Source organism: Pseudomonas marginalis, from assembly GCF_008692035.1.
GTDB classification, from domain to species: domain Bacteria; phylum Pseudomonadota; class Gammaproteobacteria; order Pseudomonadales; family Pseudomonadaceae; genus Aquipseudomonas; species Aquipseudomonas marginalis.
On sequence record NZ_VTFG01000006.1, the window covers coordinates 1 to 57671 of the forward strand.

Here is a 57671-nt window from a genome sequence, read left to right on the forward strand (position 1 = left end):
ACAAGCCCGATCACCACAGCAAGCCCGATCACCACAAGTAGGGTGTTCGCCCTTAACTGACGGACTCGCCGCCAACCAAGGGTGCTCAGGCGGCCCAAGCCCCCTGTATGACGTTTTGTCAGCCGATCTGTATCTAACGCGCGCCCTGCTCCCGCCCTACCATCAGGTGCATCCAACCTGCGCAACGACGCGCTCAACCTACAGGAGTTAACCCATGCCCGAACTGTCGAGCCTGCTGGCGTATGGTCTGATTTCCCTTGGCATGGTGCTGACGCCCGGGCCGAACATGATCTACCTGATTTCGCGCTCGATCTGCCAGGGGCCGCTGGCCGGGTTGATTTCACTGGGCGGCGTGGCGCTGGGTTTCGTCGTGTATATGCTGTGTGCGGCGCTGGGGATTACCGCGTTGCTGATGGCAGTGCCGTATGCGTATGACGCACTCCGGCTCGGCGGTGCGCTTTACCTGTTGTACCTGGCCTGGCAAGCGGTCAAGCCCGGCGGGCGCTCGGCGTTTCATGTGCGCGACTTGCCCAGGGACGGCCCACGCAAGCTGTTCATGATGGGCTTTGTGACCAACCTGTTGAATCCGAAAGTCGCGGTGATGTATCTGTCATTGCTGCCCCAGTTCATCTCCCCCACTGGCCACGGCAGCGTGCTGACACAATCCATCGTGCTGGGGTTTACCCAGATCATGATCAGTGTGAGCGTGAATGCGGTGATCGCCATCATGGCCGGTTCCATCGCGACGTTCCTGGCGGCCAAGCCGGTATGGCAACTGGTGCAGCGCTGGCTGATGGGGACGGTGCTGGCTGGCCTGGCGGTGCGCATGGTTTTTGATGCGCGGCGTTGAAGACGGGCCTTGAGGGCACTGTGGTGAGCGGGCTTGCCCCGCGTTGGGCTGTGCAGCAGCCCCAAAACCAGACGCTGTGCGCTATCGGGTATACCGCATTTGTCTTCATTGGGGGTGCTTCGCACCCCAGCGCGGGGCAAGCCCGCTCACCACAGATTACCGGTGGCCCATTCTTTCTTGGTCAATGCTTGCGCAGCGCCTCCAGCCGTGCGGGCAGGTCTTCCTCGGGAAAGCGCGCGTGCAACGCCAGCAATTTTTCATCCGCGGCTTTGCTTTCACCCGCTTCACGCAAGCGCACGATCGACTGTAACTCTTGCTCCAGCGACGGCAATGCTGACGGCGCGCGCTTGCTGAGCCTGGCGCTCGATTCATCTGCCAGCGCACCTGCCATCTCAGCCTGAACCGGCGCACGTTCAGCCTTGGGCGCGGCGGCGATGCGCGCCATCGGCGCCGGTGCGGACAACGCTTGCGGCGCCGGGCGGGCGGTTTCCTCGTGCATGGCGGAGAAGGTCGCCGTGGAGATTTCAGGTTGCGGCACGGGCGAGCGCGTGACCACGCCGATCATCAGCGCCAAGCCGGCCACGGTGGCGAATGCCATTTGCCAGCGCGGGCGTTGGCAGGCGTGCAGCCAGCGTTGCCACAGGCTCGGTTGCGGTGCCGGGGCTTCGCGGCGGGCGGCGTCGAGGATGAAGGCGTCGAGGGACGCGGGCGGCTCGCCGCTGCTGTGTTGACGGTAGTGCTGGATCAGCACGTCGTCGGTGTCGGGCGTATGTCGGGAGTCGGTCATGCAAGTATCTCCTCGGCCAGCAGGCGGCGCAGTTTCTGCTGGGCGTAACGCAGGCGGCTTTTGACGGTTTCCAGCGGGGCTTGGGTGAGGGCGGCGATTTGCGGCACGTCGAGGTCGCCGTGCAGGCGCAGCAGGAAGACTTCGCGCTGGTCTTCAGGCAAGTCTTGCAGGGCAGCGTCGAGGCGCGCCTGGTCGCGGCTCAGGCTCAGCTGTTGCTCGGGGCCGGCGCTGTCGTCGGCCTGGGCGTGCAGTTGCTCATCGTAGCTGTCGTGCAAGGGGTTATGGATGCCGTGCTTGCGCCAGTGGTCGATCAGGCGGTTGCGGGCGATCTGGAACAGCCATGTACGAAAACTCGCCCGGCCTTGTGGCTGGGTGTTGCTGCGGATCAGGCTGAGCCAGGTCTCCTGGTAGATTTCCTCGGCCAGTTCGGCCTTGTTGCTCAGGGACACGAGGAAGCGGTAGAGGCCTTGGCGATGCCGCGCGTACAAGGCTTCGAACGCGGCGGCGTCACCGGCGCGGTAACGGGCCAGCAGCGATTCGTCGCTGGATGGATCATCTGGAACAGCCATGCAGGGGGCGAACTCCTTTTATAAATTTAACGCTGTTCAAGTGTGGGAGGGGCAAGCCCCCTCCCACATTTGATCAGTGTCCTGTTTGAGATCAGGGTTTCAGGCTTTGGGCCAGTTCCACCAGTTGCACGAACTCGTTGCGCAGACCAAAGGGGTCATCGCCCCGGGCCGAGCGGGCCAGTGCGGCGGTGTCCTTCAAACTCATGCTGCCAGTGTAGCGGCCATCGCCCTTGAGCTGTTGGGCGAAGGCGGCCACCGCCGCCGAGAAGCGCAGGTCGTCGCTGGCCTGGGTGGTTTCGTGGCGGATGGGCCGTTCGATCAAGCGGCTATCACCGCCCGTAGCGGGCTTGTAGCGCACGCGCAGCATCGCCAGTTCATCGGATTTACCTTCGGCCGCAGGCGCAGTGGCGTAGCGCAATGGCTCCAACCAGCCCTTCTGGCCCTTCGGCACAATTTCATACAGCGCGGTCACGGTATGCCCTGCGCCGATCTCACCGGCATCGACTTTGTCGTTGTTGAAATCCTCACGCTTGAGGGCGCGATTTTCATAGCCCAGCAGTCGATACTCGCTGACCTGTGCCGGGTTGAATTCCACCTGCACTTTCACATCCCGCGCGACCACCGCCAGGGTTGAACTGAGCTGGTCCACCAGCACCTTGCGGGCTTCGCGCAGGTTGTCGATATAGGCGTAATTGCCATCGCCGGCATCGGCCAGTTGTTCCATCAGGTGTTCGTTGTAGTTATCCACACCGAAGCCCAGGGTGGTCAGGGACACCCCGCTTTTACGCTGCCGGGCGGCCATTTGCTTGAGGCTGTCGAAGTCGCTGACGCCCACATTGAAGTCACCGTCGGTGGCCAGCAGGATGCGGTTGATGCCCTTGTCGATAAAGCCTTCGCGGGCCATCTGGTAGGCCAGTTCGATACCGGATGCGCCTGCCGTGGAACCGCCGGCGGTGAGTTGATCGATGGCATTGCGAATCCTGGCCTTGTCGCGACCCGACGTAGGCTTGAGCACCACGCGGGACTCACCGGCATACACCACCAATGAAACCCGGTCCTGATCACGCAACTGGTCCACGAGCAATTTCAGGGTGCTTTGCACCAGCGGCAAGCCTTCGCGGCGGTCCATGGAGCCGGACACATCCACCAGGAACACCAGGTTGGCCGGCGCCAGGTCCGCCACAGCGCGGTCGGACGCCTTGAGGCCGATGCGCAACAGTTGGGTATGCGGGTTCCACGGCGTGGCGGCGACTTCGGTGGTCACGCCAAACGGTGAACCGTCGGTGGGTAAGGCGTAGTTGTAGGGGAAGTAGTTGACCATTTCCTCCAGTCGCACAGCGCCTTCGGGCGGCAGGCTGCCTTGGTTGAGGAAGCGTCTCACGTTGGCGTAGCTGCCTGTGTCGACATCCACACTGAAGGTGGACACCGGCGTCTCGGCCACGCGATGCACCGGGTTGTCCGGCAGGTTGGCGTATTGCTCGCGGGGTTCGCTGCGGTAATCCATCGCCGCTGATTCCTGCATGCGCATTGGGGCGGGCATTGCCATGCGCTTGACCAAGGCGCCCTGGGGCGACGCGCGTTGCAGCTCGGCAACGGGCTCGGCCGGTTTGGCCAACTCAGGGGACGAAGACAGCCCACACCCGGCCAGCGCCACCACCAGGGTGACGACAAAGCCTTGGGCAGCAGGACGCAGGAAGAGCAGAGGACGGGACATGGGCTGAACCTCGTGAATGAATGATCCGTTCACAAGGTCAGACGCAAGGTGCGGGGTGTTCGGGTTAACTCTTATTCAAATAACACAGACATTCAAATGTGGGAGGGGGCTTGCCCCCGATAGCGGTGGGTCAGTCAAACATGTACTGACTGATCTATCGCTATCGGGGGCAAGCCCCCTCCCACATTTGAACCGAGGCGATGAACTCAGTCCGTGCCGTACTTCGGGTTGCGCGGGCCGTACAGGATCCCCGCGCGTTGGCCCGGCGACAGCAGGCGTGCACTGGTGATGCCGGCAATCGGGTGCGCCGCATCGGTGGAGCTGTTGATCACCTGCTTGACCGCCGCGGTGATCAGCATGCCCACCAGGCCGCCGCTGTTGTTGTTGCCTTCCTCGCTGGAGGCACGCGCCGAACCGGTCCACAGGGTGGTACCGGTGCGCAGGTCCACCAGTTTGGCCGAGGCCGTCACGGCGGTGTCGCTGGAGATCAGCATGTACTTGGTGCCGTACTCGCTGACAGTGATGTACAGCGCCGCGTCCGCGCCGAAGATGTCATGCAGCTTGGCCGGTGGCACGCCCTGGATATCGTTGGCGGTGGTCAGGCCGTTCTGGCGGAAGGTTTCGTCCACCAGGGCAATCGGCAGCACGTAGTAGCCGGCTTCGGCCAGCGGGTAGGTCACTTGCGAGACCAGGCTGTACGAGGCCTGCACTTCCGGCGACTCGTTGATCGGCGGCAGTACCAGGATCGACTTGGGCCGCGCCTGTTTGTACGCGGTGTAGTCAATGGTCTTGGGCGCTGCGCAACCGCCGAGCAAAGCCAGGGCCAGCAGGGCGCCGGTGAGTTTTAGCAGGCTCATTTGGTGGCCACTCCGGTCTTGGCGTTTTTCAACAGGAAGTCCATGTACGAGGCAGACTCGGGGAACAGCGCCTTCTCGGTGCGGAACTCCTGCACCATCTGGTCATCCTTGCCCATGCTCAGGTACAGCATGCCCAGGTGCGCGTGGTAGCCCGGCGGCGCCTTGCGGCCGCTGGCGTTGATCTTTTGCAGATCACGCTCCAACGCCTCGACCTGCGCTTCCTTGGGCTCGCCCTTGAAGTACTCGTAAACCTGCGGCTGGTAGCTTTCCCATTGATACAGGGGCTGGGGCGCCGTGTGGCACCCGGCGACCGCCGCGATTGCTGTCAGCATCAGCGCCAACTTCACTGCCTTGCTCATCCGTGTACTGCTCCTTGAAGTGCGGTTGATCAGTTGCGCGGATTCCAGGCGCCGGCGTTGATGCCGTCGACCAGGCGGTTGATGGCTTCGCGCATGGCCAGGTCGAGGACCTTGCCATTGAGGGTGGAGTCGTAGCTGGCGGTACCGCCGAAGCCGACCACTTCACGGTTGGACAGCGCGTATTCACCGGCGCCCTGGGTGGAATACACCACTTCGGAGGTGCTGATGTTGACGATGTTCAGTGCGACCTTGGCGTAGGCCACCTGGGTTTTGCCACGGCCGAGGATGCCGAACAACTGGCGGTCGCCGGTCTCTTTGCGACCGAACTCGGTCACGTCGCCGGTCACCACGTAGTCAGCGCCCTTGAGCTTCTGCGCGGTGCCCTTGATCGCGGCTTCCTGGGAGATTTCACCCATGTTGTCGCGGTCCAGCACACTGAAGCGGTTGGTCTGCTGCAGGTGGGTAATCAGGATGGTCTTGGCCTGGCCACCGAGGCGGTCGACGCCGTCGGAGAAGATGCCGCGCATGTAGCTGGAGCGGTTGTCGAACTTGCCCACGGCGATGGGCACGCGCACGCCGGAATAGGCGACGTTGGCGCTGGCGACCTGTTCCACCGGCATGGCGCGGTTGCTCTCCGTGGCGCAACCGGCCACGGTCAACAGCGCTGCGGCGGTGAGGCCGGACAGCAGGATTTTGGACAGTGTGTTCACGGGGTGCTCCTAAATGGGGGGAATCGGGTATGGCAGCTGACGCTAGCGAGACGGAATATCGCGCAGGTCGTCGACGATGTAGTCGCTTAGCCCACTAGTGAAATACCGCTCGACACTGGAGTTACCGCTGTTGGTTACAACGCCGGCAAGGGTCCTCCATTGTTGCGGCTGGCCTCGCCAGTTGCTGGGCTCCAGGCTGGGGCGGTTCTGGGCGAAGTGCAGCACCTCGGCACCGGCTTTCTTGACCTTGACCTTGTAGCCAAAATCGATGCTTTGCAGGATGGTGCCGTCGTCAATCAACAGGTTCGAAAACCCACCATTGGAGTCGATGATATGGCGCACATAGACGACGTCGACATCCAACAAATAATCGGCGCTGTCTTTACTGGTTGCGTAACGCTTGGCTTTGAGCAAGCGGTTTACCAGATCGACGCCGAGCTCCTGGCGAACTTTGTCATCCGACATGAAGTGCTTACTCTTGCCCTTCACGTCAACGTTGAAGGTGTCGAGCCAGTAAGTAGCAGTCTTCGGAATCGTGACCGGTGCCGGCGAGATGTAGTACTCCGGCTTGGAGGCGCAGCCCGCCAGTAGGCAGACGCAGAGGAATACGGCAAACGCGCGCATGTCTGAATTCATCCCTGAAAAGTATCGTGCTTTAAACAATCGCGGCATTTTACGGAGTTGAGAGCGCTTCTCAAGGTGTTTCGTCGGATGCCGTGCGGTGACGCACATTCCCTCAAGTTATGGGGATACGGGTCGAGACAGTAACTTGGCTTGCTCACTTATAGGGACATTGCGTGCTTAACACTCTGCTTCGGGCTACGGCCCTGATCGCTGCGCTGTCGATGACCGGCTGCGTTTCCTACACCGTCACCGGCCCCATCGCCGCCCCGCTCCACCCGGTCGCTGTCAGCAGCCCGCGCAGTGCACAAATCGCCGATGTGACGGTGAGCGCCGCCGACGTCAACGAAGCCAACAAGGCCGCCATCAGCAGCTCCCTGACGGCCCAGATCACCCAGTACGTGCGCACAGGGGGTTACTTCAAGCAGGTCACCGAGTATCCGGTGCGCCTGGGCGAGCAGGACGTGACGCTCAAATTCAACATGACCGCCCTCAAGGGCCATCGCGCGCCACACCCGGCGTACGTACCCGGCGCGCTGCTGACGCTGACCATCTGGATCTGGGTCAACGGCCCGATCTACGTGGACAGCTTCGAGGTGGCCGGCGACCTGGTGATCGTCGACCGCAACGGCAAGGAACTGGCCAAGGCCAAGGATTCGATCAAATTCGAACACAACGTCGGGCTTTACAGCGGCCAATACTGGGCACCGTCGATGGGCGGCCAACAGCTGACCAAACTGGTCGGGCAACTGCTCGACACCGCCACCGCCAAACTGGCCAAACCGTAATTTCAAGGAGTGATGCATGAAAGGATTGATCAAACACAGCCTGGCACTCGCCGCCGTCCTGCTGACTGGCTGCGTGTCTTACTCGCAGCACGAGTTGCCCGCCGTACAGACCTGGCCACCGACCGCCAACGCGCCGGCGCAAAAGCCCACGGCGTACGTGCACACCACCGCGCAGAACCACGTCAACGGCGGCCCGGGCAACGCGGCAGTCGGCGCCCCGGTGGCGCTGTGGGAAAAGGCCGTGGCCGATTCGTTTCGCCAGTCCAACCGTTTCTCGCGGGTGAGCACTGACAAGGTCGACTCGGATATCTACGTCGATGCCACGCTGCACAACAACGAACAGTTCAGCATGGCCTCGGCGATCATCACCGGCGCGACGTTCTTCATCATCCCGAGCACAGCGAAAAACACCTTCACCCTGGAGACAGTGTTCAAGGACAAGGATGGCAAGGAGCTGGGCCGCGTCAAAAAGAGCGAATCAGTGCGCACCTGGATGCACCTGGTACTGATCGTGGGCATCCCGTTCCAGGCAGACACGCGGGAAGTGGTCGAGGCGCTGACGCGCAGTACGCTGGATGAAGCGGTGCAGCGCAAGTTGCTGTAACCCCGCCCCTGTAGGAGCGAGCTTGCTCGCGAAAAACCGGAGAACACCGCAGGCATTCAACATGCCCGCGGTATCGTTGCCAGCCTCAGCTCACTTGATCAGGTCAGGTCGAGTGGTCTTGAGCATCGCTGCGCTCACCGCCCCCTGAACCGAACAGGTGATCATGCCTTTGCTGGTCTTGGCCAGGTCACCGGGTGCGGGCTCGACCATCAAGATGCGTTCGGCCGTATCGGTGACCAGCTTGCCCGCGTTGTCATCGCCGCCTTCCGGCACCCAGGCTGATTGCTTGTGCGACCAGATCTGCGCACGCGCGTAGATACCGTTGGCTTTCTCCAACGCCGTACCCGGTACTTTACTCAGCTGTGCGTAAAGCGCGTCGGGCGCCTGCTCGGTGTAGAAACCCCAGTTGATGATGCGCGAACCCATCAGGTCCTGGTCTTCGGCGAAAAAGCCGGTCAAGGTCATACCGTCAAGCGTCAGCGGCGTGTCGAACATCCAGCGCTGGCCCATATCGGACTTTGTGCCGCCGCTGAGCGTGATCTTGCCGTTCTCCAGCTTATGGGCAACACGCTCCTTGAGCCCTGCCTGGCTTACCACCGCCAGGGAGTTCTGGTCGCAGGCGAGAAAACTTTGCAGGGCAGGCGCCGCGGCGAAGCTGCTGGTGCAGGTCGCCAATGCAGTGAGTGAGATAAACAGACGATGCAGTTTCATTGACAGCTTCCTTGGGTCCAAATAATGGGTGGGTGGGAGCAAGTTTGCTTCTGCAGTAACGGGATAAAACGGTTAACACGCATACAGGGCTTTGAGCATCATGCCGTTGGCATCAACTCACGGTGTTTTATTGGATGTGATCAATCGCAGGCTGAACGCCAACCCGTCCTGAGTTAAACCGGGCGGCCCGTCCAGGCCGCCCTGCTCAGGAATTGATGACAATCGTCCTGGCCAACATATCGCCCAAGCGACGACGCAGGCCGAACAGTACAAAAAGACCGTCCAGCACACTGAACACCATCTTCGGAACATTGCGCAGGAACGACTGGAACAGCGTGCAGTTCGTGGGGTACGGGTAACCCACCACGGCCGTGCGGCACACCCGCTTGCCCAGGCTCTGGCCATTGGGCAAGGCATCGCAAAACAAGTAGTACCCGAAGGCTGAAAACCACAGCACATAGTGGAGACCATCAAACAATGCCGGGCCTCCTGCCGAGCCCAGATAGAAATAGGCATAGTCCAGGTTTCTGTTCAAAAACAGCAGGAAAAATACCACCGCCATATCGATCAGATAGCCGAGCAACCGTCTGAACGGGCTGGCGATGTCCCAGGTTTGCGTAGCCGATACCGAATCGTTCATGACGTATTTATCCCCTACCGTTGTCATAAATATCCGCAAGGCTGCGAACGCTCGTCAGGTTGCCGGTCTGAACCACGATGGTCTTGGCGAACATATCGCCCAGGCGCGTTCTGGACTCCATGAATATCCACACCCAATCGATCACCACCAGCGCTCCGGAATTGCGGGTTAACGCCTGGGAAACCGTGCAGCTTTTGCGAGTTTTACGGTCGACGACGGCGATGCTCAACAAACGCTTACCCAGGCTCTGGCCGTTGGGCAACGCATCGGCCAGCAGGAAGTAGGCGAAGGCTGCAAAAAACGCCGAGAGAAAACCAGCCTTGGGCGTCACGGCCGGCACGTAGGCAGACAATGCACCGGCGCAGAATTTGACGATGAAAAAGATCAGGACTGCGATGGCGCAGTCGATAAGTCGCGCGGCCAGGCGCCGGCCGATGCTGGCCAGGATCGTCGGGCGTTTGGCGGTGTGGTTTGCGTCCATGCGGTATTGCTCCAGACTTATGGCGTTGGTGTGTGTTTCGGCTGGGCGCAAATCGGCTCCCAGCCTCTCAATGGTATTGCTGTGCTGCCCGCTGGCCGGGAGTACCTGCGCCAGCGATGCTCGAAAGGCTCATGGGAAAGTCGTCCCGATGCGCCCCCGCTCACTCGAGAACCAGATGCCGGTGACCTTGCCCACCACATCCTCAACCGCGACCTGGCCCATGAAGCGGCTGTCGTTGCTGTTGTAGCGGTTGTCACCCAGCAGGTACACGTGGCCCGGTTCGACTTTTACCGGCGCAAGCGTCAGTGACTCGGGGCTTTGGACCCGGTCCACCGGGGCGTGAAACAAGCCGAGGTTTTCGCCGTTGCGGATCAACTCGCCATTCACGATGGCCAACGTATCGCCGCCGATGCCCGCCACACGCTTGATTGCTTCGGTGCCATTCCAGCGGTACACCACGATATCGCCGACCTCGGGCGCACCGGCCTTGAGGTCGGACACAATGTAATCGCCGACCGACACCGTGGGTGCCATCGAGCCCGTCGGCACAAAGTACGTTTTAAAGCCCAGCAACGGCACCCGAAGCACGTCCAGCAGAACCAAGGTGATCACGATCAGCACGCCCACGTAGAGCGCATGGAACCGTTTACGCGGTATACCCTGCGGGCCGGTGTAGCGGCGTGCCAAAACAGCAGAGGTTATTGCCGAGGCCAGCTTCACCGTAATGACGAAGCCCAAGAGTACATACAGCCCGACCGGTGTTGCGATCAGCCCGCAAAGGCCCATCAGGATAACGCCGGCGTACAACAGTGCCGCGACACAGACGCCCCATTTGATGCGATCGACGTACACCAGGCCCCAGCCAGCCACCAGGCAGGACATGAGGAAGGCTTGGAGGGAGAGTTTTACGGGTTTCATTGATCGTCCTTGATAAGGTCAGCGCGGGCAGCGCACATACTACTGCCTGGCTCGTCAATCCACGCAACCTTTGGCGGCTATCAACTGGCTAAGCATGAGGTTTGAAAAGTCTTCAGATAAGACCTCTGCATCATTCAGCCCAGGATCAATTTCTACAACTGACCAATAGGGAGAATTCTCAGAACTTCCATCACGCACGTGTGTTTGGGGAAATAGTGGTCAGACCACCATTAATGTAACCGTGTTCTGCCCGGCAGGCTGTTGTGCCCATGCCGGCGCGCTGTAAGAAACATCTTCCGAGTCACGCCAAACTCCATTCGCAAAGCTCACTGGCCGCTGTGGGTAACAAACCAACAGCCCTTCGACGAACTGACAAAAGGACAAGTCAAGTCGCGTTATCCAACGCATATTGTCGATTTCCAAAAATCGCCAGTTGTCTCCGCTGTCAAAACCGAAAGCAGTCCCGACACTATCCCAGCCGAACAGCCACACCTCGCCCTTCGCGCCCGCTTCATAGGGCCCGTCTTTATAAATTCCATCATCACCGAAGTAGTCAGCCTTAGCAGAAAGCAGCATCGGTTGAATCGTCAAAAGCGGCAGCGCGCGGTCGTCCTCCTTGATTTCACCGTGCCCCCCGTTCCTGTATAAAAGCAAAGTACTCGTCGGGAGCCGCCGGCCACTGCTGCCGCATCACACTTATTTCACCTGAAGAAACAGGCGTCAGCCGCTCTAATAGCGCACATCCCAGCGCATTAAAGACTTCTAATTTTTCGTACATGTTCACGGTAGCCTCGGGGTTACTGCGGAAACGCTTTCAGCTACCCGCTTGAGTGCTCCTTATTGCTCCGCACGCCAATCGACATAACCTTTCACCTCAATCAGTTGATTAAGGATGAAGCTTGAGAAGTTATCGGCCAGCACCCTCACCTCATCGATCTCCGAATCAATCTCCACTATCGACCAATTATTGCCTGCATCAAAAGCATATAACACACCATCTGAAGTACCCGCAAAAACATACATCCGACTATAGGCATCCACCTCACATCCGGCGACTGAGGCGTATTTATCTGGACCATCTTCGATATAAAGCGCGCTGTCTAAATCGCCAAATCCAAAGACACCTAGAAACGCTAGATAGTCAGAGGGAACGCCGTCGCGGTCCGCCGCATCGACCCCACTCAATATAGCTTCACGATCAGTCAGGCGACTCCCGAAATCACCCTCATATAGTTCAGCGGAGGTGATATGGTTTATGAGATCACGAATTTCAAGTGTGTTTTCCATTATCATTTCCCAAATATTTTATCTGCAGGACCTTGAGCTCTGTGGATGCCGCCCTGATGTTCCAATCCGCGCAACGCAGGCGTAATGTTCCACCACTCAGATTTTCCACCAAACTTGTTTTCTATCACGTGATGGGCATCATAATATCGAAATTTTGTCTCCCCATTACTGGCGGTGTAGCTCTCTTTCGGCCAGCTTTGACCAGTATTTTTCTCCCATTCCTGACGCAAAACAGGTACTTTTTTCCTGAAGTCGGCCCGATTCAAATCAACAGCCTCTTTGGAAAGCCGAGAATAGGTATTTTCCCTCAGGTCAGCCTTCAACAGTTCCATTTGCTGCGGTGTAAATTGCCGCCCTGTTAAAGTCTGAATATCCGATAGGTAAGCTCTGGCATCTTTAGCTAACTGAGTACTCAGCAGGCCGGTTGCAGCCTCAGCCTTCTCAGCAGCAGTTGCGGCCCCCGTAACCGCGCCCTTGGGTACTGAAGTCAACCCGCCCTTGAGGCCGTATGCACTGGCAAATGCTACCGTAATGGCATGCATCCACATTACGTTATCATACTGTTCCTCGACTTCCGCCCGCGTCTTGTCCGAGCCTTTTGCCAAGTTGTTTATCGTGATATCGCGAAGAATGCTATCGGCGTCCAAACCCCGGAGAACGGCTTCCGCATTCGCCGCATCAACACGGTAAACATCTTTATAAAGTAAGTTGTACGCGACATTTTCCCCATATCCAGCGAGGGCTTTCTGAGCAGGGGCAATCAAGTTGCCGCACGCTGTACTGGATAAATTCCCGGCAGTGCACGCTCCCCGAATCGCTTCGTCTCGACTTTTATCGATAACGTCTATGTAGGCGAGTTCGTCCTGTTCATCTTCAGTGATGGTGCCCAGCATTTGCTTGCGTGAAAGCACAAACTTACGGGTCGCTTCCGGCACGCTGAGATAGTTATTCTCAACCGCATTCCTCCCAACCTGAGCCGCTGCCACCGCATCCAGTGCGCCCTTGCCGGACAACGATCCTGAAAGGCCACCCGCCAAAGTCGCGAGGCTGGAGATCGTCTGCTTTTGCGCCTGGGTCAGGTTCTCGTTACTGACATCGCCATACAGGTTCTCTTTGATCAGACGTGCGGTTTCCTCTGCCGCCACAGCACCGGCTGCACCAGCGAGTGCTGAGTTACCGCCAGCCTTGGCGAGCACAGCACCCAGTACCGCATGGGCCATCAGATTGGCTGTAGGGTCGCCCTTGGTCCTGTCCCTGATTGTTTCTGCCAGATATGGCGCCGCCGCCCCCGCCAACGCCCCACCTACGCTGCCACCCATCGCCGCTTGCACCACGGCAGTCACCGCCTGGCTGGCCTTCTGGAAGCTGCTGCCAACGCCATAATCCTGCTGGGCACGCTGGCTGATCTGAGCCTGTGTCGGATTGGCGATACCCTCATCAATCAACTTCAGGCGCGTGGCTTTGTTGACGTCACTGTTAGGGTCGTCAGCGGCCCTGATCCTGGCCGCAGCAATCGCGTCGCCAATGCCCTTGGTCAGCTCCATCGAGCTTTTGATCAGGTCCATGCGTTCCTGCATGGCCTTTTCATCAGGCTTGTCGAGACGCTGGTTGGCGTTGGCGGTGTCGCGGTTCAGGCCGACCAGGTCACCCGCGCCTTCAGGGTTGCGCACCACGATCGTGCCTTCGCTGACGGCACTGCGCGTGTAGCTGTGGTCCGAATCGTTCAGCGACATTCCATACAAGGCACCCGGCGTGAGGGTAGTCGCGCCGCCGCTGTAGGAACCGGAGACGCTGACGCCGGCCGATTGGCTCTTGATCTCGCTCTTATTCTTGATGTCGCTGACAAGCAGTCGGTCGGTGAGCAGCAGGTTTTTGTCGGCCGTGGCTTCACTGGCAATCACCGCACCTTGCAGGGTGGTGTTTTTGGCCACATCGATGGTGTAGCCACCCTTACCGGCAAAGAAGCCGCTCTGGTCGGTCACCGCCTGGTAGTCGCTGTTCATCTTCGACGCCGCCAGGTTCGCGGACGCGGTTACTGGGGAGCCATAACAGATCGGCGGAATGCAGATGCTCGCACCGAAGCCCGCACTGTTCTGCTTGCTCTTGGACGTTTCGGTGTCTTGGCGCGACAGGATGTTGAGGTTGCCGCCGATGTTGGCATCGATACGGTCAGCGCGTACCTGCGCGCCGATCAGGCTGGTGTCCTGGCCGCTGCGCAGCACCAGCGAGCCGGTGTCCAGAGTGGTGTTGACCTGGGTAACCGAGCCACCCGAGCCAAGGTTTTTGGCGGTTTGTGCACCGAGGTCGATGGTGAAACCGTTTTGCTCGCCTATGTTGAAGCTGGCACCGATAGCGGTCCTGTTGCGTGAACCGTCGTTTTTGCGGTCGGTGGTGTTCTGTGCGCTTTGCATCAGGATGTTGTTTTTCGCGGACAGCAACGTGCTGTCGGCTTTCAACGTACTGCCGGTAATCGTCAAGTCACCCACAGTGCCCGGCGCATCGCCCGCGGCGATGATCGACAGTTTGCCCCCGGCGTTGAGGTTGCTCTGGTGAGCGGTCTGCGCCGTGTATTCGCTGCTGCTTTTGGTACGGGTGTTGGCCAGTTCGGTACCGATCTTGATCAGCGACCCGTTGCCAGCAGAGCCACCGGTCTTGTCCTTGAAGCCGGTACTTTGTTTAGCGAGATCGCCCGCCTGGTTATTCAGGTTGTACATCGACAGCGCCGCCTGGGCGATCTTCACGGCCTTGAGGCGCGGATCGTCGGAGCTGCGCGCCGCCTCGGCTGCGTCGCGGATGCTGTTGGCGGTGTCGACCACGGTGCCCGCAATCACTCGCCCAACCGCCAAGCTTCTTGAGCTGTCCTTACTGGTCTGACTGGCAGTCTCCATCCCTGAAGTAACGGTGACATTCGCCCCACCCAACTCCATGTTCTTGGTGCTCACCAGATCACTGGCCACCACCTTCAACTCACGCCCCGCCGTCAACGACACATTGCCCGCACTCGAACCAATGGTGCTGCCAGTCAAGGTCATTTCATTGGCCGTACCGTTGTGCTTCGAGCTGTTGATGTACAGCTTCTGGTTACCGGTCATGTCATCCAGACCGAGCTTGTTGCCGGTCAGCACGCCGGTGAGGTCGCGATTTTTTTCCTTGTGCATGTCGGTGCGGGCGAAGGTGTTCTGCGCCGCGTCGATGGTCAGGTCGCGGCCGGCCTGGACGGCGAGGTCGCCGGTGCTGACCAGGGACGAGCCGGTGACCGTGGCATCGCGTTTGGCGGCGACCGTGACGGTTTCGCCGGAGACCATGCTGCCCAGGGCGGTGGTGCGTTTTTCGTCGACTTTGTCCTGGACTTTGCTCGACTTGAGGCCGCCCCAGCTGCTTTTGCTTTCCTTGCGTTCGTGGCGGGCGCTGTCGGCGTTGCTGACGGCGAGGATGTTCACGTCCTGGCCGGCGACCAGTTGGGTGGCGCCTTTTTCGGCAGTGACGGCACTGCCGGCCAGCAGCAGGTCTGCACCGGCGACGACGGTGCTGTTCGTCCCCGCGCTGACCAGGCTGCCAACGTTGTTCACCACATCGGTTTCATCCAGGCGGAATTTTTTGCCCTGGGAGGTTTTCTTGGTCTTGCTGTAGAAGCTGTAGTCCTGGTCTTGCGCGGCTTTGAGCTCGAGGTTTTTACCCGAGACCAGGTAAGCCTCGTTGTCGGCATTGACCTGGCTGGCGACCAGTTGCAGGTTCTGCCCGGCGCTCAGGGTGGCGTCGCCGCCGGCCTTGATCACGCTGGACACTTGCTGCACGTGGTCTTCGATGCTCTTGACCTTTTTCGTGTTGGTCGTGGAGTGTTGCTCATTGGCTGCCGCGATGGCGTTGAGGTCGCGGGTGGCAATCAGGTTGACGTCGCGTTTGGCATTGATCTGGCTGGCCACGGCGCTGATGTCGCGCCCGCCAATCACATGCAGGTCGCGGCCGGCCTCGACCACCGAGCCTTGCTGGGCGATGGTGGTGAAGCTGGAGCGGTTGCCGATGGCGCCGCTGTCGAGGCTTTTCGAGGCGGTGATGTTGACGTCACCCACGGCTTTGACCGTGGTGTCGGCACCGCTCTTGAGCACGCCGCCGACGTTGTTGATGTTGCCGCCAGCCTGCATGGCCAGATCGTTGGCCGATTCGATGCGCGCGGCGCTGTCGACGAAGTCGCTGCGTTCGGTGCGGTAGCTGCTGGCGCTTTCGTGGGTGGTGACGCTGCGTTCGTTGAGCAGGTCGGCGCCGGCGGCGAGGTTGACGTTGCCCGCGCTGATCACACCGCCTGCGCGGTTGGTCAGGTTGTTGCCGCTGAGCAGGTCGAGGCGACCACCGGCTTCCATCAACCCACTGTTGGTGAGGTTGCCGCCGACGTTCGCCAGCAGGTTGCCGGTGGCGCGCAAGGTGCCGGCGTTGTTGAGGTGGCTGCCGGTGATCAGGTTGACGTCGGTGCCGGAAATCAATGCACCGTTGGGTGCCAGGCGGTTATTCGCCTGGGCCAGGTACAGCACCGGCACCAGCACTTGTTGCCCGGCGACGGTGGCGTTTTCCAGCCACACGATGTCGTGGGTCAGGGCGGCGACTTGTTCGGCGGTGAGGCTCACGCCTACGGACAAATTCAGGGCGCTTTTGCTGCTGATGGCGTTGTCCATCAGGTGCTTGAACAGGTCGGCGTCGCTGGTCTGGCCATCGATGAAGCGCTGGCCGGTGCGGGCGAGCACGGCTTGCTGGATCAGGCGTTGTTCATAGAAGCCATCGCCCAGGCGACGTTGCGCGGTGTCGGGGTCGTAGCCGAGCTTGGTCAGCATGTAGTCCGAGCTCATGAACTGGCGCATGTCGGTGAGCAGCGGGTTGGTTTCGATCAGGTACTTGTGTGGGTTGGCCGCGAACTGGCTGGTGGGCAGGCCTTTGGCGCCATCGCTGTCGTTGAGGTGGAACAGGCCGTTCTGGCCGGTGGGCAGGTCGAAGCCGGGCAGGCCCAGCGGGTTGACCTGCTGCTGGGCAACGTCCGGTGGCAGTTGCGCGTTGAGGCTGACCAGGGTCGAGTAGCCCGGCGCCTTGGTGTTGGCGCCGCTGCCGACGTAGGTGTAGCCACCTTGCACGACGCTGTTGTCGATGCCGGCCTGGGCCTTCACATCCACCGCGCCACCGGCCTGGATGACGGCGGCGTAGCTCTGGTCGGGCACCATCAGCTGGGTGGTCTTGCGCAGCTTGTCCTTCTCGCCCTCCATCTTGCCAATGAACGACGCCAGGCCGGCTTCGACGCCGGTCATGTCCTGGCCTGCCGAATAGCGTTGAGTGAAGGCCGCGGCTTCACGGTACCAGCCTCCGGGCTTGCGCTCGCGGGCTGAGGTAAAGACGCGGTCATACTGGGTATCGTGGGTCACGACGCCGACGTTGGTGAGTTGGTTGACGATGGCCGTGAGGTTGCCGCCGGCGGCGATGCTACTGCTGCTGTTGAGCAGCTCGCCGCCGGTGAGCAGCATGTTGCCGCCCGAGGTAATGCTGGACGCTGCCGTGGCATCGCTGACGATGAAGTGATCACGCTGGGTAATCTGGAACGGCCGGTTCTGCTTGCCGCCTTCACAGTCGCCACCGGTCACCCCGTCGATACAGGCGATGGGCGTGATGGAGGCGCTGTAGATGCCGGACTCGGTGGTGAGCACAGTACGGATGTTCTGGAGCGTGCTGGCCGCCAGGATCAGGTTGCGCTCACTCTCGATCGTCCCCGAGCTGTTGATGATGCTGGTGGCCAGGCCGCCCTGGCCGTCGCGGTCGACACGCAGGTTGCCCATGGCGTAGATCGCGGCGCCGAGGTTTTTCAGGCGGTCGACCTTGAGGTTCATGTCGCCGCCGCTGAAGATCAGGCCGTGGTCGTTGAGCAGGTTGTCCACCGAAAGATCCAGGCTGCCCTGGCTGGCGACGCTGCCGCCCACGGTCCAGTCCTTGCCGCTGCCGACCAGGGCGCGGGTGCCGAGCAGTTTGCCGGTGGCGGTCTGTTGCAGGTTATCGACGTTGACGGTCAGGCGCCCGGCCTGGATCGCGGTGCTGTTGGTCCAGTTGGCTTTATCGAGGATCAGGTCGCCATTGGTCACCAGGCTGCCGCCGACATCGTCGAGGCTGATGCCGCTGAGGTCGAGTGCACCCGTGCCCACGTGCAATACCTTGCCGCCGGTGTTCTGGAAGCGGGTGGCGGCGAGGCTCAATTGGTCGTTGGCGGTCTCGAGGCTACCGCTGTTGTTGAGCAGGCCGCCGATGGCGTAGCGGGTCTTGCCGGTGGTGCCGAGGGCGCGCATCTGGCCGCTGTTGGTGAGGCTGGCAGTGTCGACGTCGAGGGCGGTGGCGCTCTCGATCAGGCCACGGTTAACCAGGGCCCCGGCCAGGCTGACGTCGATCCGGTTGCCGGCGATCTCGCCGCCGTTATCCACATTCATACCGGTCAGGTGCACGCGATCCCGAGCAAACAGCGCGCCGCTGCCGTTATTGAAATCCGTGGCGTCGATCTGCGCATCACCGGCTTTGGCGGCGATGCGGCCACCGTCGTTGTCGAGGGTGCCGGCGGTGAGGGTCACGCCGGACTTTTCACTGTGGATCAGGCCGTTGCCGCCGTTTTGCAGCAGGCCGCTGGTGGTCAGGGTCAGGCCATCGTTGGCGGCCAGGGTGCCGTTGTTGCGGTTGTCGATGCTGTTGGCGAACAGGGTCAGCAAACCTTGGCTGGCGAGCTTGCCTCCCTGGTTGTCAACGTGGGCGGCGCGCTGGATCAGCAACGGGCCGGCACTCGCCAGCTTGCCGTTGCGATTGATCAGGTCGCCGATCAGGTCCAGGGTGATTGCGCCGCCACCGGTGAGGCTGCCGGCGCTGTTGTCCAGGGTATCGCCGTGCAGGGTGAAGGCACCGGTGCTGTCGATGATGCCGCCCTGGCTGTTGTCCAGCAGGCCGCTGACGGTGAGGGTCTGCGTGCCGTCGCTGAGCAGGCGACCGTTGTTGCGGTTGTCGACGCTGGCGGCGGTGACGTTCAGTACCTGCCTGGCGTTCATGGTACCGCCCTGGTTGTCCAGGGTATTGGCGGTGGCGCCGAGCTCGCGATTGGCGATCACCGTGCCGGTATTGCTGATGTGCCGGGCCTCGAGCTTGACGTCGCCGACGGTGTTGCGCGTGTTATCGGCGTTGACCCCGGCCTCGACGATGCCGCTGTTGGTCAGTTGGCCGTTGCTGGTCAGTGTGATGCTGTCGCGGGCGGCGAGGGTCTTGCTGTTTTTCAGGGTGCCCTTGGTCTGTGCCTTGAGGGTGGTGCCCGCGTACACGGCGCCTTTGGTCTCCAGGCTCGCGGCCTTGATGTCCACCGCACCGCTGGCGGCGGCCTGGGCCATGCTCAGGTGGCCGTTGGCGTCGAGCTGAATATCGCCACCACTGGCAGCGAGCGTGCCGTCGAGCTTCACACCCACGCCGGCTTCGGTGCCCACCAGTTTGATCGCACCGGCATACATGCCGCCCAGGGCCGACGAGTCGATGGCCAGTTCCGGCTTGGTGCTGCCGTCGTCGGCGCGCGCGGTGGTTTTCAGGCTTTGGGCGTCGACGTCATTGCGTCCGGCAATCACGGTGAGCTGGCGCGCATTGATCTTGGCGTTGATCTTGGCCGAACGGGTAATGATCTCGAAGCGGTCGACGTTGCTGGCGTTCAAGCCCTGGCCGTCGATGGTCACCGCACCGCCGTCCACCTGGTAGCGGTCCAGGCGCCCGGCCTGGTCAAGAATCGGCTTGCCGGTGGTCAGGGTGACGTTGGGGGTATTGATAAAGCCGCAACCGTTACAGCTCACCCCATACGGGTTGGCCACGATGACCTTGGCGGACTGCCCCGCCACTTCGGTGTAGCCGCGCAACTGGCTGGGGCTGCCGCCGTTGACTTCGTTGAGGATGACATTCGCAGCGCCGCCCTTGAGGTTCGGGTTGCCGACGATGATCCCGCCCAGCTGCGTGCTCTGCACCATCCCCGTGGCGTTGTTGAGGATCACGCCGTTGGGACCGACGTTATAGTCCTTGAACTGGTTATGGGACAGCCCGCTGCCATTGGGCGTGGCGATGTTCACCACCGGCACGCCGTTGCCCGCCTGCCCGAGGGTAGTGCCGGGGCCGCTGACCACAATGCCCTCGGCCTGGGCCAGCAGCGGCTGCCAGAACAGCGCGTTGGCCAGGATCAGGGCCAGGCCGCGTTGGCTCAGGCTTTTCAGGGCAGTAACAGGGCGAACGTCCATATTCAAAATCTCAAGGCAGCGGTGTTGAATTACAGGAAGAAATCCAGGCGGAAATAGATCGGCGCTTCGCGCTCGGTCACGACGCCAGGCCTTTCCAGCGAATGGGCGAACGTCACGCTGGTGCTGACGTGCTTGCCGCGGGCAAACAGCTCCAGGGAGTTACTCGACACCCGGCCGTGCTGGTCATCGTTGTAGCGATCGTTGCGAATCACGCCCTGGTCGTAGCCGACACTGGCGCCGTACTCGGCGAAGGCCGGGCGCATCCAGTCGAGGGTCACCGGGCGCGCCCAACGCACTTCGTTGCGCCAGTAGCCGCCGCTGTCGCCGTTCAACTGCTGGTCCTTGAAACCCCGCACCGAGTACGAGCCGCCAAGACTCATGCGTTGCGGCGCGTACAGCACGTCTTCACTGCGCTGCCCGGTGGCCAGGCTGGAAAAACTCAATGACTCGCCCCACAGCGTGAACGGCTGCAGGTAGCTCAGGGTGGCGGTGTATTTGCGGTAGCGCGGCGTGGGCGTGAGGTTGCCGCGGATACGGGTCTGCTCATCCTTTTGCGCATCGAAGGCACCGATACCGTTTTGCATGCCCACATCAAGGTTGACGAACGCGCTGCCAATACGGCGCCCGTGGCTGATACCCACCTGGAATTCGCTGAGGCGGTTGCTGCTGACGCCCAGGCGCGTGTCGTTGATGTAGTTGTTGGTGCGCAAATGAGTGAGGCCGACATTGACCGACGTCTTGCTCACGTCATCGCGATGCACCACACGCTCGGCGCGCAGCTGGTGATTCTGGCTGTCGCCCCATTGCTTGTATTTGAAGTCATCGACGCTGCCCGGCGTGCGGTAATCGCTCTCACTGTAGGTGTAACTGAAGTTCCACCAGCCCCACGGCACGTTGTAGTAGAGCATGCTGTTTTTCGAGGTTTTCTGGTGGTCGCTGATGGCGTCGTGGCCGCCGCGCAGGATCAGTTGGTCGGCCAGGCCCAACGGGCTGTCCCATTCCAGGCCCGCGCCCCACTGCTGTTCGCCGGTGCTTTTCTGGCCATCGTTGTTGCGCGACAGGCTGGCGCGCCAGGGTTTTTGCGGCTGGTTTTTGACCAGCACTTCACTGCCGCCGATCTGGGTGCCGGGGGTCAGTTCCATTTGCGCCTGTTTGGACGGCAGGCGGCTCAGTTGATCCACCAGTTGCTCGACCTCACGCAGGTTGAGGGCCTCGCCGACCTTGCCGGGAAACGCCATGGCCAGCTCGCGGTCGGTGACCGTGCTGCCCTGGGCGCCCTTCAGGCCTTCGAGTTTGCCTTCGACCACCAGCACTTGCAGGTGGCCGCTGGAAAGGTCCTGTTGCGGCAGGTAGGCCCGGCTGGTGACGCGGCCCTTGGCAATGTAGTAATCGGTGATGACCTTGAGCAGTTCATTGAGCTGCGTAACGCCCAGGCATTGGCCGATATAGGGTTTGAGCAGGCGGTTACGGTCGGCAGCGGAAAGGCTGTCGGCGCCCTTGAGTTCGATGTCCTGGATGGGGAAGCAGCGGGTGTCAGCAGGCTGTGCCGGGGCCTGTGGCTGATTGCTCTTGCCGGGCAGGTCCTGGAGCTCTTCCAGGCGCCGACGCTGCTCTTCGAGAAGCCGGTTCTGGCGGTCGCGGATAAGGTCCTGATCCCCCGGCGTAGGGGCGGCCAAGGCACTGTTGCCGCTCAAATAAGCAAGCAGCAAAGTGCATAGCAAGTACCGAGTCCGTGGCAATAAAAAAGACATGTTCGGTCCGTCGAAAATCAGGGGCCGCGAAACTAACATCGAACTAGCAGTAACCCAAGAAACAGAGTCAGTTGCATTCCCGTGCTAGTTATTCACGCAACACATTGATTAATAACAATAAAAAATCATCAAAAAGATACACGGCCTGAAATTGGAAATATTATTCCGACAGGCGGCAGCTGTTCTGATAGCGATTCGTCGGAGAACTTATAAGTTGCCACTACTTGGCCATCAAGTTCTTTCCGAGATAAGTTAGTACCGAAAAAAGCAGATAAGTTCGCGGGAGTTTTGTGAATTGGATCCCAATAATCGGGATCGGCAGGGTAAGAGTCCCGATAGGGAGGTGTCAGCCAAGTATTCATTAGCTGATCGACCGCAATCGGGGGCAAGCCCCCTCCCACATTGGATTGTGGTTTACACCACTAGCTGGCGTCTTTGTTCTGAGACGTGCCAGGCACGAGGGTCAAGCCTGGTTTTTCCACGTCGCGTGAGACGTGGGCTTTGACTTCCGACACGCCGCCGTCTTCGTCGTTGTGGATCACCAGTACGCCCGGGCGGCGCAGTTGCTCCAGGTCGCCCTCGGCGAGGCTGAAGCTCTCGCTCAGGTTCTTGTCGGTGAGGGCCTTGGCTTCGGCACGGCGCTGGGCGAACTTACGCCCCTTGCGTTGCTGGTAGCGTGCCCAGGTGACCAGGATCACGGCGTTGAACAGTGCGATCCACAGGTAGATCTGCAAGGTGTTGAGCGCCGCGAAAATCGGCGCCTCGATACGCGGGCCGCCGTGGGTTTCAAGCATCGAAGTGATCCCGCGCGCCAGCAGCCAGACCAGTCCGGCCCAGGCCATCAAGGTCAGGATCACGTCGATGATCCACATCACGGTACTTTGGCGAGTTCTGACCAGTTTCATGCTCAGGCCTCCTCTTCAACAGGTTTGATACCGCGATCCGGGCTGACCCAGCGCGCGCGCTTCTGGTGCTGGTTGAACAGCACCTTGGGGAAACTGACCAGGGTGGTGAACAGGCTGACCAGCCAGAACACCATCGGGTACCACACGGTCCAGAACAGGGTTTTCCACAGGTCTTTCTCGTAGCGGCGGTCGATCAGGATGCTCACCGCGAACTGCACCAGGCACACCATCGCCAGCACCAGGCCGGTAAAGGCCGGCGGGACCAGGGAGTCCACGGCAATCGCCTGCGGCAGCACCATGAATTTGCCCACGCCCCAGAAGATCACCGACAGCAGGAAGGTAAAGGCCCAACCGGTGGACAGGCAGTATTCGAACAGCAGCGGCCACAGGTAGCGATGGCGCCATTGCCAGATGCCACGGATATTCTTGAACAGCACTTCGGCACCGCCCTGGGCCCAGCGCAGGCGCTGTTTCCACAGACCGCCGACGGTCTCGGGCATCAGGATCCAGCACAGCGCGCGCGGCTCGTAGAAGATGCTCCAGTGATCGAGCTGCAGCTTCCAACTGACATCGATGTCCTCGGTGATCATGTCGGTGCTCCAGTAGTCGATGCGGTCCAGCGCCTTTTTACGGAACGCCACCACCACACCCGACACCGTGAAGATCCGCCCGAATACGCGCTGGGTGCGCTTGATCAAGCCGATGATCGAGGAGAACTCGCCCACCTGCACGCGGCCGATCAAGGTCGAGCGTGTGCGGATGCGTGGGTTGCCGGTCACGGCGCCCAGGCGCGGGTTGTCGAGCATCGGCGCGACCATGTAGGCCGCCGCGTTTTTATCCAGCAGCGCATCGCCGTCGATGCACACCAGGTATTCGCTGCGCGAGGCCACCGCCCCCATACGCAAGGCCACGGCCTTGCCCTGGTTCTGCGCCAGGTGCAGCACCCGCAGGCGCGGATGTTCCAGCGCCAGGGCATCGAGGACGGCGGCGGTGTTGTCCTTGGAGCCGTCGTTGACCGCGATCACTTCGATGTTCGGGTACAACTGGCCCAGCGCCGCATGAATGGTGTCGGCGGCGTTATCGCCCTCGTTGTAGCAAGGGATGATGATCGAGATCAGCGGGTTGCCGGCCAGGGTCGGTGCCGGTGTGTCTTCCTCCCAGGGCCAGTGGCGCTCCCAATGCAGCCAGAAGTACAAGCCGCCGGCGATCCACAGCGCCGACATGAACAGCGGGTAGAAAAACACGAAGTCCATCAGGAACTGCCCGGTGACCAGGAAGATCAGGCCCAGGGGCACGCCTAATACCAGTGCCAGCACGAATAACGCCAGGATTCTGTCGAACATGGTCAAGGATTCCATTGGTTGGAAAGGGCCGGACGCACAGTCTTCAGGTCCGGGGAATTTTCCAGGAAGTTGTCCGGGTAGTAGCCAAAACTCGTGACACCCTGGCGCTTGAGCACACCCATCCATTCAGCCATCTGCACAGCGTCGATATCCGGCGCGGCCTTGGTGCGCCAGTCTTTGGCCTGCAGTTCGAATACGGTGCGTTCCATCGCGCCGGGACGCGCCTTAACCGTCGCCACCAGCTTCTCCAGCCAGGCATTGGAGGTCTTGTACTCCTGGCCTTCCATCAGCGGCATGGCCATCGGCGCGGTCCAGTCATAGGTCTGGAGGAAATCATCGAGGTTCTGGGCGAACCAGGCCTCGCTCGCCGGGTTGAGCATCGGCTCGGCGAAGATATTGCGCGCGGTCTGCACCTGCGGCCCGCCGATGGCGTGGACCTTGGCGGTCAGCTCTTTGGTGAAGTCGATCAGGTAGCGGCTCTTGAAGCGCGTCCAGCGTTGCATCACGGCCGGGTCGGCGCGCAGGGCCTGGATGCTGCCCGGCAGGCCGTTGGCGGCATAGGCCTTGAGCGCGGCGGGGCTGGCGTCTTCGAAGTCCGAGAGCACTGCGTCGTCGTGGTACAGCACGCCGTCGATGGCATTGTTGCGCGCCAGGTCTTCATAGATCTCGCCAATGATCCTGCGCACCTGCGGGTCGAACGGCGACAGGCGTTTGTATTGGTCAGGGTCGGTGCCGACCTGGCCGGTTTCCGGGTCCCAACGCGTCACGCGGGGCAGCTTGGGATCGAGGGCAAAACTCAACACCGGCATCCACGCATACACGGCGGCATGGGCACGGGTGTGCAACTGCCAGGAGACGCGGTTGAACAGGTCGGCGCGCACCGGCAAGTGACGGTTGGGGAAGTACAGTTCGTGCACCAGGCCATCACCCTTGGGGTCGGCGAAGGCTTGCAGGAACACCGTACCGGCGCCCATGTCCACCACGCGCTGCACCAGTTGGTCGAGGTTGCGCGCCTGCTGGGCCGGGTCCGGGTCGTAGACGTTGTCCAGGTCCACATGCAGCACCCGCAGCGGTGCCGGGGTTTGCACGGCGACGATGCTGTTGGCGAAATGCTCGCCGTCCGGGTCGGAGGCCACCAGGAAGCGGGGGCTGTTCATCAGGTCACTGGAGCTGTCGAGGCCGTCTTCCAGGGTCAGGGCCATCTGGTAGCCCTGCTCGCTGACGATCGCCAGCGAGGTGCCCTTGGCGGCGCCGTACGGCCACACCCATACCCGTGGTTTCTTACCGGTCACGGTTTGGATCTTGTTGGAGATCGCCGAGACATCCGCCCGCATCCGCGCCTGGAACTGGGCCTGGCTTTCATAGCGGCCCGTGGCCGGGTCATAGCGCAGCGAGGTCGCCGCCGGCTCGAGGTTGCCCTGGGGGTTGGCGAGGATCCCGGTGTGGCTGGCATCGGTGTGCGCGGCGATTTCCACGAGGCCGGACTGAGACACTTCGCGGATCTGCTGCCAGGTGAGGAACTCGCCGCGCGGCCGTGGCGAGCCGGCGAAGTCCACCGGTTTGTTCATCGGCGTGTCGATCCAGTAGCCCACCGGCGCCAGCAAGGCCGGCCAGCGATAGGCACGCAGGATCGGCATCACGCGGGTATAGAAGCTCGAATAGCCGTCATCGAAGCTGAGCATGATGGCTTTGGGCGGCAACGCGGGGCCGCCACGGCGGGCAGCCAGGATCTGGTCAACGCTGACCGCCTGGTAGCCGTTCTCCCGCAGCCAGGCCAACTGTTCGATCAATCGCTCGGTGCGTACCGCCACCACGGCCTGGTCGGGGTCACGGTCCGACACGTCATGGTAGGCAATGCCCAGGAAATGGTTTTTCGGCCACGCCGTTTCGTTGGCCGGTGTCGGCCGCTCGGCGGGTGGAGTGAAAGGCGCGGGTTGCTGGGCGCAGGCACTGGCCAGCAATACGCCCAGAACCAACAAGCAACGGCTGAGGAAGGTCATGGTCAGGCTCTTTTAGAAACGGTAAGTGAGGTCGACGAGCAGACGCAGATCGCGTTCGCGATCCCCGTCATAAGGTCGGCTGATCAGGCTCAGGTTGGCGCCGGCGTCCAGCACGTCATTCCAGCGAAAGCGTTGGCCGTAGCCCACCAGACCGATGCCACCGGTGGAATAATCCCGCTGGCTATAGGTACCCGCACCGACCTGGAACTGCTGACTCCACTGGGTCTCGTAGCGGTGATAGAGCACATGGTTGATGTTGAGGACGGGCAGCACGGTGAAATCCGACTTCGGGTTGAAGTACACCGTGTCTTCCTTGCTGTTGCGGCTGGCGCCGACTTCCAGGCCCAGGTCCACTTGCACCTTCGGCGAGCTGTAGAGGCCTTCGCGGCCGCTGAGCAAGGCTTCGAAGCGGTCGTTGCCATCGCTGAAATGGGAGGGGCTGAGGGTCAGTTTCCATTCGCGGCTTTCGTTGGCGCGCCAGCGGATAAAGCCGCTGCCACCGTTGGCCGTGACGCCGTCATTCAACGCCCGCAGCGGCGTGGTGCTCAGGAGGTAGCCCAGGCTGCCGCCGTATTGCCAGTTGTCGTTGATGTCACGGGCAATCGACATCGCGGCGCCTTGTTTGGCGCCATCGCCGTAGGAGTGGTTGGACACCTCGGCTTCAATGGTCATGTCGCGGGTACGCCGCTCCACGCCCACCACCTGCCAGCGATGCTGGCCCGTGCCTTCGCTGAAGTCGGCCTTGGCGTACCCGGCGCCGGCGAATACACGCCAGTCTTCGTCGATGGGCGGCGTGTAGATCCGACTCTCAATGCCCCAGTCGCGGCTACCCGCGACGGCGCCCGCGTCACTGTCATTGCCGCCGCCAAAGCTTTTGCCGGTATACGCCTCGACACGCAGTTCGGCCATGTCATGCACGTCGCGCAGGCGGCTCAGGCGCTGCACCTGGCGATTATCCGGGTTGCGGGCGAGCACATCGTCGGTGAGCACGTCGAGCTGGCGCCACTCCTGCAGGTCCATGGCGGTGTAGGCCTGGCTCACTTCCAGGCCCATATCCCGTGGGGCCTGGGCTTCGGTTTCCTTCAGGATGCCTTCGGCACGCCGTGGCAGGTCGCGGGCGCGGTACATGTCAGCCTGGGCCAGGCGCAGGCCGACGTTGCCAGGGGCTTTCGCCACCAGCGCTTCGAGGCCGGCTTCGCTGCCCGGCAGGTCGCCGCCGTAGACGCCGGCCTGGGCCGACAGTTGCTGGGCGTCCATCCACGCGTCGTTGGGGTTGCCGATGGGCAAGCCCTTGAGCTCGACCCGAGGGTTCTGGCTGTTGGCGAGGCCCTTGGCGACCTCGTTGGCGTCCTCGGCTTTATCGCTTTCCTGCAAGGCGTAGAACAGCGCAGTGGTGTCTTCGACCCGATCATCGGGCTCGGCGTCGGTGGCGCTCAGGGCCTGGCGATACAGCGGCTCGGCTTTTTCCGGCTGGCGCTGGTCCAGGTAGGCCGCGGCCACCCAACGCACGGCGTAGGTCGGCAGTTGCACGCCTTCGGCCTTAAGCGTCTCGTATTCGCGGATCACCTCGGCGGTACGCGCCCGAGCCTTGAGTGCACCGAGACGGTCGATGCGCCAGCGCACCACATCGTCATGGGCGCTGGCGTCCGGGGTCCAACGGGCGAGCAGTTTGTCGTAATCCGCCAGGGCGCGGTCGGCAATCACGTAGCGTTCTTTTTCGCTGCGTGTGGCGAACTCGGCCATGCGCACACGCTCGGCAGCGAGATCGCCTTCCAGGCGGCGCTGGGTCACCGGGTCCAGCAGGCCAGGACGCTGGGCCGACAGGCGCAACGCGGCTTCCGGCAGGCGGGCCTTTTGCAGGGCGACGATGTATTCGCGGGCGACGTCAGGCTTGTCGCCGGCGCGGATAAACGCCTGGTCGAACTCGAACAGCGCGTCGTAGTTCAAGCCGGCGCGGGTCAGTGCATAACCCAGGGCCATGCGGCGGTTGGGGTCATCGGGCTTGGCGGCGACCAATGCGCGGGTACGTTGTACCGCTTCGTCCGCCTTGCCGCCGTCGGCCTGGGTCAGGGCCAGGCCCAGTTGCAGGTCGACGTTATTCGGTTCACGCAGCAACGCCTGGCGATAGACCGCCTCGGCCTGGGCCCATTGCTTCTGGTTGCGATAGGTCCGCGCGACAGTGGCGAGCGCCTGGGTGCTGAGGTTGCGATGTTTACCCTGGGCCTCGTACACCTTCAGCACTTCGGCGTCCTGGCCGGCCCAACCGGCGATCACCACATGATCGCTGACCTGGCCTGGCGTCTGGCGCTCGGCGGACAGTTGGCGCAATTGAGTCAGGGCGGGGGTGAAGTTGCCGTTGCGCGCCTGAATGATCAGCGCGTCATAGGCCGGATCGGCCATGGCGAAGGCGGGGATCAGTAATTGGCTGCATAAGGCGGCCCCGACGAGCAGTCGCAACCGGCCTGATGCACTGAGTGGTAGGTTTCGCAACATATCGTGAGCTTCCTTACACACGGAAAGCTGTAACGATAGGTGGTCCTGAGCGAATTGCCGCAGGGTGCCGGCGTCCAATGACCCGGCCTAGCTTTCCTGTGTGAACTATCTCTCAGGAAAGTAGGAAAAAGACCAATCCGGAACAATTGTTCAGAATTGCGCGGCCCGCCTGAAATGTGAATGCGGGAGCGGACTTGCCTGCGATAACGGGGTGCCGGCCGAAAGGTGCGTCGACTGTTTGACCCTTATCGCGGGCACTCCCGCTCCCACATTATTTATTTCCGGGCGATGGCGAACGCTTTACTGGCCGCCGCTGACCGCGCCGAACTTGGCCATCACAAACCCAATGAACTGCTCGACGGTCATCTTCTGGCCGTTGAAGGTCACTTCATTGTTGGCGTAGTGCAACTTGGACACCACATCGCTGCCGACCAGGGTCGCCAACTGAGTACCGACCGCCATGCCGCTGACCATCTCGGCGGCCATCTGGGACTGCTGCTCGATGGCTTTCGGGTCGGTCACGCCACCGAGTTGCGCCTGCAGGGCAGCCACGTCACCGATCATCGGCTTGGACAGGGTCAGGTTGGCATCCAGCAATGCAATCATCTGCTTGCCCAGCTCAACCGGCGGCAACTCCATGGAGGCCGGCTTGGCCAGGTCCACCAGCAGGTTGAACTTGCTTTCGCCATGGGTGGTTTTCAGCGACAGGTTTTCCACGGCGATCTGCGGCTTGGCGGCCAATACCTGGTTGACGTTCGCTTCGGCCAGGGCCTGCTCGGCTTCGGTCAGTTGCAGCTCAGGCGTGGGCTGGCCCGCTGCGGCAGCGGCTTGCACCGGCTGCATCTTGTCCTGGTACAGCTTGGTCAACACCAGCATGGCCGGGATGTCGACGTTCTTCATGCTCAGGGCCATGGCCGCCGAACCCACGGGTTTGCCCTGGTAACCGATCTCGTCGATCTTGTAGTCGACACGGCCGGCCAGGTTGTTGTCCTTGGTTTCGCTGGAGTCTTTCTGCTCGAAGCCTTTGACCGTCAGCACGGCTTTCTGCGGGCCGAAGGTGAACGTGCTGTCGGTCAGCTCAACGGTGTTTTGCCCGGTGTAGAAGCCAAAGGTGGATTTTTCCAGGTTGCTGGCGATGGTCAGGCCAGACAATTGAGCTTCGAAGTGTTCGCCCTTGCCATCTAGCCCGGCGATCTTGAAGCTGTTCATGAAGCCGTCAGCCTTGACCTTCTGGCCTTCTGCGGTGCTGTCGAAATTCAGGTTGGCGCCAGAGAAGCTCGCCGAAGCTGCGGCGTCCTTGAACTCCAGGGGCAGCAATTCGATGTTGCCGTTGACCGAGCGGCTGTAGCCGATATTGGCCACGCCCTTGAGCGGCGACACGTCTTTGGCGGCGGCGAACCACTTCTCGGTGGTGGGGTTCTTTTCCAGTTCGTAGTGACTGGTGGCCATGACCGGCAGCCATTTGAGCGTCACCAGGCGCGAGAACGGCAGCGGGCCGTGTTCGATATGGTCGACGAACAGCAGTTCCGGATTAGGGTTTTCTTCGCCGAACACCGAGCCTTGGCCCTTCAGGCGGTAGTGCGCGGTGCTGCTGAACACGCCACGCTCCAGGGACACCAGCTCCAGGGCCACGGTGCCGTCGACGCCGGCCATGGAGGTCTGCAGTTCCTTGTTGGCGTTCTGGATCGCGGTTTGCAGCACCGGTTCCAGTTGTTTACCGGTGTACCAGGCGCCGCCTGCACTGACGACGCCTACGGCGACAACTAAACCCAAAAGAACGACTGCTGGCTTATTCATGAAGTGACCTGATCAAATCCTGTGAGAAGTGGGCTGTCTTCCTTGAACCCCGAAAGGGTTGGCTCAAGCCCGCCGAAAACGGGGGAAGATTAGCACTGGCGGCCGCAAACGGCCCAGCTTTCTCAGAGGGGTCAGGCGTGCAGTTGGTTCACGAATACTCCAACTCGATCTCGTCGAGCTGGTGGTCAAAACTCTTCAGGCGCGCCGTCCAGGTGTACACCAGCACCTCAAACTCGCGGTGTATCACCGCATTGCCGGGGGTGTCGGACTTGGGGTCGCAGAAGTCCAGCTGGTAGCGCTCCCGGGCCATCTGCGTGGCGACGTCGGACAATTCCCGCGCGTTATTCAGCCAATGCCGGCCATCGGCGACCTGCCGATCGAGGGCCACGCACTGTTTTTTCAGGACTTCGAGGCTTTTTTCCAGGGGCGTGCCGGTAAGGTCGCCCATGACTTCCTGGAAGGTGCGCCCCGGCTGCCAATAGCTGCCCCAGAAATAGCGGTCGAACACGGTTTCGACCCGACGCAGAGCGACCTTGGTGTCCCAGATCGCGACGCGGGTCTTGCCTTGTTCGAGGAGTTTTTTCTTCACGCGCTGGTTCTGGTAGGACGCCCAGGCCACCACGCCGATGGACAGGGAGCCGATCACCAGGCAGGCGCTGTCGAGAAACACCATGGCCTTGTCGAGTTGATGGGCGAGCATGACGCCGTAGAAATACGCGGCCGATAACAACACCAGTGCGAAGAGCACGCACCAGAAAGCGGGAGCATAAGGGTTTTTCATTATTGGAATCCCCATGAGCAAACGCGAGCAGTGTCAGGCGAGTCGTCACGGCGACCCGCCTGTCCAAGCATAGCTATTCGCTCAGGGTTTGCCGGGCTGTGACGCTTGCGTTCGTCCGCTTTCCCAGCCGCCGCCCAGGGCCAGGAACAGATCGATCTGGCTCATGGCAACCTGGGTATTGGCCGCCGCCAGTTGCGCGCGCATCGCGGTGTAGGTGCGGGTGGCTTGCAGGTCGGCGAGGAACGATTCGCGGCCGGCCTGGAAGAAGCGGTGGGTCTGGTCCGCCGCCTCTTGGGCCGAGCGCTCGGCGTCCGCCAGCGCCTCGCGCCGTTGCAGCACGGCGGTGTATTGCGCCAGGCCGGTCTGGGTTTCGCGGATGGCGTTGAGGACCACCCCGTCGAAATGCGCCAGGGCGCCCTGAGTCGCGGCTTCGGCCTCGTGGATGCGCGCACGGGCGCCGTTGGTCGGCACCGTCCAACTGATCATCGGGCCGAAGCCCCAGCGGTTGGTCGCCGGCTGGCCGAGGTTGTCGAGCAGGCCCACGGTGCCCACCGTGGCGCCGATGGCGATGTCCGGGTACAAGGCGCCGGTGGCCACGCCGATACGCGCGGTGGCGGCGGCCAGTTGGCGCTCGGCCTGGCGCACGTCGGGGCGACGTTTCAGCAGCGCCGCACCATCGCCCACCGGCAACAGCTGGGCGATGTGCGGCAGCTCGGCGCAGGTGCCGGTGCCCGCCGGCAGTTGGTCCACGGGCTTGGCCAGCAGCATCGACAGGCGGAACAGCCCGGCCTGGCGCGCCGCTTCGTAGCGCGGCATGTCGGCGCGCAGGGATTTGTATTGGGTTTGCGAGCGGGTGACCTGGGTTTCATCGCCACGGCCCGCGTCACGCAGGCGTTGGGTCAGTTTGGTGCTCTGGGCTTGCAGGTCGAGGGACTCGTTGGCAATCGCCAGTTCTTCGTTGGCCGCGCACACCTGGGTGTAGGAGCGCACCACATCGGCCACCAGGGTGATGCGTGCGGTATCAGCGGCAGCCTGGGCCGCATCGGCGCTGGCCTGGGCGCTTTCGATGCCACGTTGCAAGGTGCCGAACAGGTCGAATTGATACGAGGTGGTAATGCCGACGCTGCCGATGTTATCCACCGGCACTTTGTCCGCCTGCAAAAACGCTTCGCCGGATTCCTGCAGGCGCTGCACCTCGGCCTTGGCGCCGGCACTCCAGCCGCCGGCGGATTCAGCCTGTTGGGTCTGATAACGGGCGCGCTGCAGGTTGGCTGCGGCTACGCGCAGGTCGGTGTTGGAGGCCATGGCCTGGCGTACCAGCTCGTCCAGGCGCGGGTCTTTGTACAGCTTCCACCAGTCGGCCGGCACCGGCGCCGACACCACGTCGTTGCCCTTGCCCGCCAGTTGCCCTTGCAGGTCAGCGCGGTTGACGGCAGACGTTTGCGGCAGCTGGTAATCCGGCCCCACCACTTGGCAGGCCGACAGCAACAATCCCAGCGCAGCAGTTGCCCACAGCTGCTTCATGGCTTGGCTCCGTCATTGGGTTTGTCGCCAATGATCGATACGGTGGCGGTACGCCCGGCGATCATGCGGAAGTCCGCCGGGACATCGTCAAAGGCAATACGCACCGGAATCCGCTGGGCCAGGCGCACCCAGCTGAACGCCGGGTTGACGTTGGGCAGCAGGTTCGAGCCGCTGCTGCGGTCGCGGTCTTCGATACCGGCGACGATGCTCTGCACATGCCCGTGCAGGCGGGCGTTGTCGCCGATCACACGGATGTCCACGCCCATGCCGACGTGGATGCCGTCGAGCTTGGTCTCTTCGAAGTAGCCGTCGATATGGAAGGAATTGCTGTCCACCACCGACAGCACCGGCCGCCCGGCGGTGACGAACTCCTGGGTACGCGGTGCGCGGTCGTTGACGTAGCCGTCCACCGGGCTGCGGATCACCGAGCGGTCGAGGTTGAGTTGGGCCGAGTCCACCGTCACTTGCGCTTCGGCCAGGGCCGATTGGGCGCGGGCAACACGGGACTGGCTTTCTTCCAGCTGCTCGCTGGGCACCAGGTTGCCGAGGCCACGGTTACGCTTGTACTCGCGACTTGCCTGGGCCAGGGTTTCCTGGCGGTCGGCCACGGCGGCCTGGGCTTGGCGCAGGGCCAGCTTGAAGCGGTCCTGGTCGACGGCAAACAGTACCTGGCCCTTGGTCACCAGCTGGTTGTCGTGCACATCGACGCGCTGGATCAGCCCGGACACGTCCGGCGCGATCTGCACGATGTCGGCACGGATGTGACCGTCACGGGTCCAGGGCGCAAACATGTAGTACATGACCATGCGCCACACAACGACGACCGCGAAGCTCACGATCAACAACGTCAGGACTACACGGCCGATGGTCAAAAAAGGTTTTTTCATGTCATCAGGTATCGACTGAGTGAGTCCACCGCGCCCAGCAACAGCGCGTAGAGCCCCACATTGAACAATGCCCGGTGCCAGACCAGGCGATAGAAGTGGACGCGGGTCAACAGCCCGTGCACCACCAGGAATAACACGTACGTAATGCCCATCAGCACCAGCAGCGTGGGCAGGAACACCCCGCTGATATCCAGATCACCGATCATAAAGGCGCTCCATCGGGTAGCGGCGCTTCCATCTCCGTGCCGCCAATGAATTCCACACCCGGCAGCAGTGCCAGGCGCAGGCCGGCCAGCGCGTGCAGCAGGTGCAGGCGGGTGTCGTCTTCGTCTTGCAGGCCCTGGCCATTGAGGGCGCGGCGTGTGCGGTCGAGGGTCATCAGCAGACCGCTGGGCGCAGGCAAGCGTTCACCCGCCTTGAGGCAGGCCTTGAAGTAACCGCCCACGCCTTCCACCACCTGGTTGAGCAGCACCCGCGGTACACCTAGGATGCGCGGCGAATAGGCCAGCAGGTCGAGCAGGTTGAGCGCTACGCGCAGGTCGCGCAGGGCGATGCCGGTGTCCTGGCCGATCATCGCCAGGCGCGGCAGGTGTTGCATCAGGCGGTCGAGCATCTGTGCGGCGAGGTGCCGGTGTTCGTTCAGGGTGGCGGGCTCGGTCAGGCCGACGATGTCGCGCCAGCTGAAACGGGTCAGGCGCTTGGCCGCCAGTTCGGCGCCGAAGGGCCGGGCGATCAACGTCCACACAAAGGCGAACAGCAGGCCCACCGGCCCGGCCAGGTTGACGTTGGCGAAGTTGAGGAAGTCCGCGTCGTAGGCGCCCTGGATGCTGATGAACGACGAGGTGTTCACCAGCGTCAGCAGCATGCCCAGGTAAAAACGCGGCTGCACGGTCAGCGTGCCGATGCAGATGAACGGCACCGCGAACGCCAGTACCAGCATCGGGAAATCGTGCAGGTTGGGCAGGACCAGGAATAGGTAGAGGCTGGCGAACAGCACCGACATGGCGGTCCAGAAAAAGAACCGATAGATCTGCGGCGCCGGGTCGTCCATAGAAGCGAAAAAGCTGCAGGCCACGGCTGCCAGGATCACCGCGCTGCCGCCATCGGTCCAGCCCAGCAGGATCCACAGCACCGACGCGACGATGATCGCGGTGACGGTGGAAAACGCCGAATAAAGCATCAGGCCATGGTCGAGGAACGGTGTGAGCCGGCCCAGGCGCCAGTGACGGTACACGGCGCGCCAGGTGTCCTGGCTTTCGCACTGGATGGCGGCTTGCAGGCTGCGGCAGTCCTGCCACAGGTCGATCCACTCGCCCAGGCGGTAAAGGGCGTTGGAGAACAACAGCGTGGGGCGCTCGTCCAGCGCTTCGCCTTGGGGTTGCAGGGTGTCGACCTGGTCACGCAGGGCACGCCAGCGTTCCAGCGGTGCGCTTTCGGTGGTGTTTTCCAGCCACTGCCGGGTAGCTTCCAGCAGCGGCGTCAGTTGCTCGAGAAACTGCGGCGCACGCTGTTCGACGGCATACAGCGCATCGTCGAGCTCCTCCACCAACGGCAGCAGGTGGATCATGCGCCCGCGCAATTCCTTGGTATTGCGCACCGTCTGCGGCCGCGCGCCTTCGTGGGGCAACTGGCCGATCATCAATTCAAGGGTATTGAAGGTGGCGACCATGCCGCCGCGCAGGGCGCTGACTTCTTCCGGCTGCACATTGCGAGAAAGAAAACGCTGGCTGTAGACCTGGGCGTCGCCAAACCACTTGGCCACCGCGCCATCGAACACCGGCATCAGCCGCCGTGGCCAGAACATCGCGCCCACCACCGCCGCGACCGCAATGCCGAGGAAGATTTCCTCGGTCCGCGCCTCGGCCACATCCCACACCGCCAGCGGGTTATCCACCACCGGCAGGGCGATCAGCGGCAAGGTGTAGCCGGCGAGCATCAAGGCGTAGTTGTTGGCGGTGCGCAGGTGCATGGAGAGGAACAGCAAGGTGCCCGTCCACAGTGCGATCACCACCACCAGGATGTACGGCGATTGCACGAACATCGGCACAAAAAACACCGCCGCCGCCGCCCCCATCAAGGTGCCGATGGCGCGGTACAGGGCCTTGGAACTGGTAGGGCCGACAAACGGGCTGGAGACGATATACACCGTGGCCATCGCCCAGTACGGACGCGGCATTTGCATCAGCATGGCGATATACAACGCGATCATCGACGCGGCGAAGGTACGAACCCCATAGAACCAGTCACGGGCGGGCGGAAAACCGGTAAAAAATCCGTTCAAAGCGTCGCCGCCTCAAAGGCCCGCAGTACGCGCAGTGCGGCTTCCATGTCGGCGGTCGGAAGGTCCGCCAGCACTTCGCGGCGCAGGCGCACCAATTGCACCTCCACCGCCTGCACCAACTCGCGACCACGCTCGGTGAGGCTCAGGGCCTTGGCGCGGCGGTCGTGGACGTCTTCGGTACGGCACACATAGCCGTCATGGCACAGCCGGTCGAGCAGACGCACCAGGGACGGGCTTTCCATCCCGGAGGCCTGGGCCACTTTGACCTGGTGCACCCCGTCGCCCAGGCGGCCGATCATCAACAGCGGCACGGCGCAGGCTTCGGAGATGCCATAGCTGACCAGCGTGCTCTGGCAGATTTTGCGCCAGTTACGGGCGCCCACCACCATGCTGCTGCTGAGGTTCATCTGGAGTTGTTCGAGGGATTGAGGCACTGGATAGTTCGCATACAGTTAGTTTGCTAACTATCAATATGGCCAAGGGATCGAATTGCGTCAAGTTTTGAAACAATTTAGCGGATGGGTGGAGCGATTCAGTGGCAACGCCGCAGGCCGAATGTGGGAGGGGGCTGGCCCCCGATAGCGGAGTGTCAGTGAACAGATTCGTTAGATGATCCACCGCCATCGGGGGCAAGCCCCCTCCCACATTTGGATCGGTGTCGGCTTCAGGATTGCTGTGCGGCCTCGCCATCCAGGTGGCGCTTGTTTTGGCCCATCACCTCGCGAAGGGGGATCCGTGTGGCCGTGACCAAGGGGATGGTTGGGTCTGTGCAACCGGCTTATTGCCCGCTCAGCCTCCTAAGCGGCCCTGCTGGAAAACGTCAGCACCTTTTGCTCCACCGCCAGACGCTCCAGATTTTCACTGCCTCGGACGCAACGACTAACGCAGCCATTAACACCAAGTTGTAGTTAGGAAAAAACTGAGCACCTACCAGCAACAGCGAAACAGAAGGCACAATAAAAGCCAATCGCAAGGGTGTTTGAAGGTAAGTAACCCACCTCACCTGTTCACGTCCAAGAAAAACAGTAAGCACGAGATTACGATGGAAGCTTGCAGCAGCATGGCAAAGCCGAACATGTATAACTGCACAACACTATGATCACGCAGCACCCATAAAGCACTTTCAAAATCGCTTAAATAAGGAATCCTTCCCTCTATTGCGCTGGCCACTGCATACCGAATCAGATAAAGGGCATCCATGACTCCCCAAAACCAAAAAACCAGCCGTTTCATGTTGTGTCCAGAGCAGGGAGTTAGCGCCTGTTAATAGCGAGCGCCTCCCACCGGCCACTACCGTCCACTTCCGCTTAGCCGATAGGAAATTTCCCAGTGTCGCGCAGAGCATGCCCCACCTCCTCCTCAATAAACTCAAACACCTCCTCCGACACGCTGTACTGAAACTGCTTGCGTCGGTGCTTGGAAACCTTGCCCTCGTTATCCAGGCACATCATCACCAGCTTTGATAGATCACTGCCGCGCACATCAAAGCGCTGGTTCACGGCCTTGATCACGCGGTCGTAGCGGTCGAGAAATTCGGTTTCTTCGCGCAGTTCCACTTCCAACGCGCGGCGGGCCATTTGCAGGGTGAATTCGACGCAGTGGGTGGCGTCCCAGTAGCGGTAGATCGAGGGGTGGCCGATGAAGTCGAAGGCCATTTGATCGCCGTCCAGCCACGTGACGTTCCAGAATTCCCGCGTCGGCTGGGAAAAGGCTTTGAGAGCGGCCAGATAAGCTTGCTCTTCGTGCTTCATCGCGACGGACACCGGTAGCAGCAGGCCGTTTTCCAGTGCACCGTAATGGCAGAGCGTCTGATGGATCAGGAAGCGCGACAATCGCCCGTTGCCGTCCATAAACGGGTGCAGGAATACGAAGCCGAAGGCAGTGACTGCCGCCGCTACCAGGGGGTCGACTTCACGTACTGGCTGATTGGCGAAGGCCATCAGCTCTTCCATCAGTTCCTGGCAAAGTTCAGGGGCTGGAGGAACATAGCTGACGCCCGCCGCGCCGCGCAGGCCGTTGTGCAGATGATTCTGCTCATGGCGAAACGCGACAGCTTTGTCGAAGGGGTTGGAGACGGTGCTGTTCTGCAGATCTACCAAGTAGTCCTCGGTCAGCAAGCGGCCTTCGTGGGCCTGGCGTAACAGTTGAACGAAGCGGCGGGATTTTTCTTCGCTGGGTTGTTCTTTTTCGATGGCAAACGAATCACGGGTTTCGTGGAGGTAGGCCCACTGGATGGCACGGTCCATCATTTCGGGTGGGAGGGTGGCCATGAAGGATTTGGCGCGGGCCAGCACATTGAGCGCCAACAACGCGTCCAGCTCAGGCGTTCGCTCCACGGTGGCGCAGTAATGCAAAGAACCCAAGCCGTTGAAATCCACGCGCCAGCGGCTGTTGCGGATGCTGGGTCCGGTTACGTAGCGCTCGGGATCGAATAAGGCAACGACGCGGCCTCGAACGGGCTTTGAATAATCCAGGGCCTGCCCGGTAAATCCCTCCCATAGAAAACAAGCTTTGCGAATGAACGCACCATTGGGCGAATCCGCCAAGGCAACCAAAAACGGCTCAGGACCAAGCCGTTCAAAAGCCTGGGCGAGCACGGCCAGGTTCACGCCTTCATGCTTGAGAGCAAATAGCACATGCTCAAATAACGCAGCATGCGCGGGCGCCACAGCGGCCGGCACAGCCAGACAAGTGCCGATTCGAGTGATTCTGGTCACGGGTTTAATCATCGCAACACGGGAGGGCGCAATAATCTTTAGGTCCAGGACTTCACATAGATGGGCATATCCGACTGTTGCCAAGGTGAATCCCCCAAGAAAAAATAACCCAGGCGATTAAAGCCCAGATTTTTTTACTGCTCACCTTTTTTTTTTACAAAAACACAATTTTCAAAAGATTTTTTTACACCCCTCGCCCACCCCGCAACATCAGATTCAACTCATCCACCACCTCCGCCCAATCCGCATCGTCCAAGATTTCCTCACGCAAAAATGCTTTCTGGCTGTCTGTCCAGAAAAACGCCTCAGCCAACTTCAAATCCGGCTTGAGTGGCGAGTGGGCGGTCACAAACTGATCAATACCGACCGGGTCATCCGGCAGCCCAAGCTGTTTGAACAGTGACGGCAAGCTGTGCACGGGCGATTCCATGACGGACTCCTGAAAAAAGGTATTTAACCGAGTCTAGCGGCAGCCCTCGGGTTGTGGTGGCGGCACGTTGCACAACACGAACAAACGCGCCCTGGCACCACCACCGTCCTGGCGACTGAGTTCGCGCCAGCCCTGGGGCAGTGGCGCGAAATCGTCCGACGCTTCGTTGCTGCTGATCAGCCACACGCGGCGGGTGTCGGCGGGCAGTGCCGACAGACGGTCCAGGTAAATGCGCCCGCCGTCCTGGTCCACCAGGGTGCCGAAGCCGTAGGCGTTGGGCCGGGTCGGCGTGCCATCGGGCTTGGGCGGGGTGTAGAGCTGCAGTTGGGCGTCGGTCTGGTCGTAATACACATAGCTGAGGTACCACATCATGTCGCTGAGGACGATGCGATCGTCTTCCTGGTAATTGCGATTGACGAACTCCACCGGCACATTGAATTGGTCGTGCTCATCCACCGTGAAGTTGTTTTTGAGGCCCACCAGCTCCACGCCGACAAACAGCACGAACAGCGCCGCACCCAGCAGCGACAAGCGCGCAGGCAGGCGGTCGATCGCCATGGCGACAAGGATCGGCAAACCCAAGGCGTACACCGTAAGGTAGCGCTCGATAAACACCGGGGAGATAAACGATACCCCGTAGACCAGCAACAGCGGCAGCAGGAAAAACAGCGCCAGCAGGCAAGCTGGCCGATGGCGTTCGCGGTCTCGCGCGGCCGTCATCACGACCACGGCCATCAGTAACAGCGGGACAAACCAGAACAGCGGTGGCCAGAAGCCGATACCTTCATCCTGTAACACGAACTGCCAGATCATCGAAGGCAGGGAAAACAGGCTGACCGGTTCTTCCCAGCCTATGTCCCCGCCTACCTTGAGTTGTTCGACGTGCTGCACCAGGTCCAGCAGGTTCGGCAGCCACGGTACGTACAACAGCACAATCGCGGCATTGGCTACCCACCAGGCCGGGCGTGCGATCAGCCGTCGGCCTCGCGGCTGCGCCTGCCACAGCACCCCCAGGTAAGCCCAATGCACCAGCACGCACAGGGCGGTGAAGTAATGGGTGTAGAACCCGGCGCTCATCAACGCCACATACATGGCCAGGTAGCGCAGCCGCTCGGGCTGGCGTACCCAGTACACCAGCGCCAGCGTGGCCCCCAGCAGCCACACGCCCAGCAGCGAATACATGCGCACTTCCTGGCTGTAGCGCACCGCCGTGGGCAGCAGCGCCAGCAGGATCCCCGCCAGCACGGCAGCACGCCGGGTAGACAGTTGCCGTGTCAGCCAGACACCCAGGCCCACCGCAACCACGCCGGGGATGGCACTCATGCCACGAATCGACCAGATACTGTCGCCGAACAGCTCGATCCAGCCGCGCAGCATGAAGAAGTACAACGGCGGGTGCACATCGTGAGCGGCGTGAAACCACAGGTCGGCAGCGGCGTATTCACTGAGCAGCAGGCTGGAGCCCTCGTCGCCCCAGATCGCCGCCGATGTCAGGCGGTAAAACCGCAGGGCCATGGCCAGTCCCAGGATCGGCACCCACCACAGTCGGCTCAGCCAACCGACGCGTTCCCACGTAAGACGATTGAATGCGGGCAACGCACCGACCTTTTCGTTTTGCTCTACCACAGACCGGCGCACCTCGATTCCCCCGCTGTTGCCTTGAGTGCCTCAGCGCAAACACCGCCACTCTAGGACAAAAGCCCCCGGTTCGCTTCTGGAATCGGACAAATCAGCAATTTGTGTAGGGCTTCACCGAAGCGCCCGCAGGAACACGCTATGATTGCCGCCCTCCAAGGACCCAGGATCAAGGACACGTCATGCGTATCGGTTTTCTCTCCCCCCTGGCACTGGCCCTGCTGGCCGGTATTTCCCAGCAGGCCCAGGCCAGTTCCGACGATTCGTGCTACCCCGATTGGCGTGTCTCGCGTGACAGCCTCGACCCTTGCAACAACGTGCCGTTCCTGAGCCCGGGCAATGACAGCCGGGCCAACCTGCGCCTGTTGCTGGCGGACAAAAAGGCCGCGCCGTTGGTGCCCAAGGCGTTGAGCGAAGATGACCTGGCCCAGGGTTTCGGCCCGGTGCCGTTCCCGGTGTATCGCCTGGCCGCTGCCTCCAGTGCAGAGACCGAGCCCGACTCGGACGATTCGCCTACCGCTGAGCTGGACACCCTGCTGACGCCCCTGGGCATCAAGCGCGAGGCGTACAAGACCGCTGGCGAAGCCTTCCTCAATGGCGAAGGCAGCCGCTGCCGCAGCAACGACGATGACAGCGCCACGGCGTTTATCCGCCAGGTGGTCAAGGCCGACATGCCGGCGGCCGAGCGCGCGCTGCTGGCAAAGGCGCGGCTGCAACTGCTCACCACCTGCACCTGGGATGGCCCGGTGATCGCCGAGCCGCAGCAGATCCAGTCAGCCGACGGCCAACTGTTTCGCACCTACCTGCAAGCCGCCGCGGATTTCTACAGCGGCCGCTTCGCCGAGGCCGCGCAAGGCTTTGCCGGCGTCGGCAGTGCACAGTCGCCGTGGCTGAAGGAAACCGCGCTGTACATGACCGCCCGCACAGCGCTCAACCAGGCCCAGGCCGATACCTATGACGAAGACGGCGTACCGCACCTGGACCGTGTGGATAAACCCGCATTGGCCACGGCCGAGCAGGGCTTCAAGGCCTACCTGAAGACTTATCCACAGGGCGAATACGCGGCCTCGGCCCACGGCCTGCTGCGCCGGGTGTACTGGCTGGCCGACGACAACACCCAGCTCGCCGACGCGTTCGCCTGGGCACTGACGGCCACCGACGAGCAGCGCAATGTGTCTGAGGATGAGCTGGTAGAAGAAGCTGACCTCAAGCTGTTGATGGTCAACAGCGATACCGTCAAGACCCCGATGATCCAGCTCGTCAGCGACCTGATGGTGATGCGCGGCGGCAACCAGCCGGCCCTCAACCGCGCAGACCTCGAGAAGCAAAAAGCCGCGTTCGCCAGCGAGCCGGAGCTCTATGAGTATTTGCTGGCCGTGTGTGCGCTGTACATCGAACATCAACCGGATGCTGCCCTGAAGCAGTTGCCGCAAAGCGTGCCGACAAACCTCAACTACTTCGCCTTCAGCCAACAGACCCTGCGCGCCCTGGCCCTGGAAGCCAAGCAGGACTGGAAAGGCGCCGAAGCGCTGTGGCTGCAACTGTTGCCGCTGGCAAAACTGCCGCTGCAACGCGACCAGCTGGAGTTGGCCCTGGCCATGAACTACGAGCGCAGCGGCCAGTTGGCCAAGGTGTTCGCCAGCGATTCGCCGATCAGCGCCAAACAGGTGCGCTACATCCTGCTGCGCAACATCGCCGGGCCTGAACTGCTGCGCCAGCAGATCGCCCAGGCGAGCGATCCGCTGGAACGCCAGACCGCGCAATTCGTGCTGCTCTACAAAGACCTGCTGCACGGCCAGTTCGCCACCTTCGCCGAAGACCTCAAGCAGCTGCCGGCCCAGGCCCCCGAGGACAAGCTGGGCACCAGCCTGGGTTATGTCTACAGCGCCAGCCAGACGCTTAAGCTGTTCCAGTGGAACGGCGACAAGGCCGAATCCGGCTACGCCTGCCCGAGCATCGCGCAAACCGCAGCGACCTTGCAGACCGACGCGAAGAACCCTCAGGCCCTGAACTGCTTCGGCGAATTCATCCTGCGCAACAACCTGGACGGCATGCCTCTGGAGCAGGCCCGCGCCGCCGGCAGCCTGGGCAGCACCGCTTCGGATTTCAAGGGTGAAACCTTCTCGCGGCTCGACGGTTACCAACAGGTCATCGGCAATGCCAAGGCACCGAAAAACGACAAGGCCTACGCCCTGTTCCGCGCCATCAACTGCTACGCGCCGGCCGGCTACAACAGCTGCGGCGGCCAGGACGTCGAACCTGGCGTGCGCAAAGCCTGGTTCCGCCAACTGAAAAGTGGTTTCGCCGACACCCAGTGGGGCAAATCGCTGCAGTACTACTGGTGAAGCACCTGTGGCTGGGCGTGCTGTTGCTGGCAAGCCCGGCCTTCGGTGCCGTCGATGCCCGCGACTACGACGCCTTCTGGCTGTGGAGCGGCGTCACGCCCCAGCCGGTACTCAAGCAGGCCAAGACCCTGTACATCCTCCAGGGCCAGATCAACGCCACCCGCCGCGCGCCCCAGCGCGGTGTGCAACTGATCGCCCAAGGCATCAGCGTACCGCGCCTCACCCGCGGCGACGTCTGGGTGGTCTACCGCGCCCACACCCTGCGCTGGCCCGAACAGGTCTACACCCAACTGCTCGGCCAGGTACAACGCTGGCGCGACGCAGGCAACCCGGTGGTCGGCATCCAGATCGACTTCGACGCCCGCACCCAATACCTGCACGAATACGCCGACTTCCTGCGCGACCTGCGCCAGCGCCTGCCGGCCGATCTGAAACTGAGCATCACCGGCCTGATGGACTGGAGCAGCAACGCCGACCCCACCGCCATCAGCCAGCTCAAAGGCGTGGTGGATGAGGTGGTGGTGCAGACCTATCAGGGCCGCCAGAGCATCCCGGATTACGCGGCGTATTTGCCACGGATGAACCGAATGGGGCTGCCGTTCAAGATCGGTTTGATTCAGGGTGGAGAGTGGGAGGAGCCGGGGTATTTGCAGGGGAGCGAGTGGTTTCGGGGGTATGTGGTGTTTTTACGCAATCCTTGATGGATGCTTGCTCGCGAAAACCTGAGATTGCCACGAGCATTCAGAAAGACCCGCGTCATCGTTAACGTTTTTCGCGAGCAAGCTCGCTCCTACATTGGAAGATGGTTACCAGTCATAGGTCAGGCTGGACACCACCGTACGCCCTTCCCCGTAGTAACAATCCAGGTCGCTGGTGCACTGCGAGACATAGGTCTTGTTGGTGAGGTTCTGCACGTTCATTGCCAGTTTCACGCCTTTGAGCTTGAGCGGCGAGGCGCCCAGGTCGTAGTTCAGGCTGGCGTCGTAGACGCTGTACGACGGCACGCTGAACGCGCCTTCGTAGTAATCGCCCAGGCTTTGGCGCGCGTAGCGGACGCCCAGGCCGGCACCGAGGCCGGCGAGCGGGGTGTCGCCCAGTACGGTGTAGTTGACCCACATCGACGCCGTGAGCGGCGAGATGCCAGCGGGGTGGCGGCCTTGGCGACCTTCTTCGTCCTTGGTGTACTTGATGTCGTTGCGCGCGGCCGAGGCGATGATCTCCCAGGCGTCGCTGAGGGCGGCCTTGGCTTCCAGTTCTACGCCGCGGGAACGCATGGCGCCGCTCTGGGTACTGAAGGTGTCGTTGGGGTTGGTGGTGAGCACGTTTTCCTGGTCGAGCTGATAGACCGCGACCTGCACAAAACTCTTCTGGCCCGGCGGCTGGTACTTCATGCCCACTTCGTATTGCTTGCCGGTGGAGGGGTCGAACGGTTTGCGCTGGGCGTCGGTGCCGGTCAGCGGCAGGAACGATTCGGAATAGCTGACAAAAGGCGCCAGGCCGTTATCGAACAGGTACACCAGGCCGGCGCGGCCGGTGAAGGCTTCGTCCTTGCTGGCGAAGCGGGTGCCTTGCAGCGGCTCCTTGTTCACCACGCTGGCCCAGTCATAACGCCCACCGAGCACCAGGGCCCACTTATCCAGTTTGATCTGGTCCTGCACATACAGGCCGGTCTGGCTCAGGGTGCGGTCCCAGCGGTACGGTTGGCCGAAATTCAGGCGCTGGCCGTAGACCGGCTTGAACAGGTCGATTACCGGTGGGTTGCGGTCATACAGGCCATGGAACAGCGAGCCGGAGTGGTAGTAATCCAGGCCGACGATCAACGTATGGGACAGCGCACCGGTGTCGAATTCGGCCTGGGCGATGCTGTCCACGCCAAACACTTTGTTGTTTTGCGCCCAGTCCACGCCGAAGCGCTGCAGGTAGCGTTGGTCCTGCACACCGGTGGCCGGGTTGGCGACGAAGCGGTAGCCGTGCAGCGGTGCGGTGTAGCGGTCGTCCACCTCGGCGTAGCGCGCGTTCTGCTTGAGGGTCCAGGTATCGTTGAGGCGATGGGAAATCTCGTAGCCCAGCACGTACTGCTCGCGGTTGTACTGGTTGACGCCGGGCTCGCCGATAAACACATCGCGCTTGATCTTGCCGTTGGGGTTGGCCCACAAGGTGCCGGACGCCGGCAACCCTTGGGCCTCGGGCACGCCCTTGTCCTTCTGGTATTGGGCGAACAGCGTCACACGGGTGTCGTCGTTGGGGCGCCAGGTGAGGCTGGGGGCGATGAACTGGCGTTTGTTCTCGACGTAGTTGATCTCGTCCTGACCGTCGTTGGCCAGGCCGGTGAGGCGGTAGAGGAATTGCCCCTGTTCATCCAGCGGGCCGCTGAGGTCGATGGCCGCACTCTTGTGCTCGTAGGTGCCGGCTTCCAGCACCACCTGATGCACCGGGGTTTCGCTGGGGCGCTTGCTGACCATATTGACGATACCGCCCGGCTGGTTTTGCCCATACAGCACCGAGGCCGGGCCCTTGAGCACTTCGATGCGCTCCAGGGAGTAGGGCTCGATCTGCAGCGCTCCACCCGTGCTGCCGCCGCCGTAGGGCAGGTGCAAACCGTCAAGGTACAAGGGCGTGGGGGTGAAGCCGCGCGAGGTAGGTTCGTCGAATAACTTGACCCGGTCGGCAAAGCCACCGGCGGTCATGCCCGGGGTGTAGAGCAACGCCTGGGTGACGCTCTGGGCGCCGCGAGCCTTGATCTCGGCGGCGGTGATCACGTTGATGGTCTGGGGGATTTCCACCAATGCCGAATCGGTCTTGCTGCCGGACGCACTGCGCGTGGCGACAAGGCCGTCCACCGGGCCCCAGGCGCTTTCCTCGGCCTGCTGGGCGCTGATCTGAGTCGCGCCGAGCTGCAACGGCCCGGCGGATGGCATCGCCTGCAACGACCAACCGCCCTGGGCCTGCACCGCCACCAGGCCGCTGCCTGCCAGCAGCCGCTCCAGGCCGGACCCGACGCCATAACTTCCCTGCAGGCCTGTGGTGCGCTTGCCTTGGGTAAGGGAAGCATCGACCGACAACAAGATGCCCGACGCACTGGCGAACTGGTTCAAGGCCTGATCGAGACTGCCCGCCGGAATGTTGTAGGCACGCAGCGCTTCGGTGCTGTCTTCGGCATGTACCTGGGTCGGCAGCATCGGCACCGTCGCCAGCAGGCTGACAAACAGGCCACGGCGCAAGGCGCGGGCCAAGGGTTGGATTGGGTGGTGCGGCATTGCAGGACTCCCCGTGAGAACGCTTCTTGATTGGCTTTCAAGAGGTATCCCGAACGGGGCGCGCAAACCGACAAGCATCGATAAAAAAATTTTCAGGCCCGCGCCTTGATGGTCACCCAGTAGCGCGTCACCGACTGCACCTGCACCGGCAGCGAACGCTCCAGGGCCGCAAGGATCGCGTCGGTATCGTTCAACGGGAACACCCCCGTCAGCAGCAGGCCAGACACCGCCTGATCACAACGCAACAGGCCTGGACGATAGCGGCTCAGTTGCGCGACAAACTCGCCCAATGGCTGGCGCTCGGCGATCAGCCGATGCGCGGTCCAACTGCTGGCATTGGCACTTACCGCAGGCAACGCCGAGCTTTGGCGCGAGTTGAACCACAGGCTGTCGCCGGCATTCATCTGCACCGCCGGGCCCTGCAACGGGGTGACCCGCACGCGGCCTTCATACAGGTCGACGCGGCTGCCATCGGGCAGTTCGCACACGGCAAAACGGGTGCCCAGCGCCTGCACGTCACCGGCCGGGGTTTCGACGATCAAAGGGCGCACCGGGTCGTGGCCGCTGGTCAACAGGATCTCGCCACGGATCAGGCGAATGCGCCGCTCGCTGGCGCTGAAACGCAGGTCCACTGCACTGTCGCTGTTGAGGTCCAGGCGCGTGCCGTCGCTGAGGGTCACGTGGCGAATCTCGCCGGTGGTGGTGCGGTAGTCGGCAAAGGCTGCCTGCCAGGGTTCGCTGCGCTGCACCAGGTAGCCGCTTCCACCCGCCACCAGCAGCAGGCCGAGCAGTTTCAACGCGGCGCGGCGCTGGGTGTCCGGGGTGTCGCGCAACACCGCACGGGCGCTGTCCACGGGCACGCTGCCAAGGGTTTGTTGCAGGTGCTGCAGACGTTGCCAGGCGCGACGGTGTTCCGGATCCGCCGCCTGCCATTGCGCAAACGCCTGGCGTTGCTCGCCTTGCAGTTCGCCGCTCCAGTGCAGCATCAGCCATTCGCTGGCTTGCTCGACAATGGCCGGGGCGATGGGGGCGTCGGGCCTCATTCTGCGTACGCCACCTGGTAGCAGGCGACGATCGCGCGGGTCATGTACTTCTGCACCGAACTGACCGTGACGCCCAGGCGCTCGGCGATCTGCGCGTAGCTCAGGCCTTCGAACTGCGAGAGCAGGAACGCGCGGCGTACGTTGTCGGGCATGCGGTCGAGCATGGCGTCGATCTGCATCAGGGTTTCGAGAATCAGCGCACGGGTTTCCAGGCTCGGCGACTCGGGCTCGGGTAAATGCGCGATGCTTTCCAGGTAGGCACGCTCGATACGCAGGCGGCGCCATTGGTCGATCACCAGGTTGCGCGCGATCTGCACCAGATAGCTGCGGCTTTCCTTGTCACCGGGGTAGCGACCGGAGACCAGCAGGCGCAGGAAGGTGTCCTGCGCCACATCGGCGGCGTGTTCGCGGTCGCCCAGGCGCTTGCGCAGCCAGCCTTGCAGCCAGCCGTGATGGTCACGGTACAGGAGGTGAAGCTGTTGCTGGCCGTCAGTCGCGGTGTCCATGAAAAACTCAGATACATTATTGAGAGCAATTATCATTACACCTTGTTTCGCGGCTGGCAAAACTCTTTGTGGTTCAGCGCTCGGCGGTTTGCAGCGGATACACCGATTCCCACCCCCCGCCCAACGCCTTGTACAAGCCGACCATGGCCAACGACACGCCAGTAGAACTCTCCACCCACTGCTCCTGCGTGGCCAGCAGCGCGCTTTGCACGGTGAGCACGTTGACGAAATCCACCACACCTTCAACGTATTGGTGCTGCGCGGTGGTCAGGGCGATCTGGTTCTGGCGCACGGCTTCGGCGAGGCTATCGCGACGCAGTTGGCTGGCGTTGTAGCGGGTCAGTTGGTCGTCGATTTCATGCCAGGCTCGCAGCACGGTGTGCTGGTAGGCCAGGGCCGCTTCCTGTTGCTGGGCTTCGCGCAGGTCCAGCATGCCTTGCAGGCGGCCGCCGTTGAACAGTGGCAGGCTCACTTGCGGGCCGAAGGCAAACGCGCGGGAGCCCCAGGAGCCGAAATCCGACAGTTGCATGGCCTGGGAGCCGAGGCTGCCGGACAAGGTAATACGCGGGTAAAAATCGCCCTTGGCCACGCCGATGCTGGCGGTGGCGGCGTGCAGGCGCGCCTCGGCCTGGCGTATATCCGGACGGCGCTCGGCGAGTTCCGACGGCAGGCCGATGGCGACCTGGCGTTGGGTCTGCGGTACGGCGGCGTCCTTGGACAATTGCGCGTGCAGGGCCTGCGGTGGCTCGCCCATCAGCAGGCTGAGGGCGTTGATCAACTGGTCCTGGCGTTGCTGCAGATCCGGCAGCCGCGCTTCGATGGCGGCGACCTGGGCGGCCGCTTCGGCAACATCCAGGTCGGTGGCCACGCCGTCGGCCAGACGCAGTTGCGAGAGCTTGAGGCTGTGGCGGGCGACGTCGAGGTTTTGCTCGGTCACCGCGCGGGTGTTCTGTACGCCACGCAGCTGGATGTAGTCCTGGGCGGTCTCGGCCAGTACCGACAACAGCACGGCGCGGCGGTCGTTTTCCGCCACTTGCAGGGTGGCGTCGGCGGCTTCGGTTTCGCGTTTGACCCGACCCCAGAAGTCCAGCTCCCAGGACGCCGAGAAGCCCACATCCCACTGGTTGAACGCGGAACGCCCGTTTTCGCCGGAGGGGTCGTTCAAGCCTTTGCCGCTGTTGCGTTTACGCTGGTAGGCGCCCGTGGCGTCGACAGTGGGATAACGCTCGGCGGTAGTCACCTGGCGCACCGCGCGGCTTTGTTGCAGGCGGCTGCTGGCCAGTTTCAGGTCGAGGTTATCGGTCAGCGCGCGGCGCGTGAGGGCCGACAGTTGCTCGTCGTGGAACACGTCCCACCAGCGTTCTTGCAGCGGATCACTCACTGCTCGGCTGGCGGCTTGTCGCCCTTGAGGTTCGCTCCACCGCGTGGCTTGCGGCGTGTGCGGGCGCTGAAAATCCGGCCCGACAGTGCAGGCACTCAGGCTGATAACACTCAGGGTGAGCCAGGCAAGGTGTCTCATTGCTGGGCCACCTCACGCTGCGGCGCGACCGGCTGGGTGTCGACGCTGGCCTCGACCGACATGCCGACCCGCAGGCGCTCGGTCAGCGGTTGGTTGGGTTCGAGGACGATTTTCACCGGGATACGCTGCACCACCTTGGTGAAGTTGCCGGTCGCGTTGTCCGGCTTGACCGATGCGAAGGTCACACCCGTGGCAGGTGCGAGGCTCTCCAGGTGGCCGTTGAGCAGCTCCCCGTCGAGGCTGTCGACCCGCACCTGCACGGCCTGGCCGGCGTGCATATGGGACAGCTGGGTTTCCTGGAAATTGGCGACCACGTAGGCCTCGGCCAACGGCACCACCGCGAGGATCTTGCTGCCCGGGGTCACATAGGCCCCCACCCGCACCGCGCGCTCACCGACCATGCCATCCACCGGCGCGACGATGCGCGTGTAGGACAGCTGATAACTGGCCATTTCCAACGCGGCCTGGGCACGCTTGAGCCCACCTTCGGCGGCATCGCGCTGGGCCGTGAGGATTTCCACCTGCTTGCGCTCGGCCGCCAGCACCGCCGTGGCGTTAGCCAGGCGCGCGGTGGCCTGGTCGATGCGGGTCTTGGCTTGCTGGGCGTTTTGCACGGTGCCCGCGCCCACGCCGGCGAGGTGGTTGTAGCGGTTCAGCTCATGTTCGGCGAAGGCCACTTCGGCGCGGTCTGCCGCCACGGTGGCCTGGGCCTGGGCGATCACCGAGGTTTGGCGCTCCAGGGTCGCGGTGGCGTTCTTCAGCTGGGCCTGGGCGACCAGGGTGTCGGCGTCGGCGGCCTGGGCGGCGGCGCGAAAATCGCGGTCGTCGATCAGCGCCAGCAGTTGCCCGGCCTTGACGCGCTGGTTGTCTTCCACCAGCACTTCCTTGATAAAGCCCGCCACACGTGGCGCCACCAGGGTGAAATCGGCGGCGACGAAGGCGTCGTTGGTGGCCTGGCGCTTGTTGCCCAACAGGCCGGGCGCGACCAGGTAGACCAGCACGCCGACGGCAAACACGGCGATAACGGAGACGGCGATTTTGTCTTTGCGTTTCATGGGAAGTCCTTGTGGCTAGGTCGGTGCGCGAGGCGGAAAAATCCGCGTGGGCATCCAGAAAATCAGCAAGATCAACGCCACCGCGACAGCGGCCATGACGTAATAGAGGTCCGAAGAAGTCAGCACCACGGCCTGCTCGTGCAGGCGGTGGGCCAGGCCCGGCGCATCGCCGTCGGCCAGCGGCGAGTTACCCAGGCGGTCCACCAGCATGGTCGAGTGAAAGTGCAGGCGCTGGGTGGTCAACGCATCCAGCACGCCGGTGGCAATCACGGCAGCCAGGCCTTTGACGGTGTTGAACCAGGCCGAGGCGAACGGCCCATCCGCCGGTTGAATGCTGCCGGTGGAGAGCATCAGCAGCGGCAACACCGCCATGGGCTGCCCGAAGATTTGCAGCAGGTACAGGCCGTAGAAATCGTCGCGAATCCATGCCGAGGTCAGGTGCGCACTGCCCACGCAACACAGCACCAACATCCCCAGCCCGATCCCCAGGACCCAGCGGCAATCGACCCAGCGCAGGTTGCACAACGCCGCCACCAGCGGCAGCGCGATCAATTGCGGCAGCGCCATCAGCAGCATCACCGGCGCGGTTTGCAATGGGCGATAACCCTGGACCTGAGCGAGGAAACTCGAGGGGATGATGATCACCGAGGTCAGCACCATCAGCACGCCTGCCAGCACGATCAGGGCAAACGCCAGGTTGCGCAGGCCGAGCATCTGCAATTTGAAAAACGGCATCGGGTGCGACCATTCATTGAGCATGAACAGCACCAGCAGCACACTGCCGCCGCATAGCAGGAAGGTGATCAGGCCCGACTCGAACCAGTCCAGGCGATTGCCCTGCAGGATGCCGATCACCAGCATGCAGATCGCCGGAAACCCCAGCAGCAGTCCGCGCCAGTTGAACTGCTTGAAGCGCTCCAGGCGCAGCGGGTCTTGCGGCAAACCGTAGGCCACGGCGGCCATGGCCAGCAGGCATGGCCCGACGATCTGCCAGAACGCCCACTGCCAGCCGACGTATTCGGTCCACAGCGCCGCCAACGGCGTGCCGAGGCTCGGCCCGAACGTGGCGGTAAGTGCGTAGCCAGCCAGGCCATACAGCTTGACGTTGGCCGGCAGGAAGCGCAGCGCCACGGTCATCAGCATCGGCGGTAAGGCACCGCCGGCCAGGCCTTGGACGGTACGCAGCAGCAGCAGGCTTTGGTAGTTCGGCGCAAACGGGCACAGGATCCCGAGCACGGTGAACAGGCCAATGGCGCACAGGGTGAAGCGCCGCAGGGAAAACGTCACCGAACACCAGGGCGCAAAGGCCATGGCCGACACGGAAGTGGCCGTGTACGCGGCCACCAGCCAGGTGCCTTCGTCAAAGCCGATGTACAGCGCACCGCGAATATCCGCGAGGGCCACCTTGGTGACCATCTCGTTGAGGCCGGACACCAGCACCGCGAGCAACACGCCGACCAGGCCGATGATGATGCGCGGGCCGAATACAGGCGGGGTGATGGCGGTGGGTCTGGCTGCGGCCGCAAGGGTGGGGGCAGCGAGGGAAGTCATGAACAGGCAGCTCGGGATTAGAAATACCCGAGCAGTTTAATCAGGCACATCCATGACAAAAAGTTACATGTTGGCAGGATATAAGTGCGCCAGGCGCAATCCTGGATTCACTATAGAACCCTTGTGGGAGGGGGCTTGCTCCCGATTGCGCTGGATTAGATAGAAAATCTGGGTCTGGCACACAGCAATCGGGAGCAAGCCCCCTCCCACATTTTGACCGCGCATGGCTTGTAGATCAGGTGGGTTGGGCTTCCAGCCAGGTGGCGTGGCAACTTTCGCGCATGGTTTCGCGCAGCCACTTATGAGCCGGGTCTTTGTCGAAGCGCGGGTGCCAGGATTGGGCCAATACCAACGTCGGCAGCGAGATCGGCAACGCAAACGCGCGCAGTGGCAGCTTCAAGCGGTTGGCGCTCAACAGGGCTTCCTTGGGCACCGGCAGAATCAGGTCGGAATCGGGCAACATGAACATCGCACCGTGAAAACCCGGCGCAATCATCGCCACCCGCCGCTCCAGGCCCTGGGCATTCAGTGCAGTGTCGATCGGGCCACGGGCGATGCCACGTCGCGAGATGCTGATATGGGAATAGCTGGCGAAGCGCGCGGCGGTGATCTCGTCGTCAAACAACGGATGGTCCTCCCGCGCGAGGCCCACGAAGGTGGTGGAAAACAGGTTCTGCACCTTCACTTCCGGAGTGACCGGCATGGTGTTGCTCACGCGCAGGTCCAGCCGCCCTTCGCGCAGGGCTTCATCATCGGTGTCGCCTTCAGGCACGAAACACAGCTCGCACAGTGGCGCCATGCGCTCCATGGTGTCGAACAGCCGACCGCCATACACGCCGATGAAAAAGTCATTGGCGCGCACACTGAAGCGACGGCGCAAGGTGCTCAAATCAACCTGATCCGCCGAGCGAAACAGCAACGCCGCCTGCTCCACCACGTTGCGCACCTGGCCTTGCAACTGCAAGGCCTTGGGCGTCGGCACCAGGCCGCGACCGGCGCGCACCAGGATCGGATCGCCCACCGCTTCGCGAATACGTGTGAGGGTACGGCTCATGGCCGCCGGACTGAGGTTCATCCGCCGCGCGGCGCCCACCACGCTGCCCTCGTCGAGCAAGGCGTCGAGGGCGACCAACAGGTTCATGTCGGGTAGTTGCATGCCAAGCACTCGTGGTCAGTCGGGAGTGAGCTGGCCGCAATCGTAGCAGGCTGGGGGTATCAGCGCTGCATGCCCCACCGTTTCACGGTTAGCCGCTCGAAGGTGTCGAACACCAGGTTTTCCACCAGCAGGCCGATCAGGATCACCACCGCCAGGCCGGCGAATACCTTGTCGGTGTACAGCTCGTTGCGGTTCTGGAAGATGTACCAGCCCAGGCCGCCCTTGCCGCTGGTCGCACCGAATACCAGCTCGGCGGCGATCAGGGTGCGCCAGGCGAAGGCCCAACCGATTTTCAGCCCGGCGAGGATCGACGGCAGTGCCGCCGGGATCAGGATGAACAACACGAAACGCATGCCCTTGAGGCCATAGTTGCGACCGGCCATGCGCAGGGTTTCGGACACACCGAGAAACCCGGAATAGGTGTTGAGCGCCAGCGCCCACAACACCGAATGCACCAGCACGAAAATCAGGCTGTTCTGGCCCAGGCCGAACCACAGCAGCGCCAGCGGCAATAAGGCGATGGCCGGCAGTGGGTTGAACATCGAGGTCAGGGTGCTCAGCAGGTCACGGCCCAGTTGCGTCGACACCGCCAGGGTGGTCAGGGCAAACGCCAGCACGATGCCGATCAGGTAGCCCTTGATCAGCACCACCAGCGAGATGCTCACCTTGCCCAGCAGTTCGCCACTGAGCAGGCCGTCATAGAGCGCGTGAAAGGTCTGCAGGAAGCTGGGCAGCAGCAGGTCGTTGTTCTGGTAACGCGCGACGGCTTCCCAAAGGATCGCGAGCACGATCAGGATCAGGCCCTTGCGTAGCCAGCCTTGCTGCCACAGGCGTTGGCGCAGGGGCAGTTCGCGTTCCACGGGGACGCTGAGCAGCGGCTCAAGGTTGATTTCGTATTCCTGGCGCATTGGGTTGTCCCCTTAGTAAGCGATGCGGATGTCGGCGAAACCCAACTCACGTTCGGCCTCGGGCGCTTCATCGAACAACAGGCGATGAATCCGCCGCGCCGACGCCTGGAACTCCACGCCACCGAGGCTGTGCAGGTCGTATTGATGGCTGTGGATTTCCGCGCGCACACGCCCCGGATGCGGCGACAGCAGCAGGATGCGATTGCCCACCACCAGCGCTTCTTCGATGGAGTGGGTGACGAACAGCAGGGTGAAGCGCACTTCTTCCCAGAGCAGCAGCAATTCCTCCTGCATCTTGCGCCGGGTCAGGGCGTCGAGGGCGGCGAAGGGTTCGTCCATGAGCAGGATTTTCGGCTGCATGGCCAGGGCGCGGGCGATGGCCACGCGGGCTTTCATACCGCCGGAAAGGGTGTGCGGGTAAGCGTCGGCAAAGGCGCTGAGGCCGACTTTGTCGAGGTAGTGCAGCGCCCGTTCTTCGGCTTCGCGACGCGCTAAGGTCTTCGACGCCAGCAGCGGAAACATCACGTTCTGCTTGACGGTTTTCCACGGCGGCAGCTGGTCGAACTCCTGGAACACCACGATGCGGTCCGGGCCCGGCTGTTCGACCTTTTGCCCCAGCAGGCGGATCTCGCCTTCGCAGGGTTTGATAAACCCGGCAATGGACTTGAGCAGTGTGGATTTGCCGCAACCCGATGGGCCGAGCAACACGTAGCGATCCGCCGGGTCGATCTCGAAGCTGACTTGGTGAGTGGCGCGCACCACGCGCTCGGGGGTGCGGTATTCCAGGCTGACGTTATCCACCGCCAGCAATGGTGCGGCGGTGTGCAGGTTGCTGGCCGTGTGGCCTTGCAAGGGCGCGTTCATCTCAACTTCCTTGCAGGGGCTTGGCATCCTGGAAGAAGTAGTCCTTCCACGATTCAGGCTTGTTTTTGATGGCGCCGACGCGGTAGAGGAATTCCGCCAGCGGGTAGGTGTTTTTTGGCGTGACGCTGAATTCGAACTGAGGGTTGTCGATGATTTTCAGCAATTCGGCGCGGTCGATCTTGGCCTTGGTGACGCGGATGTAAGTGTCGGCCGCCGCGCCTTTATCGTTCTGGGCGAATTGCGCGGCTTCGGTCAACGCCTCGACAAATGCCTTGTAGGTTTTCGGGTTGTCGTTGCGGAATTTCTCGGTGGCGAACAGCACCGTTGGCGAGTTCGGCCCCAGCAGGTCGTAGGTGTTCAGCACCACATGCACGTTCGGGTTGGCCAAGGCCTGATCCTGGAACGGCGGGTTGGAGAAGTGCCCGGTCAGTTCAGTGCCGCCGGCGATCAGGGCGGCGGTGGCATCCGGGTGCGGGACGGCGACGGTGTACTTGTCGAGGCGATTGAATTCCTTGTCGCCCCATTGCTTGGCGGCGGCGTATTGCAGGAAGCGCGACTGCACCGACACGCCCACCGCGGGCACGGCGATACGGTCCTTGTCGGTGAAATCGGCAATGGTCTTGACCTTGGGATTGTTACTGACCAGGTAGTAGGGGAAGTTGCCCAGGGAGGCCACGGCCTTGACGTTCTGCTTGCCATGGGTGCGGTCCCAGATGGTCAACAGCGGGCCGACGCCGGCACCGGCGATATCGATCGAGCCGGAGAGCAGTGCGTCGTTGACCGCTGCGCCGCCGGACAGCTGGGTCCAATCGACCTTGATGTCGAGACCTTCCTGCTTGCCGTATTTTTCGATCAGGTTCTGGTCGCGCACTACGTTAAGCAGCAGGTAGACGATACCGAACTGTTCGGCGATGCGGATCTCGCCTTCGGCCTGCGCAGCCGTCGGAGCCAGCAGGCTGCCGGCCAACAGGCTCATACCGAGGCCGACGGTCGTGGCCAGCCGTGCAAATGGGGTTTTCCTGGACATGGTCATGCTCCGAATCAGAAAGGCGCGTCGCCCTGGATGGTGGTGCGAAACAGCTTGCGGCGCAGATGGCTCGGGCAACCGGCGGCCAGGTGGATCAGCGAGCGGTTGTCCCAGAACACCAGGTCGTGGGGCTGCCATTGGTGGCGGTAGATGTTATGCGGCAGCACACTGTGGGCGTAGAGCTGGGCCAGCAGTTCGCGGCTTTCATCTTCCGGCAGGCCGACGATGCGGGTGGTGAAGCCTTCGCTGACGAACAGCGCCCTGCGGCCGTTTTCCGGATGGGTGCGCACGATGGGGTGAACCACTTCCGCGACTTGGGCAAGCTGCTCGGGCGTCAACGTCGGGCGCCAGTTGCCTTCGAATTTGGTTTCGCTGTAGCGCGCGGTATAAGAGTGTGCGGCACTGCGGCCTTCCACGGCTTTGCGCAGGTGCTCGGGCAGTTGGTCCCAGGCTTTGTGCATGTCGGCAAACAGGGTATCGCCGCCTTCGGACGGCAGCTCCTGGGCGTGGAGCATCGAGCCCAGGCTCGGCAGCTCTTTATAGGACAGGTCCGAGTGCCAGAATTTGCCTGCGTCACCCAGGCCGATGGATTGGCCGTTTTCGATGATGTTGGAGACGATCAGGATTTCCGGGTGGTTGGCCAGCAGGAACTGCTTGAGCACGTGGATCTGCAGGACGCCAAAGCGGCGGCTGAAAGCGATCTGTTGTTCGGGCGTGATGCGTTGATCGCGGAACACCACCACGTGGTGATCCAGGTGCGCGCGATGAATGCGGGCGAAATCCTGGTCGTTGACTGGCCGGGACAAATCCAGGCCGACAATCTCGGCACCGACGCTGCCGGGCAGTGGTCGAATCTCGAACGTTTGAGTGGCAAGGGTCGCTGTTGGAACAGTAGAGGTGGCGGACATGAGTTCACTCCCGGTCAGACAGGAGAGTGACTTTATAGGCATAAGAACGGTAATTTAAATACCGTTAGAGAATATATATATGCGGTAATGTCGCAATACACCAGCGGCGTGTCAGACCTGGCAAAACCCGCGCGTGGGCCGCCGGAGTCGAGCGTTGAAACGCTTACAAGCCGAAACCGTGCCCGTTTGACAAGCCTATGGGCAGCCTCTAGTGTGCATTGGATCCAATTAGCCACCCTATTTTAATAAGGAGGATAGCGTAACCGTGACGCAGAAGCCGAACCCGTTGAACAGCATCAAGATCACCGGCCCTATTCCCGCCCATCTTGCTCGCTCCGTGATTGAAGAAACCTTGCGCAATGCCATCCTTGATGGCCGCTTGCCCTGCGGTACCGCCATGCGTCAGCAGGAGCTGGCCAGCCTGTTCGGGGTCAGCCGCATGCCGGTGCGTGAAGCCTTGCGTCAGTTGGAGGCGCAGTCACTGCTGCATGTGGTCACCCACAAGGGCGCCGTGGTTGCACCGTTGATCGAAGACAATTCGGCTGAGACCTATGAGCTGCGAATGTTGCTGGAGTCTGAAGCCCTGCGTTTGTCGATTCCCTTGCTGACCGAAGCCGATATCGCCGAGGCAGACACGCTCATCTGTGCCCTGGAACAGGAAAAAGACTACACCGAGATTGGCCGTCTCAATCGCCTGTTCCACATGACCCTGTATGGCAAGGCCCCCAACCAGCGGCTGCTCAAGCTGGTGGAGCACGGGCTGAATGAGGAGGAGCGCTTCCTGCGTTTCAACCTCGAGGCGATGGGGCTGGGCGAAACTTCCCA

48 protein-coding genes (1 of these 48 running past the window's edge) are annotated in these 57671 nt (G+C 62.1%); 6 read left to right on the forward strand and 42 right to left on the reverse strand.

The genetic code is table 11. From position 1 onward, the window contains the following. Nucleotides 1–214 precede the first annotated feature (214 nt). Nucleotides 215–850, forward strand: a complete 636-nt coding sequence (locus FX984_RS31940; protein ID WP_027607878.1) for a LysE family translocator — start codon at nt 215–217, stop codon at nt 848–850. A gap of 181 nt (nt 851–1031) precedes the next feature. Here FX984_RS31940 and FX984_RS31945 read toward each other — a convergent pair whose 3' ends face one another. The 7 genes from FX984_RS31945 to FX984_RS31975 all read right to left on the reverse strand — a co-directional run bounded on the left by FX984_RS31945 (nt 1032) and on the right by FX984_RS31975 (nt 6470). After that, a complete protein-coding gene (locus FX984_RS31945; protein ID WP_108573718.1) occupies nt 1032–1637 on the reverse strand; it encodes a hypothetical protein in 606 nt (201 codons plus the stop codon). Beyond that, nucleotides 1634–2206, reverse strand: a complete 573-nt coding sequence (locus tag FX984_RS31950) for an RNA polymerase sigma factor (protein ID WP_146476774.1) — start codon at nt 2204–2206, stop codon at nt 1634–1636. The genes FX984_RS31945 and FX984_RS31950 overlap by 4 nt, the downstream gene beginning before the upstream one ends. A 91-nt stretch (nt 2207–2297) precedes the next feature. Then, nucleotides 2298–3920, reverse strand: coding sequence for a vWA domain-containing protein (locus tag FX984_RS31955; protein ID WP_146476773.1), 1623 nt, complete (start codon nt 3918–3920; stop codon nt 2298–2300). Between the two features lie 206 nt (nt 3921–4126). Further along, nucleotides 4127–4777 (reverse strand): DUF799 domain-containing protein, encoded by a 651-nt coding sequence (locus tag FX984_RS31960; RefSeq protein WP_027608085.1) that lies wholly within the window; start codon nt 4775–4777, stop codon nt 4127–4129. Further along, nucleotides 4774–5136 carry a DUF4810 domain-containing protein gene (locus FX984_RS31965; RefSeq protein WP_027608086.1) on the reverse strand — a complete coding sequence of 121 codons (363 nt, stop codon included), beginning with the start codon at nt 5134–5136 and terminating at the stop codon, nt 4774–4776. The genes FX984_RS31960 and FX984_RS31965 overlap by 4 nt, the downstream gene beginning before the upstream one ends. 29 nt (nt 5137–5165) lie before the next feature. Beyond that, nucleotides 5166–5846: a CsgG/HfaB family protein gene (locus FX984_RS31970; RefSeq protein WP_027608087.1), complete on the reverse strand. Its 681-nt coding sequence runs from the start codon at nt 5844–5846 to the stop codon at nt 5166–5168. Nucleotides 5847–5888: 42 nt separating this feature from the next. Beyond that, nucleotides 5889–6470 carry a hypothetical protein gene (locus tag FX984_RS31975; protein WP_027608088.1) on the reverse strand — a complete coding sequence of 194 codons (582 nt, stop codon included), beginning with the start codon at nt 6468–6470 and terminating at the stop codon, nt 5889–5891. Nucleotides 6471–6643: 173 nt separating this feature from the next. On the opposite strand from FX984_RS31975, the gene FX984_RS31980 reads away from it, so the two are divergent. Together FX984_RS31980 and FX984_RS31985 are read left to right on the forward strand one after the other, a co-directional pair. Next, nucleotides 6644–7255, forward strand: a complete 612-nt coding sequence (locus FX984_RS31980) for a hypothetical protein (protein WP_027608089.1) — start codon at nt 6644–6646, stop codon at nt 7253–7255. Nucleotides 7256–7271: 16 nt separating this feature from the next. Next, a complete protein-coding gene (locus tag FX984_RS31985; protein ID WP_027608090.1) occupies nt 7272–7859 on the forward strand; it encodes a hypothetical protein in 588 nt (195 codons plus the stop codon). 90 nt (nt 7860–7949) lie between these two features. Here the strand turns inward: FX984_RS31985 and FX984_RS31990 are convergent, their stop codons facing one another. From FX984_RS31990 to FX984_RS32100, 24 genes are all read right to left on the reverse strand, one after another. Further along, nucleotides 7950–8570 carry a hypothetical protein gene (locus FX984_RS31990; protein WP_146476772.1) on the reverse strand — a complete coding sequence of 207 codons (621 nt, stop codon included), beginning with the start codon at nt 8568–8570 and terminating at the stop codon, nt 7950–7952. A gap of 205 nt (nt 8571–8775) precedes the next feature. Further along, nucleotides 8776–9210, reverse strand: a complete 435-nt coding sequence (locus tag FX984_RS31995; RefSeq protein ID WP_027608092.1) for an RDD family protein — start codon at nt 9208–9210, stop codon at nt 8776–8778. A gap of 7 nt (nt 9211–9217) precedes the next feature. After that, on the reverse strand, nt 9218–9691 hold the full coding sequence (locus FX984_RS32000) for an RDD family protein (RefSeq protein ID WP_051429414.1): 474 nt from the start codon (nt 9689–9691) through the stop codon (nt 9218–9220). 129 nt (nt 9692–9820) lie between these two features. Continuing rightward, on the reverse strand, nt 9821–10609 hold the full coding sequence (gene lepB / locus FX984_RS32005) for a signal peptidase I (RefSeq protein ID WP_027608093.1): 789 nt from the start codon (nt 10607–10609) through the stop codon (nt 9821–9823). Nucleotides 10610–10828: 219 nt separating this feature from the next. Further along, nucleotides 10829–11185 carry a hypothetical protein gene (locus tag FX984_RS32010; RefSeq protein ID WP_133822112.1) on the reverse strand — a complete coding sequence of 119 codons (357 nt, stop codon included), beginning with the start codon at nt 11183–11185 and terminating at the stop codon, nt 10829–10831. A gap of 46 nt (nt 11186–11231) precedes the next feature. Next, nucleotides 11232–11393 carry a hypothetical protein gene (locus FX984_RS32575; RefSeq protein ID WP_190329714.1) on the reverse strand — a complete coding sequence of 54 codons (162 nt, stop codon included), beginning with the start codon at nt 11391–11393 and terminating at the stop codon, nt 11232–11234. 53 nt (nt 11394–11446) lie between these two features. Beyond that, nucleotides 11447–11896, reverse strand: a complete 450-nt coding sequence (locus FX984_RS32015) for an SMI1/KNR4 family protein (RefSeq protein ID WP_027608095.1) — start codon at nt 11894–11896, stop codon at nt 11447–11449. Nucleotides 11897–11898: 2 nt separating this feature from the next. Next, nucleotides 11899–20163: a two-partner secretion domain-containing protein gene (locus FX984_RS32020; RefSeq protein WP_223841684.1), complete on the reverse strand. Its 8265-nt coding sequence runs from the start codon at nt 20161–20163 to the stop codon at nt 11899–11901. 29 nt (nt 20164–20192) lie between these two features. Further along, entirely contained in the window at nt 20193–21914 is a 1722-nt protein-coding gene (locus FX984_RS32025) for a ShlB/FhaC/HecB family hemolysin secretion/activation protein (RefSeq protein ID WP_074848304.1), read from the reverse strand. Nucleotides 21915–22336: 422 nt separating this feature from the next. Beyond that, nucleotides 22337–22819 (reverse strand): poly-beta-1,6-N-acetyl-D-glucosamine biosynthesis protein PgaD, encoded by a 483-nt coding sequence (pgaD, locus tag FX984_RS32030; protein WP_092358623.1) that lies wholly within the window; start codon nt 22817–22819, stop codon nt 22337–22339. A gap of 2 nt (nt 22820–22821) precedes the next feature. After that, on the reverse strand, nt 22822–24162 hold the full coding sequence (gene pgaC / locus FX984_RS32035) for a poly-beta-1,6-N-acetyl-D-glucosamine synthase (RefSeq protein ID WP_146478339.1): 1341 nt from the start codon (nt 24160–24162) through the stop codon (nt 22822–22824). 2 nt (nt 24163–24164) lie between these two features. Next, complete coding sequence (pgaB, locus tag FX984_RS32040; RefSeq protein WP_092358621.1) at nt 24165–26162, reverse strand: poly-beta-1,6-N-acetyl-D-glucosamine N-deacetylase PgaB; 1998 nt, start codon at nt 26160–26162, stop codon at nt 24165–24167. A 12-nt stretch (nt 26163–26174) separates the two neighbouring features. Then, on the reverse strand, nt 26175–28655 hold the full coding sequence (pgaA, locus tag FX984_RS32045; protein WP_146478338.1) for a poly-beta-1,6 N-acetyl-D-glucosamine export porin PgaA: 2481 nt from the start codon (nt 28653–28655) through the stop codon (nt 26175–26177). 300 nt (nt 28656–28955) lie between these two features. After that, a complete protein-coding gene (locus tag FX984_RS32050) occupies nt 28956–30452 on the reverse strand; it encodes a YdgA family protein (protein ID WP_098480630.1) in 1497 nt (498 codons plus the stop codon). Nucleotides 30453–30600: 148 nt separating this feature from the next. Beyond that, a complete protein-coding gene (locus FX984_RS32055) occupies nt 30601–31233 on the reverse strand; it encodes a hypothetical protein (RefSeq protein ID WP_027608077.1) in 633 nt (210 codons plus the stop codon). Nucleotides 31234–31314: 81 nt separating this feature from the next. Next, complete coding sequence (locus FX984_RS32060) at nt 31315–32757, reverse strand: efflux transporter outer membrane subunit (RefSeq protein ID WP_146478337.1); 1443 nt, start codon at nt 32755–32757, stop codon at nt 31315–31317. Further along, nucleotides 32754–33644 (reverse strand): efflux RND transporter periplasmic adaptor subunit, encoded by an 891-nt coding sequence (locus FX984_RS32065; RefSeq protein WP_027608075.1) that lies wholly within the window; start codon nt 33642–33644, stop codon nt 32754–32756. Before FX984_RS32065 ends, FX984_RS32060 begins: the two co-directional genes overlap by 4 nt. Continuing rightward, on the reverse strand, nt 33641–33850 hold the full coding sequence (locus tag FX984_RS32070; RefSeq protein WP_012721577.1) for a DUF1656 domain-containing protein: 210 nt from the start codon (nt 33848–33850) through the stop codon (nt 33641–33643). Before FX984_RS32070 ends, FX984_RS32065 begins: the two co-directional genes overlap by 4 nt. Continuing rightward, nucleotides 33847–35925: an FUSC family protein gene (locus FX984_RS32075; RefSeq protein WP_098480633.1), complete on the reverse strand. Its 2079-nt coding sequence runs from the start codon at nt 35923–35925 to the stop codon at nt 33847–33849. The genes FX984_RS32070 and FX984_RS32075 overlap by 4 nt, the downstream gene beginning before the upstream one ends. Then, a complete protein-coding gene (locus FX984_RS32080; protein ID WP_027608073.1) occupies nt 35922–36332 on the reverse strand; it encodes a MarR family winged helix-turn-helix transcriptional regulator in 411 nt (136 codons plus the stop codon). Before FX984_RS32080 ends, FX984_RS32075 begins: the two co-directional genes overlap by 4 nt. 592 nt (nt 36333–36924) lie before the next feature. Continuing rightward, nucleotides 36925–37158 (reverse strand): hypothetical protein, encoded by a 234-nt coding sequence (locus tag FX984_RS32580; protein ID WP_186511926.1) that lies wholly within the window; start codon nt 37156–37158, stop codon nt 36925–36927. A 74-nt stretch (nt 37159–37232) separates the two neighbouring features. Next, nucleotides 37233–38726: a Fic family protein gene (locus FX984_RS32090; protein ID WP_146478336.1), complete on the reverse strand. Its 1494-nt coding sequence runs from the start codon at nt 38724–38726 to the stop codon at nt 37233–37235. Between the two features lie 100 nt (nt 38727–38826). After that, nucleotides 38827–39072 carry a DUF2789 domain-containing protein gene (locus tag FX984_RS32095; RefSeq protein WP_027608071.1) on the reverse strand — a complete coding sequence of 82 codons (246 nt, stop codon included), beginning with the start codon at nt 39070–39072 and terminating at the stop codon, nt 38827–38829. Nucleotides 39073–39105: 33 nt separating this feature from the next. Then, on the reverse strand, nt 39106–40710 hold the full coding sequence (locus tag FX984_RS32100; RefSeq protein WP_146478335.1) for a glycosyltransferase family 39 protein: 1605 nt from the start codon (nt 40708–40710) through the stop codon (nt 39106–39108). 179 nt (nt 40711–40889) lie between these two features. Here FX984_RS32100 and FX984_RS32105 point away from each other — a divergent pair, with 179 nt between their 5' ends. Further along, a complete protein-coding gene (locus FX984_RS32105; RefSeq protein WP_146478334.1) occupies nt 40890–43052 on the forward strand; it encodes a PA5441 family protein in 2163 nt (720 codons plus the stop codon). Further along, a complete protein-coding gene (locus FX984_RS32110) occupies nt 43049–43753 on the forward strand; it encodes a DUF3142 domain-containing protein (protein ID WP_141605219.1) in 705 nt (234 codons plus the stop codon). The genes FX984_RS32105 and FX984_RS32110 overlap by 4 nt, the downstream gene beginning before the upstream one ends. Nucleotides 43754–43858: 105 nt before the next feature. On the opposite strand, the gene FX984_RS32115 is transcribed toward FX984_RS32110, so the two are convergent. The 11 genes from FX984_RS32115 to FX984_RS32165 form a co-directional block, all read right to left on the reverse strand. Beyond that, nucleotides 43859–46309 (reverse strand): TonB-dependent siderophore receptor, encoded by a 2451-nt coding sequence (locus tag FX984_RS32115; protein ID WP_146478333.1) that lies wholly within the window; start codon nt 46307–46309, stop codon nt 43859–43861. Nucleotides 46310–46401: 92 nt separating this feature from the next. After that, nucleotides 46402–47352: a FecR domain-containing protein gene (locus FX984_RS32120; protein WP_092358604.1), complete on the reverse strand. Its 951-nt coding sequence runs from the start codon at nt 47350–47352 to the stop codon at nt 46402–46404. Next, complete coding sequence (locus tag FX984_RS32125; protein WP_027608065.1) at nt 47349–47858, reverse strand: sigma-70 family RNA polymerase sigma factor; 510 nt, start codon at nt 47856–47858, stop codon at nt 47349–47351. The genes FX984_RS32120 and FX984_RS32125 overlap by 4 nt, the downstream gene beginning before the upstream one ends. Before the next feature lie 73 nt (nt 47859–47931). After that, nucleotides 47932–49377 carry an efflux transporter outer membrane subunit gene (locus FX984_RS32130; protein WP_098480641.1) on the reverse strand — a complete coding sequence of 482 codons (1446 nt, stop codon included), beginning with the start codon at nt 49375–49377 and terminating at the stop codon, nt 47932–47934. Next, nucleotides 49374–50432, reverse strand: a complete 1059-nt coding sequence (locus FX984_RS32135) for an HlyD family secretion protein (protein WP_092358600.1) — start codon at nt 50430–50432, stop codon at nt 49374–49376. Before FX984_RS32135 ends, FX984_RS32130 begins: the two co-directional genes overlap by 4 nt. A 15-nt stretch (nt 50433–50447) precedes the next feature. Further along, complete coding sequence (locus FX984_RS32140; RefSeq protein ID WP_065940997.1) at nt 50448–51983, reverse strand: MFS transporter; 1536 nt, start codon at nt 51981–51983, stop codon at nt 50448–50450. A gap of 235 nt (nt 51984–52218) precedes the next feature. Continuing rightward, nucleotides 52219–53139: a LysR family transcriptional regulator gene (locus FX984_RS32145; protein ID WP_027608061.1), complete on the reverse strand. Its 921-nt coding sequence runs from the start codon at nt 53137–53139 to the stop codon at nt 52219–52221. 59 nt (nt 53140–53198) lie between these two features. After that, nucleotides 53199–54047, reverse strand: a complete 849-nt coding sequence (locus FX984_RS32150) for an ABC transporter permease (RefSeq protein WP_065940996.1) — start codon at nt 54045–54047, stop codon at nt 53199–53201. Between the two features lie 12 nt (nt 54048–54059). Further along, a complete protein-coding gene (locus FX984_RS32155) occupies nt 54060–54911 on the reverse strand; it encodes an ABC transporter ATP-binding protein (protein WP_027608059.1) in 852 nt (283 codons plus the stop codon). 1 nt (nt 54912) lies between these two features. Continuing rightward, a complete protein-coding gene (locus tag FX984_RS32160; protein WP_108574894.1) occupies nt 54913–55938 on the reverse strand; it encodes an ABC transporter substrate-binding protein in 1026 nt (341 codons plus the stop codon). Between the two features lie 14 nt (nt 55939–55952). Continuing rightward, nucleotides 55953–56846, reverse strand: a complete 894-nt coding sequence (locus tag FX984_RS32165; protein ID WP_027608057.1) for a TauD/TfdA dioxygenase family protein — start codon at nt 56844–56846, stop codon at nt 55953–55955. Nucleotides 56847–57111: 265 nt separating this feature from the next. On the opposite strand from FX984_RS32165, the gene FX984_RS32170 reads away from it, so the two are divergent. Further along, nucleotides 57112–57671: the 5' portion of a GntR family transcriptional regulator gene (locus tag FX984_RS32170; protein ID WP_098480644.1), read on the forward strand. 148 nt of this gene lie beyond the right edge of the window; the window shows 560 of its 708 coding nt (coding positions 1–560); its start codon is at nt 57112–57114; its stop codon lies beyond the right edge, outside the window.

Coding starts and splice junctions, on each gene's coding strand:
- FX984_RS32135 (WP_092358600.1), bottom strand. CDS start 50,432: ATGAAACGCAAAGACAAAATCGCCGTCTCCGTTATCGCCGTGTTTGCC.
- FX984_RS31950 (WP_146476774.1), bottom strand. CDS start 2,206: ATGGCTGTTCCAGATGATCCATCCAGCGACGAATCGCTGCTGGCCCGT.
- FX984_RS31955 (WP_146476773.1), bottom strand. CDS start 3,920: ATGTCCCGTCCTCTGCTCTTCCTGCGTCCTGCTGCCCAAGGCTTTGTC.
- FX984_RS31945 (WP_108573718.1), bottom strand. CDS start 1,637: ATGACCGACTCCCGACATACGCCCGACACCGACGACGTGCTGATCCAG.
- FX984_RS32015 (WP_027608095.1), bottom strand. CDS start 11,896: ATGGAAAACACACTTGAAATTCGTGATCTCATAAACCATATCACCTCC.
- pgaC (WP_146478339.1), bottom strand. CDS start 24,162: ATGTTCGACAGAATCCTGGCGTTATTCGTGCTGGCACTGGTATTAGGC.
- FX984_RS32150 (WP_065940996.1), bottom strand. CDS start 54,047: ATGCGCCAGGAATACGAAATCAACCTTGAGCCGCTGCTCAGCGTCCCC.
- FX984_RS32000 (WP_051429414.1), bottom strand. CDS start 9,691: ATGGACGCAAACCACACCGCCAAACGCCCGACGATCCTGGCCAGCATC.
- FX984_RS32020 (WP_223841684.1), bottom strand. CDS start 20,163: ATGGACGTTCGCCCTGTTACTGCCCTGAAAAGCCTGAGCCAACGCGGC.
- FX984_RS32165 (WP_027608057.1), bottom strand. CDS start 56,846: ATGTCCGCCACCTCTACTGTTCCAACAGCGACCCTTGCCACTCAAACG.
- FX984_RS32145 (WP_027608061.1), bottom strand. CDS start 53,139: ATGCAACTACCCGACATGAACCTGTTGGTCGCCCTCGACGCCTTGCTC.
- FX984_RS32065 (WP_027608075.1), bottom strand. CDS start 33,644: ATGAAAAAACCTTTTTTGACCATCGGCCGTGTAGTCCTGACGTTGTTG.
- FX984_RS32055 (WP_027608077.1), bottom strand. CDS start 31,233: ATGAAAAACCCTTATGCTCCCGCTTTCTGGTGCGTGCTCTTCGCACTG.
- FX984_RS32095 (WP_027608071.1), bottom strand. CDS start 39,072: ATGGAATCGCCCGTGCACAGCTTGCCGTCACTGTTCAAACAGCTTGGG.
- FX984_RS31995 (WP_027608092.1), bottom strand. CDS start 9,210: ATGAACGATTCGGTATCGGCTACGCAAACCTGGGACATCGCCAGCCCG.
- FX984_RS32125 (WP_027608065.1), bottom strand. CDS start 47,858: ATGGACACCGCGACTGACGGCCAGCAACAGCTTCACCTCCTGTACCGT.
- pgaA (WP_146478338.1), bottom strand. CDS start 28,655: ATGTTGCGAAACCTACCACTCAGTGCATCAGGCCGGTTGCGACTGCTC.
- FX984_RS32155 (WP_027608059.1), bottom strand. CDS start 54,911: ATGAACGCGCCCTTGCAAGGCCACACGGCCAGCAACCTGCACACCGCC.
- FX984_RS32160 (WP_108574894.1), bottom strand. CDS start 55,938: ATGTCCAGGAAAACCCCATTTGCACGGCTGGCCACGACCGTCGGCCTC.
- FX984_RS32105 (WP_146478334.1), top strand. CDS start 40,890: ATGCGTATCGGTTTTCTCTCCCCCCTGGCACTGGCCCTGCTGGCCGGT.
- pgaB (WP_092358621.1), bottom strand. CDS start 26,162: ATGACCTTCCTCAGCCGTTGCTTGTTGGTTCTGGGCGTATTGCTGGCC.
- FX984_RS31985 (WP_027608090.1), top strand. CDS start 7,272: ATGAAAGGATTGATCAAACACAGCCTGGCACTCGCCGCCGTCCTGCTG.
- FX984_RS32580 (WP_186511926.1), bottom strand. CDS start 37,158: ATGAAACGGCTGGTTTTTTGGTTTTGGGGAGTCATGGATGCCCTTTAT.
- FX984_RS32070 (WP_012721577.1), bottom strand. CDS start 33,850: ATGATCGGTGATCTGGATATCAGCGGGGTGTTCCTGCCCACGCTGCTG.
- FX984_RS32120 (WP_092358604.1), bottom strand. CDS start 47,352: ATGAGGCCCGACGCCCCCATCGCCCCGGCCATTGTCGAGCAAGCCAGC.
- FX984_RS32115 (WP_146478333.1), bottom strand. CDS start 46,309: ATGCCGCACCACCCAATCCAACCCTTGGCCCGCGCCTTGCGCCGTGGC.
- FX984_RS31990 (WP_146476772.1), bottom strand. CDS start 8,570: ATGAAACTGCATCGTCTGTTTATCTCACTCACTGCATTGGCGACCTGC.
- FX984_RS32080 (WP_027608073.1), bottom strand. CDS start 36,332: ATGAACCTCAGCAGCAGCATGGTGGTGGGCGCCCGTAACTGGCGCAAA.
- pgaD (WP_092358623.1), bottom strand. CDS start 22,819: ATGAAACTGGTCAGAACTCGCCAAAGTACCGTGATGTGGATCATCGAC.
- FX984_RS32025 (WP_074848304.1), bottom strand. CDS start 21,914: ATGTCTTTTTTATTGCCACGGACTCGGTACTTGCTATGCACTTTGCTG.
- FX984_RS32010 (WP_133822112.1), bottom strand. CDS start 11,185: ATGCTGCTTTCTGCTAAGGCTGACTACTTCGGTGATGATGGAATTTAT.
- FX984_RS32050 (WP_098480630.1), bottom strand. CDS start 30,452: ATGAATAAGCCAGCAGTCGTTCTTTTGGGTTTAGTTGTCGCCGTAGGC.
- FX984_RS32060 (WP_146478337.1), bottom strand. CDS start 32,757: ATGAAGCAGCTGTGGGCAACTGCTGCGCTGGGATTGTTGCTGTCGGCC.
- FX984_RS31965 (WP_027608086.1), bottom strand. CDS start 5,136: ATGAGCAAGGCAGTGAAGTTGGCGCTGATGCTGACAGCAATCGCGGCG.
- FX984_RS32140 (WP_065940997.1), bottom strand. CDS start 51,983: ATGACTTCCCTCGCTGCCCCCACCCTTGCGGCCGCAGCCAGACCCACC.
- lepB (WP_027608093.1), bottom strand. CDS start 10,609: ATGAAACCCGTAAAACTCTCCCTCCAAGCCTTCCTCATGTCCTGCCTG.
- FX984_RS31940 (WP_027607878.1), top strand. CDS start 215: ATGCCCGAACTGTCGAGCCTGCTGGCGTATGGTCTGATTTCCCTTGGC.
- FX984_RS31960 (WP_027608085.1), bottom strand. CDS start 4,777: ATGAGCCTGCTAAAACTCACCGGCGCCCTGCTGGCCCTGGCTTTGCTC.
- FX984_RS32130 (WP_098480641.1), bottom strand. CDS start 49,377: ATGAGACACCTTGCCTGGCTCACCCTGAGTGTTATCAGCCTGAGTGCC.
- FX984_RS31975 (WP_027608088.1), bottom strand. CDS start 6,470: ATGCGCGCGTTTGCCGTATTCCTCTGCGTCTGCCTACTGGCGGGCTGC.